Origin of the sequence: Streptomyces blattellae, assembly GCF_009709555.1 — a bacterium.
In the GTDB taxonomy this organism is placed as follows: Bacteria; Actinomycetota; Actinomycetes; order Streptomycetales; family Streptomycetaceae; genus Streptomyces; species Streptomyces blattellae.
This window is the reverse complement of sequence record NZ_WJBG01000117.1, coordinates 1-55667: the sequence shown is the minus strand read 5'-3', so window position 1 is coordinate 55667 and position 55667 is coordinate 1. Positions and strand designations below refer to the sequence as shown.

The following is a 55667-nucleotide window of genomic DNA, read 5'->3' as shown; positions in this document are numbered from 1 at the left end:
ATTCAGTTCACGCCCGACCTGCTGCCCTCGGACATCACCGGTGTGTCCATCTGGGACCAGCAGCGCCGTGACTTCGAGTTCAAGCCCGGCGCGATCTTCGCCCAGATCGTGATCGGCGACGAGATCAACCGCGCCTCGCCGAAGACCCAGTCCGCGCTGCTGGAGTCCATGGAGGAGCGCCAGGTCACCATCGACGGGCAGACCTATGAGCTGCCCAGTCCCTTCATGGTGGTGGCCACGCAGAACCCGGTCGAGATGGAGGGCACCTACCCGCTGCCGGAGGCCCAGCGCGACCGCTTCATGGCCCGCGTCTCCATCGGCTACCCGAGCGCGGACGCCGAGCTGCAGATGCTGGACGTGCACGGCGGGGTGAACCCCCTGGACGACCTCCAGCCGGTGGCCCATGCGCACGAGATCGTGAAGCTGGTCGAGGCCGTGCGCGAGGTGCATGTAGCCGAGGCGGTCCGGCGGTACGCCGTCGAGCTGGTCGCCGCCACGCGCAGCCACCCCGACCTCAGACTCGGCGCCTCCCCGCGCGCGACGCTGCATCTGCTGCGCGCGGCGAAGGCGTCGGCCGCCCTCAGCGGCCGGGAGTACGCACTGCCGGACGATGTGCAGAGCCTGGCCGTGAGCGTGCTGGCCCACCGGCTGCTGCCCACCGCCCAGGCCCAGCTGAACCGCCGTACGTCGGAGCAGGTCGTGCAGGAGATCCTGCAGCGCACCCCCGTTCCCGCGGCGCCCCAGCAGCAACCGGGCCTCGGCCTGGCCAACGGCGCGACGGCGTACGGGCAGCAGCCGCCGCGGAGGCTGTGATGACCACCGGCGGCACTCCGCAGGCGACGGAGGACGGCCAGGGCGAGAAGGGCGGTGTGCGCACGGCGCTGGCGGGGCTGACCACGCGGGGACGCTCCTTCCTGGCCGCCGGAGTGGCGGCGGCGATCTGCGCGTACGTCCTCGGGCAGAGCGATCTGCTGCGGGTCGGCCTGCTGCTGGCCGCGCTGCCCCTGGTGTGCGCGACCGTGCTCTACCGCACCCGCTACCGGGTCGCCGGCAGCCGCCGGCTCGCCCCCGCGCGCGTACCCGCCGGCGACGAGGCCCGGGTCCATCTGCGGATGGACAACGTCTCGCGGCTGCCCACCGGCATGCTGATGCTCCAGGACCGGGTGCCGTACGTCCTCGGCCCGCGCCCCCGCTTCATCCTGGACCGGGTGGAGGCGGGCGGCCGGCGTGAGGTGTCCTACCGCGTCCGCTCCGACCTGCGCGGCCGCTACCCGCTCGGGCCCCTGCAGCTGCGGCTGACCGACCCGTTCGGCATGTGCGAACTGACCCGGTCGTTCTCGACGTACGACACCCTGACCGTCATCCCGCGCGTGGAAGCGCTGGCGCCGGTGCGGCTCAGCGGCGAGGCGAAGGGATACGGCGACGGGCGGCAGCGCTCGCTGGCACTGGCCGGCGAGGACGACGTGATCCCGCGCGGGTATCGCCACGGCGACGATCTGCGCCGGGTGCACTGGCGCCTGACCGCACGCTACGGCGAGTTGATGGTGCGTCGCGAGGAGCAGCCGCAGCGCTCCCGCTGCACGGTGCTGCTCGACACCCGGGGCCTCGCCTATCAAGGCGCGGGCCCCGACTCGGCCTTCGAGTGGGCGGTGTCCGGCGCGGCTTCCGTGCTGGTGCACATGCTCGAACAAGGCTTCTCGGTGCGGCTGGTGACGGACACCGGCACCTCGGTGCCCGGCGAGGGCGCCGACGGGTTCGCGGGCGCGAGCCAGGAGTCGGCGGACGCGGCCGGACTGATGATGGACACACTCGCGGTGGTCGACCACTCGGACGGCGCGGGTCTGTCGCGCGCCTACGACATGCTGCGCGGCGGCAACGAGGGGCTGCTGGTGGCCTTTCTCGGCGACCTCGACGACGAACAGGCCGCGGTGGTCGCGAAGATGCGCCAGCGCAGCGGAGGTGCGGTCGCCTTCGTGCTGGACAGTGACCCGTGGGTGCGGGAACCGACCGATGTCCCCGGGCCGTTGGACAGTGGCGAGGAGCGGATGCGGATGCTGCGCGAGGCCGGCTGGACGGCCGTGAGCGTGCCGCGGGGCGCTTCGCTGAACGAACTGTGGCGTCAGGCGGACCGCGAGCGCACCGGTATGGCCGCGGCCGGTGGGGAGGGGCGGTCATGAGCGGGCGGGCACGACTGGCGCTGTGCGCCTGGGCGGCCACGTTGATGTCGGCGTGCGCCCTGTTGCCGCTGGTCGACCCGGAGAGCTGGCTGCTGCAGGCGGCCATGCTGCTGGCGGTCCAGACGGGCGTGGGCGCGGCGGCCCGGCAGGTGCCACTGGCCCGGCCGCTGACCGTGGCCGCGCAGATGCTGGTCACGCTGTTGCTGCTGACCCTCGTCTTCGTCCGTGAGCAGGCCCTCGTCGGCCTGATCCCCGGACCGGAGGCCTTCCAGCAGTTCGGCGTGCTGCTCCAAGAGGGCGCGGACGACATCAACCGCTACTCGATCCCAGCGCCGCTGAACCCCGGCATCCGGTTGATGCTGGTCGGCGGTGTCCTGATCATCGGGCTGACGGTGGACATCATCGCGGTGACGTTCCGCAGCGCGGCCCCGGCCGGGCTGCCGCTGCTCGCGCTGTACTCGGTGGCGGCGGGGCTGTCCGACGGCGACGCCGACTGGCTGTGGTTCGTGGTCGCCGCCGCGGGTTACCTGACGCTGCTCCTCGCCGAGGGACGTGACCGGCTCTCCCAGTGGGGCCGGGTCTTCGCCGGGGCCCCGCGCGCCCCGGGCGTGGCGGCCGGCGGCGCGGTGGCGCCGATCCGCACCGGCAGACGAATCGGCGTGTTCGCGCTCGGTCTCGCCCTGGTGGTGCCGCTCGCCCTGCCCTCGATGAACGGCGGCCTGCTGGACGGCACCGGGACGGGCGTCGGCTCCGGCAACGGGGACGGCGGCACGATCTCCGCGGTCAACCCGCTGGTCTCCCTGCGCGACAGTCTGAACGTGGAAGAGGACCGCGAGGTCATGTCCCTGCGCACGGTCCCGGAAGACGCCCCGGCCCAGTATCTGCGGATCGTGTCCCTGGACGAATTCGACGGCACCACCTGGAGGCCGTCCCGGCGCGACATCGTCGCGGTGCCGGAGGAGCTCCCGACGCCGCCCGGCCTCGGGGCCGACGTCCGGCGCTCGGAGGTGCAGACCCGTATCACCGCGGCCGACTCGTACGCCCAGGACTGGCTGCCGATGCCGTACCCGCCGAGCAGCGTCGACATCGAGGGCAACTGGCGATACGAACCCGTGGGCATGACCCTGGTCGGCGACGACGGCCAGAACACCCGCGGTGAGACATACGAGGTGACGAGCCTCGACGTGCAGCCGACGGCGGACCAGCTGGCCTCGGCCCCGGAGCCCGACGCGGCCCTGAAGCGCGAGTACACCGACCTGCCGGAGTCGCTGCCGGCGGTGGTGTCCGAGACCGCCCGCGAGGTCACCGAAGGCTCGCAGAACCACTACGAGGAGGCGGTCAAGCTCCAGGACTACTTCTCGCTGACCGGCGGCTTCCAGTACGACACCCAGGTCGAGGTCGGCAGCGGCTCCACGGCGATCGCCCGCTTCCTGCGGGACAAGCAGGGCTTCTGCGTCCACTTCTCCTTCGCGATGGCGGCGATGGCCCGCAGCCTGGACATACCCGCCCGGGTGGCGGTGGGCTTCGCACCCGGTTCGCCGCAGGCGGACGGTTCGGTGTCGGTGTCGCTGAGGGACGCGCACGCCTGGCCCGAGCTGTACTTCGAGGGGGTGGGCTGGACCCGCTTCGAGCCGACGCCCACGCGGGGTACGACGCCCGAGTACACGCAGCCGGAGGCCCCCGGCAGCACGCTTCCGGACGTGACGCAGCCGAGCCAGTCCGCGAGCGCCGCGCCGTCCGCGTCGCCGTCGACCAGCGAGTCCTGCACGGCGGAGCAGAAGAGGCTGGAGGCCTGCCCGAGCGAATCCCAGGCGGCCGCACTGAGCAGTGGCGGCGACGGCCCGAAGTGGTACGTCGTGCTGGCCTGGATCCTCGGCGGGCTCGCGGCGTTGGCGATCCCTCTGGCGCCGATGCTGCTGCGGCTGCGCATCCGGGCCGTACGGCTGGGGGCGCACGGCCGCAGCGAGGCCGGCGCGGCGCTGCACACCCTCTCGGTCTGGCAGGAACTGACGGACACGGCCTGGGACTTCGGCATCGCGCCGGACGAGTCGCAGACTCCACGCAAGGCGGCAGCCCGTATCGTCCGGCTCGGTCATCTCGATCCAACGGCCGAGGCTGCGGTGCACCGGGTGGCGGACGCGGTGGAACAGGTGCTCTATGCCCCGCACCCGCGCCCGATGGCGGGCCTCGCGGACGACGTCCGCGGGGTGATCGGCGCCCTGCGGAGCACCGTCGACCGCGGCACGAGGCTGCGCGCGCTGTTCGCTCCGCGGTCGACCGTACGGGTGGTGTGGGCGGCGTCGGCCTGGTGGACGCGCTTCACGGCACGCGCGGCGGCGGCACGACCGACCCTGCGCAAGCCGTCGCGGCAGCAGAGCTGAGAACCGGGCCGCGCCCGGTCGCGGAACCTGGCTGAATCTGCTCCCCAGGGCCCCGCCTTCCGAAGCCTCAGCGCCTCGGAAGGCGGGGCCCTACCGCTTGCTGTACCGGGGTAGGAGGGCATACGTGAGGGGGTGACCACCCGATGGTGGTCACCCCCTCACGCCATGCTCTGAAGAGTCCTGGGCGTGAAGCTAATGGCCGCCGCCCTGTTCGTCGCGGCGGCGCTGCCAACGCTGTTCGATACGGTCCATCATGGAGCGCCGCTGCCGTCCCTGACGGCCGGCCTGCTGGGCATCCGCGGCGGGCTGTTCGCCCGGCTTGGGAGCCTTGCGCCAGCCGGTCACGGCGAGTACCGCACAGCCCAGCATGACGAGGAAGCCCACCACACTGAGCCAGACCTGCTTGGCGACGACTCCTGCCATGAGGAGCGCGATACCTACGAGGAAGCCCGCGACCGCCTGGTAGACCCGTCGCCGGGTGTACGTGCGCAGCCCGCTTCCCTCAAGCGCTGTCGCGAACTTGGGATCTTCGGCGTACAGCGCTCGCTCCATCTGCTCGAGCATGCGCTGCTCGTGCTCCGAGAGCGGCACGGAGTCCTCCTCATCGTGCAGTCGCCGGGGCGACCCGGGGGGTCCCTTCAGGATAGGCAGGGAATCGCCCCCGTGAAACCCGCCCCTCTACGCCAATTGGCCAACCGGAATCTGTCATGGCCGTCCCGGCCCACTGAGGCTTCCATTCCCCAGCAGCCGACCCGTCATGCCAGGCGGTCTCCCTCGATCATACGGCGCAGAGCGCCCGATCGGGGGGCCTGTGGCGTACTCCATCTGCAGCCAAGTCCCTGATCAGCGACTCACCACGGGAGAAGCTCAGGCATCGACCGCACCCTGGGTCTCACCGAGCACATGAAGCTGCGTGGCCACGGAGTGGAACGCCGCGAGCTCGGCGGCCGCGGCCTCCAGCCTGAGCAGGGCGTCCAGGGCGCCGGGCTCGGTGTCCACGAGCACGCCGGGGACGAGGTCGGCGAAGACGCGTACGCCGTGCACGGCGCCCACGCTCAGGCCCGCGGCCTCGACCAGATCGGTGAGCTGGTGTGCGGTGAAGCGGCGCGGCATGGGGTCGCCGGCGCCCCAGCGGCCGTCCGGGTCGTCGAGGGCCTGCTGGGCTTCCTTGAAGTGCCCGGCGAGCGCCCGCGCGAGCACGGCACCGCCGAGGCCGGCGGCGAGCAGGCTCAGGACGCCATCGGAGCGCAGGGCGGCCACGGCGTTGCGGACGCCCTCGGCCGGGTCGTCCACGTACTCCAGGACGCCGTGGCACAGCACGACGTCGTAGCCGCCCCGCTCGACCACGTCGAAGAGGCCGTGGACGTCGCCCTGCACGCCCTGCACACGATCGGCGACGCCGGCCTCGGCGGCGCGGCGCTCCAGGGCGAACAGGGCGTTCGGGCTGGGGTCGACGACGGTGACGCGATGGCCGAGGCGGGCCACGGGCACCGCGAAGTTGCCGCTGCCGCCGCCGGTGTCGAGGACGTCCAGCGCCTGCCGGCCCGTGGCCTTCGCCCGGCGGTCGAGCGCGTCCTGGAGGACCTCCCAGACCACGGCGGTACGGAGCGAGCCACGGGGGCGAGAGGGGTCGGAGCGCAGCGGCGTCGATTCGGGGCGGTGGGAGACGGGCGGGCGCATCGGGTCCGACACGGCAGTTGACTCCTCGGCGCGGCACCGCCTCACGCGGCGGAGCGAACGGGCTGCCTCCCCGGCCCCGGCGACGGGAGAAGGGAGGCGTCAGGCGCTTCCACCCTATTGCCTCCGGCGCCACACCTGGTCACTGCGGTGCCGGGCACTGTGCTGCGCTGTGCGCCGGGCTCCTGGGCACGTCGTGCCGTGCGGCGCCGGGCAGGAACCCGCGGTGCTCTGCGCCGCCGACAGGAACCCGCGGTGCTCTGCGGCGCCGGGCAGGAACCCACGGTGCTGTGCCGCGCCCGCCCCGGCAGAAACGCGAGGTCCTGCCATGCCACGCACCAGCCCCTGTCAGCCCGCGTCCGGCATGTCCCGTGGCGCGGCCCGGTCCTCCTCCGGCCGGTCCCCGTCCTGACGTGGGTGTGGGAGGACCGGCTGGAGGACCAGCATCCGCTCGACCAGGCGGAGAAACATCGCCACGTCGCGTATCAGGTCGTCGGCGTCGCGGCGGGTGGCCGCGCCCTGGATACCGGCCTCGGCCCGGGCACGGCGCCGGGCCCCGGAGGCGAACAGGGCGCTCCATTCGGTGAGCTCGGGCGCGATTTCGGGGAGCACTTCCCAGGCGCTCCTGATGCGCGCCCGGCGTCGCGACGCGGGCTCCGGGCGCCCCCGCGCGGCGAGCACGGCGGCGGCGGTGCGCAGGGCGGCGAGGTGGGCCGTCGCATAGCGCTCGTTCGGCGTTTCCAGGACGGCGGCCTCGTCCAGTCCGGCACGGGCCTGGGCGAGCAGGTCGAGGGCGGCGGGCGGGGCCGTGGCCCGGCGCAGTACGGGGTGCACGTCGCTCGCCGGGCCGGTCAGTGAGGGGGCAGGGCCGGTGGCGCGGCGCCGGCGGGCGGCTGCTGCGTGATAGCTGGCCATGACGAACCTCCTGTCGTCTGTGGTCGGCACGCTATGAGGTGCCGTATGTGCCCATCGTGAGGTATGGCACTGACAATCCGTTCTGACCTGGACTTTTGCTTCGATCGACAGTTCGGGCTGCCGAATCGGATGGCGACGGTACGCCGGGTCGGCGCGCACGTCGCCGGTGTCACCGACCTCGACCCGGCCTCGACCGGGAGAGCTGACCCTGTGAGCCCTGCGGTGACTCCTCCGGGACGGCTCCTGTGAGAATCGGGGCCATGGAACGCAGCAGCGCCACGTCGGGCGGCAGTACCCGTCGCGAGGCCACCCGGCAGAAGCTCTACGAGGCGGCCGTCACGCTCATCGCCGAGCAGGGCTTCTCCGCCACCACCGTGGACGAGATCGCCGAACGCGCCGGGGTCGCGAAGGGCACGGTCTACTACAACTTCGCCAGTAAGTCCGTCCTCTTCGAGGAGTTGCTGCGGCACGGCGTGGGCCTCCTCACCGCCTCCCTTCGGGAGGCGGCCGAAAACACGGCCCGGGAGGGCGGCACCAGGGTCGACGCGCTCGACGCGATGATCCGGGCCGGCCTCGTCTTCATCGACCGCTATCCGGCGTTCACCCAGCTGTACGTGGCCGAGCTGTGGCGCACCAACCGGTCCTGGCAGTCCACCCTGATGGTGGTACGGCAGCAGGCGGTGGCGGTCGTTGAGGACGTGCTGCGTGCGGGCATCGAGAGCGGCGAGGTCAGCGACGAGACCGACATCCCGCTGACCGCGTCCGCGTTGGTCGGCATGGTGCTGGTGGCCGCGCTGGACTGGCAGGCCTTCCAGCCGGAACGGTCGCTGGACGACGTGCACGCGGCACTCTCGCGGCTGCTCCAGGGACGCGTGCGCGGCAGGGCGTAGACCGTCACGGCAGGCAAGTGGGCGGCGCGGCGGAAGGCAGTGGGGCGGCGCAATGGAAAGCGCCGGTCCGATATGGCCGCGTCCCCCGCGGGCCACCATCGAACCGGCGCTTCCTCCTGCTCCCCCGTTGTCCCCCGTGTCCCCCGTTGGACCCCGTTTCGGTCGTTCCCCCGGGTCCCCCGTCTCGCTCCCGCCGACCGCGGCCGACGGAAGGAGCGGATCGTGGGCCGCTCCGTTCCGGCGCCCCGTGCCGCCGGTACCGGAGCCGTGCCCCTCTCCGTGCCTCCACTCTCTCGTTCACGCAGGCCGGGCCCCATCCGCGCGCATACTCATCTCACTCACTAGGTACGGATACTCAGTCCTGCGCACTGCCGCCCAGGACGCCCCGTCCCCGCCTGGTCACGATCACCTCCGTGTCCGTACTCCCCCTGGCGCCGCGCCAAGGCCGACCGCGCTGGAACGCTCCTGGTCACAGCCCCGCGGGCGGATTGTCAGTGGCAGCCGATACAGTCCCTCGCATGGCACGGATTGCGGTGATCGGCGCCGGGATGGGCGCACTGGCGGCAGCCGCCCGGCTGGCCGTCGCGGGCCACCGGGTGGCGGTGTACGAGCGCACGGAGACGTACGGCGGTGCGGTGCGCCGCATCGAACGCGACGGGTTCGCCTTCGACACCGGCCCCGGGACGCTGCCGCTGCCCGCGGTCTACCGCGATCTGTTCCTCAAGACCGGCAAGGAGCCGCTGGAGGCGTGCGTCGAGCTGACCCAGGTCGACCCGTCGGCGCGGCACGTCTTCGCGGACGGCACCGAGGCGTCCCTGCCGAACGCCTCACGCGCGGGCGTCGTCGCGGCGCTGGACGATGCGCTGGGCGCCGGCGCGGGCTCCCGCTGGGGCGACTTCCTGGTCCGGGCCCGCGAGGCCTGGGACCGCACGCGCCGGCCGCTCCTGGAGGAGCCCCTGTGGCCGAACTGGCCGGTGCTGGCCGAGCGCGAGCCCTACCCGGCGGTCCCGCACAAGCGGCTGCTGCGCACCCGCCGGGCCGGCACCCTCGCCGAGGTCGCCGCCTGGGAGCTGCGCGACCCCCGGCTCACCGCGCTGCTGGAGAGCCACGCGCTCGCCTACGGCCTGGATCCGCGGGTCGCCCCGGCGAGCGCGGCCGTGCTGCCCTACATGGAGCATGCCTTCGGGACCTGGTATGTCCGCGGGGGCATGCGGGAGTTGGCCCGCGCGGTGTACGAGCGCTGTCTGGCCCGCAGGGTCGAGTTCCACTTCGGTGCCGAGGTCACCGGGCTGGTCGAGAAGGACGGCCGGGCGGCGGGCGTGGCACTCGCCGACGGGAGCATGGCGGCGGCGGACACGGTCGTCGGCAACGGACCGTGGCGTCTGGGCGATCTGACGGGCGGCCGTGAGCTGTACCCCCCGGAGGCGGTCGAACCCCACCCCGAGGGCATGTCAGCCGGCCGGGTCGTGGTCTGCCTGGCACTGCGCGGAGGACGGGAGACGTCGGCCGCGCACCGCACGGTGGTGCACACCCCGGACCGGGAGGGCGAGTTGGCCCTCTTCGGGCTCGGTGAGCCGTCCGCGCGGCCGACGGTCCGGATCGACCGGCCGGACGATGCGGCGCTGCGTCCCGACGACGCCCACGAAGCCGTGGTGCTCACGGCGACGGTGCCGTCCCTGACACACCACGACTGGACCGCGCCCGGCGCCGCCGACGCCTTCGCGGACCGGATGGTCACCGAGGCCGAGCGCGCGATGCCCGGGCTGCGCGAGCGGACGCTGTGGCGCGAGGTCCGCACCCCGGAGCACACCCGTCAGGAGACCGGCGCCGAGGGCGGTGGCGTCCCCGCACCCGCGCTGGCCGCGGCGGAGGGCACCCTGCTGTGCCCGGCCAACAACACTGCGATACCGGGCCTGTTCACCGTCGGCGGCTGGTCGCACCCGGGCGGAGGGCTCCCCCACGCGGGCATGTCGGGCGCGCTCGTCGCCGGGCTGATCGTGGAGGGGCCGGAGTTCCGGGGCTCTCAGTGAGCCTGCGGGTGACCGGCTGAGGGCGGCTCAGAAGCGGTACTGCTCGTCGTACCCGTTCCCCTGCGCCTGACCGTTGCCCTCGTACGGATACGGCTGCTCCGGCGGCAGTTCGCCACCGTAGGGCTCGTCGGTGCGCTGCTGCGGGACCCAGACACCGCCGGGCGGGGTCTGCGAGCCGTAGTCACCGGTGGCGTACGGGTCCTGGCCGTAGCCCTGCTGGCCGTACTGCTGCTGGCCGCCGTAGGCGGCGTCGTATCCGGAACCGTCGTAGGTCTGGGTGCCGATGTACGGGTCGGAGTAGGCGGCGTACTGCTGCTGGCCGGTGGCGTCGTAGCCGTACTGCTGTTGGTCGTAGCCCGAGTAGTCGTACGCATAGGCCTGTTCGGCGCCCTGGGCGGCCGAGGCGTACTGGTCCTGCGTCTGGCCGACTGCCGCGTACGACGGGTCCTCGCCGCCCGGGTAGGAAGAGGCGTCGCTGTATATGCCGTAGGAGCCGGTGTCGTCCGGCAGGGCCTGCGGCTCGTAGATCGCGGTGGTCTCGGCGGCCGTGGGATCGGCGGCACGCGCCGGGGTGAAGACGTCGTCGCGGTCGTACTCGTCGTCGGGGCCGTAACCGGCGTCGCCCTGGGGGTACGTGAGGTTGTCGGGACCGTAACCGCCGTCGGCCGCCGCGAGGTCGCTGACCTCCAGGGTCGGCTCCTGGTGATCCGGTTCGCCGCGGCGGCGCTTGCTCGCGCCGAACGACGGGCGGCCGGAGACCGCCCAGCCGTCCGCGAAGCCGCTGCGGAAGGACAGCGTCACGTACGTCTGGCCGACCGCGAACGCTGCCGCGCCCAGGCCGATGACGATCACGGAGGGGATCAGCACACCGAGGACGACCCCGAGGAAGCCGACGAAGGCGAGCAGCCGCCATCGCAGCCGCGCCTTGTACTGCAGCAGCACCTCGCCGAGCAGCCAGAGCGCGACCACGCCGAACGCGATGTAGAGGACCGTCCAGCCCATGTACGCCCCTCTCCCAGTGGCCGCTACGCAGTGTGTCGTATACCTGTGTGGCCGGTCTAGGCCTGCGATGGGTGGTGCAGGCCCAGGTTCTCGTAGATTTCCAGTGTCGCGGTGGAGTTGTTGAGTGTGATGAAGTGCAGCCCGGGCACTCCCTCGGCCAGCAGCCGCGCACAGAACTCCGTGGCGAACTCGATTCCGATCGAGCGTACAGCGGCCGGATCGTCTTTTGCTGTGAGGATCCGCTCTTTCAGAGCGGCCGGGATGGCGGCGTTGCTGAGCTGCGGCAACCGCTGCAGCATCTTGACGCTGGTGACCGGCATCACCTCGGGGATGACCGGGGTCGCGCAGCCGGCGACCGCGACGCGGTCGCGCAGGCGCAGGTAGGACTCCGGCTGGAAGAACATCTGCGTGATCGCGTAGTCGGCACCGGCCCGGCACTTGTCGACGAAGTGCGTGACGTCCTTTTCCCAGTCGGCGGAGCGCGGGTGCATCTCCGGGAAGGCCGCGACGCCGACGCAGAAGTCGCCCGACTCCTTGATGAGCTGGACCAGTTCGGCGGCGTAGGTGAGGCCCCTGGGGTGCGGCACCCAGTCGCCCATGGGGTCGCCGGGCGGGTCGCCGCGCAGGGCGAGCATGTTGCGGATGCCGGCGTCGGCGAACTGGCCGATGACGTTGCGCAGCTCGGTGACGGAGTGGTCGACCGCGGTGAGGTGGGCGACCGGCGTGAGGGTGGTGTCGGCGACGATCTGCTGCGTCTCCTTGACCGTGCTCGCGCGGGTGGAGCCGCCGGCACCGTAGGTCACCGAGACGAAGTCGGGGGCGACCGCCTCGACCCTGCGCAGCGCGTTCCACAGGCTTCGCTCGCCCTTGGGGGTCTTCGGCGCGTAGAACTCGAACGAATACGTCGTCTTGCCGGCGGCGAGCATGTCGCGCACGGTGCGTGCGCGGTCAGTCCTGGTGGATGCGGTTCCGAGGGCCATACGGGCAGGTTAGTGGGGGTGGGTCGGTCCCCCAACCGGGGGCCGGAAATTTGCCCGATTTGTCGTCTTGCTGTCCACCCATCGGACAATTTTGCGTCAGCCGCTACGCAGCCCGCAGCCGCTTCGCGAACTGCGCCGCCGCGGCCCCCGGATCCGTCGCCTCCGTGATGGCCCGTACCACGACGACCCGGCGGGCGCCCGCTTCCAGCACCTCGTCGAGGTTGGCCAGGTCGATGCCGCCGATGGCGAACCAGGGGCGGTCGGTTCCGCGGGCGGCGGTGTGGCGGACCAGGTCGAGGCCGGGGGCGTGGCGGCCGGGCTTGGTGGGGGTGGGCCAGCAGGGGCCGGTGCAGAAGTAGTCCGCGCCGTCCTGGACCGCGGCCGCGGCGGCCTCGGAGTCTGCGTGCGTCGAGCGGCCGATGAGAACGTCGTCGCCGAGGATCGCCCGGGCCGCCGGGACGGGCAGGTCGCCCTGGCCGAGATGGAGTACGTCGGCGCGGGCGGCGTGCGCGACGTCCGCCCGGTCGTTGACCGCGAGGAGCTTGCCGTGCCGGGCGCAGGCGTCGGCGAAGACCTGGAGGTGCTCCAGTTCCTCCGCCGCCTCCATGCCCTTGTCCCGCAGCTGCACGATGTCGACCCCGCCCGCCAGGACCGCGTCGAGGAACTCGGGCAGGTCGCCCTGGCCCGTGCGGGCGTCCGTGCACAGGTAGACGCGGGCATCGGCGAGCCGGGCGCGCAGGGTGGCGGCGATGTCGGGCATGGGTGTCCCCCGTTGTCCGGTGGTGTATGGGCACGGCGATTATCGACGGCATACGGGCCACGGTGCCTGTCCGCGGCGCACGAACCACGCGACTATCGGTGTCGTACGGGCCATGGCCACCGTCCGCAGCACACGAACCACGGCCACCGTCCGCAGCACACAGACCACGGCGACCATCAGCGGCGCACGAACCACGGCCACCGTCCGCAGCACGCGGACCCGGCGGCCATCAGCCGCGTACAGACCACGGCAACCATCAGCCGCGCACGAACCACGGCCACCCTCCACAACACGCGGACCACGGCCACCATCAGCCGCGTACAGACCACGGCAACCATCAGCCGCGCACGAACCACGGCCACCCTCCACAACACGCGGACCCGGCGACCATCAGCCGCGTACAGACCACGGCAACCATCAGCCGCGCACGAACCACGGCCACCCTCCGCAGCACACAGACCACGGCGACCATCGGCAGTGCACGAACCACGGCCAGCGTCCGCGGCGCGCAGGCCACGGCGACTGTCGGTGGCGTACGGGCCGCGGTGGATGTCGTCGCGGGTGCCGGTCGGCCGTGGTGGCCGCAGTGGACCATGGTGCCGCAGTAGGCCGCACGTAACCCTGGCCGTGGCCCTTCGCGGGCCGCGGCCCGTACGCCGGACGGGTTCAGGTCAGCGTGCGGCGATCAGACGGCGAGCGCCTGGGCGCGGCGCTTCACCTCCGTGCCGCGATTCTCACTCAGGGCCTGCGCGGGGGTGCCGGGCAGGCTCTCGTCCGGGGTGAAGAGCCACTCAAGCATCTCTTCGTCGGTGAAGCCGTCGTCCCGCAGGAGCGTCAGGGTCCCCGAAAGGCCCTTGACGACCTTGTCCCCGTCGATGAAGGCGGCGGGAACGTGCAGCGCACGGTTCTCACCACGGCGTACGGCGATGAGCTGGCCCTCCTTGACCAACTGCCGGACGCGGGTCACCTCGACATCGAGCATCTCTGCGATGTCGGGAAGGGTGAGCCAGGCGGGGACGAGAGCATCGATTTTTGCGTCAATCTCGGTCACGGGATCAAGCGTGCCATCCCGGACTGACAGTCGGAAGCCAGACCCGTCCGACCTGCGCGGACGCGTTACGCCGTCGCCGCCTTCAGCGGTCTCGCCGGATCCGAGATCAGCACCGGATTCATCTCCGTGCCCGCCTCGATCAGCCGCCGCCCCTGAGCCAGGTCCCTGGGGCGGCCCACCGCCAGCAGGGCGACCAGTCGCCTCTCGCGGAGCCAGCACACCGTCCAGGACGGGCCGAGGGGGTCACCGCGCCACAGGGTCGTGTCGGCGGACGCGTGATGGCCCGTGTACTGGACGAACCGGCCGAACTGCTCCGACCAGAAGTACGGGACCGGGTCGTAGACCGCGGGCGCCTCGCCGATGATGTTCGCCGCGACCGTGCGTGGCCCCTGGAGGGCGTTGTCCCAGTGGTGGACCAGCAGACGCTCGCCATACCTTCCCGAAGGGAAGGAGGCGCAGTCGCCGACCGCGAAGACGTCCGGCACGGAGGTCTGCAGCCGGTCGTCGGCCACGACCTCACCGTGCCTGCCCAGCTTGATGCCCGAACCGGCGAGCCAGGAGGTGGCGGGCCGGGCGCCGATGCCCACCACGACGGCGTCCGCGGGCAGCCGTGAGCCGTCGTCGAGGACGACCGTGCCGGGCTCGACGCGCTCCACGCGCGCGTGCGTCCGCAGCACCGCTCCGCTGTCGGCGTACCAGGCGGCCATCGGCGCGGCCACCTCGGCGGGCAGCGCCCCCGCGAGCGGCCGGTCGGCAGCCTCCACGACCGTCACCGCGCAGCCCGCCTCGCGCGCGGCCGTCGCGAACTCCGCCCCGATCCAGCCCGCGCCGACGACCACGATGTCGTGCTGCCGGGCGAGTACCGGCCGCAGTCGCTCGGCGTCGTCCAGGGTGCGCAGCAGATGGACGCCGGGGACGCCTTCCGCGCCCGGCAGCCGGATCGGCTCGGCACCGGTGGCGAGGACCAGGACGTCGTACGGGACGGGCCCGGCTTCGGTATCCAGTTCGTGGTCGGCGGGGCGCACGCCCAGCACCTCGCGCCCCAGCTCCAGTTCGATGCCGAGCGCCTCGAAGTCCACGTCGAAGGCGGAGCCCTCGGCCTTGCCGAGCAGCACGGCCTTGGACAGCGGCGGCCGGTCGTACGGCTGGTGGGGCTCGGCGCCGATCAGCGTCACGCTGCCGGGGAAGCCCTGTTCCCGCAGGGCGACCGCGGTCTGCACGCCGGCCATGCCCGCACCGGCCACGACCACGCGCCGCGGCTGTGACGTGCCTCGTTGCTGCGTCTGCTCGCTCACCTGATCACCATAGACAACTGACGAACCGTCAGTCAGCGGTCGTGTTCAGTGACCTGCTCCACAACACTCGTGCCGCTGCCCGGCTGCGACTCCCACTCCCAGGTCTCCTCAAGCCACACCCGCCCGTCCGGCAGTTCGACGACGGTCGACACGCAGTGCCCGGAGGACGTCGTACCGTCGCCCTTGAGCTGCACGTACCGGAAGTCGAGCCGGTCACCCTCACGGGTACCCACCAAGTGCCCGCGTACGACGTCCCCGCCCGCGTACTCGGCCCAGATCGTCCCGTCCTTCTCGTGGTACGTAAACCGGGTGCGCGTACCGACCTGACCTGGGGCTTGGTCGGCGACAGGGGCCAGGACGAGACCGTCGAGCGAGCGGTGCATGACAACAGGCTCCCTTACAGAGGCACGGAACCAGAGGCTAGGGTGGCCAACGTAGAGCACTCGCGGGAGCCCGGACGCACCGGGCTGAGAGGGAGGCTGGCGGCCTCCGACCGTACGAACCTGATCCGGGTCATGCCGGCGAAGGGAGGGGCTGGACGCCCATGGCGCATACGCCCGACAAGACGCATACGCCCGACAAAGCTACGTCCGACACCGCAGACGTCCTGGTCATCGGGGGCGGAATCATCGGACTCGTGACGGCGTGGCGGGCCGCGCAGCGCGGGTTCGCCACGGCCGTCGTGGATCCCGAACCGGGCGGCGGGGCCGCACAGGTGGCGGCCGGGATGCTGGCCGCCGTCACCGAACTGCACTACGGCGAGCAGACCCTGCTGGGCCTGAACCTCGCCTCGGCCCGCCGCTACCCGGACTTCACGGCCGAACTCACCGAGCTGACCGGCCATGACCTCGGCTACCGCCAGTGCGGCACGCTCGCCGTCGCACTGGACGCCGACGACCGCGCCCATCTGCGTGAACTGCACGCGCTGCAACGGGCGTCGGGGCTGGACTCCGAGTGGCTGTCCGGGCGGGATTGCCGGCGCCTGGAGCCGATGCTCGCGCCGGGTGTGCGCGGCGGGCTGCGGGTCGACGGCGACCATCAGGTCGACCCGCGGCGCCTCGCCGGTGCGCTGGTGGCCGCGTGTGAGCGGGCCGGGGTGGCCTTCCACCGGACCTGGGCCGAGCGGCTGTCGGTGGTACGGGAGCGCGCGGCCGGTGTCGTCACGCGCGACGGCATGGCCGTGGACGCGGGGCAGGTCGTCCTCGCCACAGGCAGCCTGAGCGGGCAGCTCGCGGGCGTCCCGGACGACGTACTGCCGCCCGTACGGCCCGTGAAGGGACAGGTGGTGCGGCTGACCGTGCCGCAACGGCACGCGCCGTTCCTGAGCCGGACCGTGCGCGCCGTGGTGCGCGGCAGCCATGTCTACCTGGTGCCGCGCGAGAACGGCGAACTGGTCGTCGGCGCGACCAGCGAGGAACTGGGCTGGGACACGACCGTGACCGCGGGGGGCGTCTACGAGCTGCTGCGCGACGCCCACGAGTTGGTCCCCGGCCTCACCGAGCTGCCGCTGACGGAGACCCGGGCCGGACTGCGCCCCTGCTCCCCGGACAACGCGCCCCTGCTCGGCCCGACGGACCTCCCCGGACTCCTGCTGGCCACCGGGCACTACCGCAACGGCGTGCTGCTCACGCCGGTCACCGGCGACGCCATGGCGCACGCGCTGGCCACCGGTGAACTCCCGGAGGAGGCCCGTCCCTTCACCCCGAAGCGCTTCGGCGCGCTCACGGAGCTGCCCGCATGATCGTCTGGATCAACGGTGAACGTCGGGAGGTCGCCGACGGCACCGCCCTCGACACCCTTGTGAAGTCCCTCACCGCGGCGCCGTCCGGAGTGGCCGCCGCCCTGAACGAAACCGTCGTCCCGCGCGCGGAGTGGTCCGCCACGTCCCTCTGCGAGGGAGACCGCGTCGAAGTCCTCACGGCCGTCCAAGGAGGCTGACCCATGGCTGACGACCCCTTTGTCATCGGCGGTACGGCCTTCGTGTCCCGTCTCATCATGGGGACGGGCGGTGCGCCCAGCCTGGAGGTGCTGGAGCGGGCGCTCGTCGCCTCCGGCACGGAGCTCACCACGGTCGCGATGCGACGGGTGAACCCCGAAGTGCACGGTTCGGTGCTGTCGGTGCTGGAGCGGCTCGGCATCCGGGTGCTGCCGAACACGGCGGGCTGTTTCACCGCCGGGGAAGCCGTCCTCACCGCCCGGCTGGCCCGGGAGGCGCTCGGCACCGACCTGATCAAGCTGGAGGTCATCGCCGACGAGCGCACCCTGCTGCCCGATCCGATCGAGCTGCTGGAGGCGGCGGAGACGCTGGTGGACGACGGGTTCACGGTGCTGCCGTACACGAACGACGACCCGGTGCTGGCACGGAAGCTCCAGGACGCCGGCTGCGCGGCGATCATGCCGCTCGGCTCGCCCATCGGCTCCGGACTCGGCATCCGCAACCCGCACAACTTCCAGCTGATCGTGGAGCACGCGCGCGTGCCGGTGATTCTGGACGCGGGGGCGGGCACCGCGTCGGATGCGGCGCTGGCGATGGAGTTGGGGTGTGCCGGTGTGATGCTCGCCTCGGCGGTGACGCGGGCGCGGGAGCCGGCGCTGATGGCTGCCGCCATGAGGTACGGGGTGGAGGCGGGGCGGCTGGCCTATCGGGCCGGGCGGATTCCGCGGCGGCACTTCGCGGAGGCGTCGTCACCGGCCGAAGGGCGGGCAGTACTCGATCCGGAGCGGCCTGCTTTTCCGTGATCGTGCGCGGCGTCGCGGAGGCCGGCCGCGGTTCGGCAGCGCCCCGAACGGGCGCGGGGCTGTACCGATATGCGGCTCCGTATGCGGCTCCGCCGCGGTGGCGGTCCCCCCGCTCAAGCGGATTCGAGAGTGGGGGAGCGACCAGCCACCACGGGCCCGCGGACGACAGACAGCCCATCGCGGCACTTCCCGCGGAGCGCCAGGTGCGAGACACGTCACAGGTCGGCTGCAGTAGACCCCCTGTCACGGCCGAGACGATGGTTGTGTCAGCGGCAACTCGTAGACTCGCCTGCGTGGATACGACCCTTCAGGACCCGCTGGTCGGGCAGGTGCTCGACGGCCGTTACCGCGTGGACGCGCGGATCGCCGTCGGCGGGATGGCCACGGTCTACCGGGCCGTGGACACCCGGCTCGACCGCGTCCTCGCACTCAAGGTGATGCACCCCACGCTCGCGACCGACGGCTCCTTCGTGGAGCGGTTCATCCGCGAGGCGAAGTCCGTCGCACGCCTGGCTCATCCGAACGTGGTGCAGGTCTTCGACCAGGGGACCGACGGGTCGTACGTCTATCTGGCCATGGAGTACGTCGCAGGCTGCACGCTCCGGGACGTACTGCGCGAGCGCGGGGCGCTCCAGCCGCGCGCCGCACTCGACATCCTGGAGCCGGTGCTCGCCGCGCTCGGCGCCGCGCACCGCGCCGGGTTCGTGCACCGGGACATGAAGCCGGAGAACGTGCTGATAGGAGACGACGGCCGGGTCAAGGTCGCCGACTTCGGGCTGGTGCGGTCCGTGGACACGGTCACCAACACCACTGGGGCGGTGCTCGGCACGGTGTCGTATCTCGCCCCCGAGCAGATCGAGCACGGCACCGCCGACCCGCGCGTCGACGTGTACGCGTGCGGCGTGATGCTCTACGAGATGCTGACCGGCGACCGCCCGCATCAGGGCGACTCCCCGGCCATCGTGCTCTACAAGCACCTGCACGAGGACGTGCCGCCCCCGTCGGCCGCCGTCCCGGGGCTGGCGTACGAGCTGGACGAGCTGGTGGCGTCGGCCACCGCCCGCAACGCCGACATCCGGCCGTACGACGCCGTGGCGCTGCTCGCCCACGCGCGCGAGACCCGCGGCGCGCTCGGCGAGGACCAGCTGGACGCGGTGCCGCCGCAGGCGATCACCTCCGAGCACCTCCACGCCGACGACCTCACGAGCGTGATCCCGCGTGCCCTGACACTCCCGGTGAACGAGGACGAGCCCGAGGTCCACCGCACGAGCCGCCTCGCGAGCCCGCCGCCGCTGCCTCCCCGGCAGCGCTCCGCCCAGTCCCGGCGACGCCTGTTCACGGTCGTCGCGGCCGTCCTGCTGGTCTTCGGCGCGGGCGCCGGCATCTGGTACATCAACTCCGGCCAGTTCACCCGGGTCCCGCCGCTGGTGACGAAGACCGAAGCAGAGGCCCGGGACCGGCTGGGGGAAGCCAGACTTGAGGTCGGCCAGGTCGAGCACGCGTACAGCGACACCGTGAAGCGCGGCTCGGTCATCAGCACCGACCCGGAGGTGGGCGAACGCATACGGCAGAACGACTCCGTCACGCTCACCATCTCCGACGGCCCGCAGACCGTGCGGGTGCCGGACGTGGAAGGCTACCGGCTCGACCGGGCCAGGTCCGTCCTGAAGCAGGAAGGGCTGGCACCGGGCATGGTCACCCGGGAGTTCAGCGAGGACGTCGCTGCGGGCTTCGTGATCAGCACCGACCCGGGCTCGGGCACCACCCGGCGCTCCGGCTCCGCGGTCGCGCTCACCGTCAGCAAGGGCAGCCCGGTGGAGGTCGCCGACGTCACCGGCGCGAGCCTGAAGGACGCGAGGGCGGAGTTGGAGGAGGCCGGCCTGAAGGTGCGGGTCGCTCCCGAGCAGGTCAATTCGGAGTTCGACAAGGGCCAGGTCGCGCGCCAGTCGCCGGCCGCCGGCAGCGGGGCCGCGGAGGGCGACACGGTGACGCTGACGCTGTCCAAGGGCCCGGAGATGGTCGAGGTTCCGGACGTGGTCGGCGACAGCGTCGACGACGCCAGGGCGGAGCTGGAGGCCGCCGGCTTCGAGGTCGACGAGGACCGCGGTCTGCTCGGGCTGTTCGGCGACACCGTCGACAAGCAGTCCGTGAAGGGCGGCAAGACGGCTCCCAAGGGGTCGACGATCACCATCGAGATCCGCTGACGGGAACGCGAAGAGAATGACCGGCAAGCATCCGCGCAACCCCGTCGGCGGGCATGTCCCCGTCGCCGGCGGCCTGAACTCCGTAGGCCTGACGTATGCCCGTGATCTCGGGGCGGAGACCGTGCAGGTCTTCGTCGCCAATCCGCGCGGCTGGGCCACGCCCGTCGGAAACCCGCGGCAGGACGAGGAGTTCCGGGCGGCCTGCGCGGCCGAGTCGATCCCGGCGTATGTGCATGCCCCGTATCTGATCAACTTCGGCTCGCACACCGAGGCGACCGTGGCGAGGTCGGTGGAGTCGCTGCGGCACTCACTGCGGCGGGGGCGGGAGATCGGGGCGCTGGGCGTGGTGGTGCACACGGGCAGCGCGACCGGCGGACGGGACCGTGGTGTGGCGCTGAAGCAGGTCCGCCGGTATCTGCTGCCGCTGCTGGACGAGCTGACCCACGACGACGACCCGTGTCTGCTGCTGGAGTCGACGGCGGGCCAGGGTTCCTCGCTCTGCTCCCGCACCTGGGACTTCGGGCCGTACTTCGAGGCGCTGGACGCCCATCCGATGCTGGGCGTCTGCCTGGACACCTGCCACGTCTTCGCCGCCGGACACGACCTCACCGGGCCGAGCGGAATGCACCAGACGCTCGACCTGCTGGTGGACACGGTCGGCGAGGGCCGGTTGAAGCTGATCCACGCCAATGACTCCAAGGACGTCGTCGGCGCCCACAAGGACCGCCACGAGAACATCGGCGCCGGTCACATCGGCGAGGACCCCTTCCGCGCGCTGATGACCCATCCCGCCACCGAGGGCGTCCCGCTGATCATCGAGACGCCCGGCGGGAAGGAAGGGCACGCGGCGGACGTGGAGCGGCTCAAGAAACTCCGGGACGGTTGAGGCGCCGGGTCAGTCCCTGTTTTCGACCAGCACGTGCGAGGTGTCGACAATGTGGACCACGAGCACGATGAGCAGGCCGTCACTGATGACGTACTCGATCGCCATGGTGCGGGACAGCGCGACCGAGCGGGTGTTCTCGTCACCGGAAATGGCTGCGGAGATCTTGGTGCGGGGATCCTTGGCCAGTATGGCGAGCCCCTCGTGGAACACGTCGAGGCGGTCATCCGGAAGGCTGTCGCGCACGCGCGCCGCGGCCTCCGAGAAGATCACGTTGAAGACGGCCATCTTGGCTCTCCTGCCGGGTTTTTCTGCTGACCGGTGCTCAGCCTACCGGCAGGTTCAGAGCTCCGGTCCGTCCCCGGGCCCCTCCTGGTACGAGTACCGCTGCTCTTTCCATGGATCGCCGACGTTGTGATAGCCGCGCTCCTCCCAGAAGCCGCGGCGGTCGGCGGTCATGTACTCCACCCCGCGCACCCATTTGGGGCCCTTCCAGGCGTACAGATGGGGGACGACGAGGCGGAGCGGAAAGCCGTGCTCCGCGGTGAGGAGTTCGCCGTCCTTGTGGGTGGCGAAGATCGTGCGCTCGGCGGCGAAATCCGCGAGGCGCAGGTTGGAGCTGAATCCGTACTCCGCCCAGACCATCACATGGGTGACCTCGGGTGCGGGCGGGGCGATATCGAGGATCGTACGGGCCGGAATACCGCCCCATTCCGCGCCGAGCATGCTGAACTTCGTCACGCAGTGCAGATCGGCCATGACGGTGGTGTACGGCAGGGCCGTGAACTCCTCATGGGTCCAGGAGTTCTTCTCGCCGTCCGCGGTCGCGCCGAAGACCCTGAACTCCCAGCGCTCGGGCCGGAACTTGGGGACGGGACCGTAGTGCGTGACCGGCCAGCCGCGCTGCAGTCGCTGCCCCGGCGGAAGCTCCGGCTGTGCCGTTCCTCCAGATTCGCTCTCCACCGGCTGACCCATGACTCCATCCTGACAGACCCGGGGCAGTGCGCCCGACCGACCCCTCCCCCAACCAGGCAAATCGGACTAAGCATGCCCTTACTTACTAAGTGAAGACTTACTGGACGATCTTCTTCACCGGTGCGAGGATGCGGCGCAACCTGCCAGTTCCCCGCTTGGAAGGAGCCTCTGCAATGCAGGGCGACCCCGAGGTTCTCGAGTTCCTGAACGAACAGCTCACCGGTGAGCTGACGGCGATCAACCAGTACTGGCTGCACTACCGGATCCAGGACAACAACGGCTGGACGAAGCTCGCCAAGTACACGCGTGAAGAGTCCATCGATGAGATGAAGCACGCGGACAAGATCACCGAGCGCATTCTCATGCTGGACGGCCTGCCCAACTACCAGCGGCTGTTCCATGTGCGGGTCGGCCAGACGGTCACCGAGATGTTCCAGGCCGACCGGCAGGTGGAGGTCGAGGCGATCGACCGTCTCAAGCGGGGTATCGAGGTGATGCGCACGAAGGGCGACATCACGTCCGCGAACCTCTTCGAGTCGATCCTCGAAGACGAAGAGCACCACATCGACTATCTGGACACGCAGTTGGACCTCATCGAGAAGATCGGCGAGGCGCTGTACATCGCCCAGCAGATCGAGCAGCCGAGCTAGGCCAGAGCCAGCCGACCCGAGCGGCCCGGCTAGGCGGCTTCTTCCAGCTCTTCCAGCTCGGCGAGGACCGGCTCACCCCGGTCGACCAGCTCACGGCGCGGGCAGGCACCCCTGCCGAGCAGCGCCTGGATCCGTCGGACACACGACCCGCAGTCCGTGCCGGCCTTGCAGGCCGAGGCTATCTGGCGGGGTGTGCAGGCGCCGCCCTCCGCGTGTTTCTTCACCTGCGCCTCGGTCACACCGAAGCAGTTGCAGACGTACACGCGGTTCACCTCCCGGGCGGGATTCATAAGGTCGTGCCGTCCCGATGATCGGTGAGGCTAACCTAACCTTACCCGTCGCACAGGCGACCTAAAAGTGGTGTAGGGCGTGGATCGTATGTGATCCACGCCCTACTTCACGCCCCTGTAACAGGCGCGGCCGTCACTGGTCCCTATACATCTCGGCGACGAGGAAGGCCAGGTCGAGGGACTGGCTGCGGTTGAGGCGGGGGTCGCAGGCCGTCTCGTAGCGCTGGTGCAGATCGTCGACGAAGATCTCGTCGCCGCCGCCCACGCACTCGGTGACGTCGTCACCGGTGAGCTCCACGTGGATGCCGCCGGGGTGGGTGCCCAGGCCCTTGTGGACCTCGAAGAAGCCCTTGACCTCGTCGAGCACGTCGTCGAAGCGGCGGGTCTTGTGGCCGGAGGCCGCCTCGAAGGTGTTGCCGTGCATCGGGTCGGTCACCCAGGCCACCGTCGCACCCGACGCCGTGACCTTCTCCACCAGCTCCGGAAGCCGGTCGCGGACCTTGTCCGCGCCCATCCGGACGATGAAGGTCAGCCGGCCCGGCTCCCGGTCCGGGTCCAGGCGCTCGATGTACCGCAGCGCCTCCTCGGCCGTCGTCGTCGGGCCGAGCTTGATGCCGATCGGGTTGCTGATCCGCGAGGCGAACTCGATGTGCGCGTGGTCCAGCTGCCGGGTGCGCTCACCGATCCACACCATGTGCGCGGAGACGTCGTACAGCTGCCCGGTGCGCGAGTCCACCCGGGTCAGCGCCGACTCGTAGTCGAGCAGCAGCGCCTCGTGCGAGGAGTAGAACTCGACCGTCTTGAACTCCTCCGGGTCGGCCCCGCAGGCGTGCATGAAGTTCAGCGCGTTGTCGATCTCGCGGGCCAGCTGCTCGTAGCGCTGGCCGGACGGGGACGACTTCACGAAGTCCTGGTTCCAGGCGTGCACCTGGCGCAGATCCGCGTAACCGCCGGTGGTGAAGGCGCGCACCAGGTTGAGCGTGGAGGCGGAGGCGTGGTACATCCGCTTCAGCCGCTCGGGGTCCGGGACGCGGGCCGCCTCGGTGAAGTCGAAGCCGTTGACGGAGTCGCCGCGGTAGGTCGGCAGCGTCACGCCGTCGCGGGTCTCGGTCGGCTTGGAGCGCGGCTTGGAGTACTGGCCGGCGATCCGGCCGACCTTCACGACCGGCACGGAGGCGGCGTACGTCAGCACGGCGCCCATCTGGAGCAGGGTCTTGAGCTTGGCCCTGATCTGTTCGGCGCCGACCGCGTCGAAGGCCTCCGCGCAGTCGCCGCCCTGAAGGAGAAACGCCTCTCCCTTGGCAACGGCCGCCATACGGGCACGCAGCTGGTCACACTCGCCGGCGAACACCAGCGGCGGATACGACTCGAGCTCGGCGATCACACTGCGCAGAGCCTCGGAATCGGGGTATTCAGGCTGCTGCGCCGCGGGCAGGTCACGCCAGGTCGCTTGAGCAGCGACGGCTTGGGAATCAGCGTTCACGGTCACCCAGTAAACATTACGGGGTCGTGTCGAGTCGTTTTCCCGTCCGCCCGTCTGGTGAGACAGCCGGGGCAGGACCGCAGGGGCCGCAACCCCGCGACGAGCAACATGCCCCGGTGGACCCGCCCGGCGTGGGGTAAGGTGCCTCGCATGTTCGCGCACTCGATCCAGACCTGGTGGTGGACCGCTTCTCCGGCGGCCCGCTGACTGCGCGTACACATCACTTCGCGAAGGCCGCCCGAGGGGCGGCCTTCGGTGTTTTCGGGCCCGGGCCGTGCCTCTCCACCTGAGAAGGAGCACGGACCCATGAACCTGCTCGGCTTGCTGGACGACCCCCGTCCGTTCGCCCTGCTGCGCCGCCGCACCCCCGGCCACGATCACAACACCGTGGAGGTCATGATCGGCCCGGTCACCGCATACGACCACCTCGCCGACCTCCCCGACGAGGGCCTGGCCCTGGTCCCCTTCCGCCAGATCCGGGAGCGCGGGTTCGACGTGCGGGACGACGGGACGCCTTTGGCGGTGCTGACGCCCGAGGTGGTATGTGACATTCCACTGGACGAGGCGCTCGCGAGTCTGCCCGCCCACGCCGTGCACGTCGAGGGCGGCGGTTTCGACGTCGACGACGACGAGTACGCCGAGATCGTCGGGCGCGTGCTGCGCCAGGAGATCGGGCGCGGTGAGGGCGCCAACTTCGTGATCCGGCGGACGTACGAGGGTGGGATCCCGGGGTTCGCACGGGCCGACGCGCTGGCGCTCTTCCGGCGGCTCCTGGAGGGCGAGCGGGGCGCGTACTGGACGTTCGTCGTCCACACCGGGGACCGCACCCTGGTCGGTGCGAGCCCTGAAGTGCATGTACGCATGTCCGGAGGAACGGTCGTCATGAACCCGATCAGTGGGACGTACCGCTACCCGGCCGACGGCCCGGCCCCCGAGCACCTGCTGCGTTTCCTCGCCGACGGCAAGGAGATCGAGGAGTTGTCGATGGTCGTCGACGAGGAGCTCAAGATGATGTGCACGGTGGGCGACATGGGCGGGGTGGTCGTCGGCCCGCGGCTGAAGGAGATGGCCCACCTCGCCCACACCGAGTACGAGCTGCGGGGCCGGTCCTCGCTGGATGTGCGGGAGGTCCTCAAGGAGACCATGTTCGCGGCGACCGTGACCGGCTCACCGGTGCAGAACGCCTGCCGGGTCATCGAGCGGCACGAGGTCGGCGGGCGGGGCTACTACGCGGGGGCGCTGGCCCTCCTGGGCAAGGACTCCGGCGGCGCCCAGACCCTGGACTCCCCGATCCTCATCCGCACCGCCGACATCGACGCCGACGGACGGCTGCGGGTGCCGGTCGGCGCCACGCTCGTCCGCGGCTCGGACCCCGCGAGCGAGGTCGCGGAGACACACGCGAAGGCCGCGGGTGTGCTGACGGCACTGGGCGTACGTCCGTCACGGCCGCGTGAGAAGCACGCGCGCGTGCGTCTCGCCGACGACCCGCGCGTGCGGGCCGCGCTCGACGGGCGCCGGGCCTCGCTGGCGCCGTTCTGGCTGCGGATGCAGGAGCGTGCCCAGGAACTCACGGGACACGCCCTGGTCGTCGACGGGGAGGACACCTTCACGGCGATGCTCGCGCACGTCCTGCGCTCGTCGGGTCTCACCGTCACCGTCCGGCGCTACGACGAACCGGGGCTGCGGAAGACGGTCCTCGCGCACGAGGGGCCGGTCGTCCTCGGTCCCGGCCCGGGCGACCCGAGCGACCTGACGGACCCCAAGATGAGCTTCCTGCGCGGCCTCACCGCCGAAGTGCTCCGCGCGTGCAACAGCCACGGCGTCCTCGGCGTCTGCCTCGGGCACGAGCTGATCGCGGCCGAGCTCGGGCTGGAGATCGTACGGAAGGAGGTTCCGTACCAGGGTGCGCAGACGGAGATCGATCTGTTCGGGCGGACGGAGACCGTCGGTTTCTACAACAGCTTCGTGGCCCGCTGCGACGACGAGTCGGCGCAGGAGCTGGCCGCGCACGGCATCGAGGTGAGCCGGAGCGCCTCCCATGAGGTCCATGCCGTACGAGGGGCTGGATTCGCGGGCGTGCAGTTCCACCCCGAGTCGGTGCTGACGCTGAACGGCACCGCCGTCGTACGGGAACTGGTCGGTCGGCTGCGCGACACCGGCACGTTCTCCGAGCGGCGGCCGGCCCGGTAGTCGAGGACGTTCCTGACCGGGAGTCGTCCTCGGGCGCCGGCCGGGCGGAGATGCCCGGCCGGCGCCCAGGACAAGCCGTCAGCCGAAGAAGACCCCGACCTCCTCGTACAGCGTCGGGTCGACCGTCTTCAGCTTGGCCGTGGCCTCGGCGATCGGTACGCGGACGATGTCCGTGCCGCGCAGGGCGACCATCTTGCCGAAGTCGCCGTCGCGGACGGCCTCGATGGCGTGCAGGCCGAAGCGGGTAGCGAGCCACCGGTCGAAGGCGCTGGGCGTGCCGCCGCGCTGGATGTGCCCCAGGACGGTGGTGCGGGCCTCCTTGCCGGTGCGCTTCTCGATCTCCTTGGCCAGCCACTCGCCGACGCCGGACAGCCGCACATGCCCGAAGGAGTCCAGGGACTGGTCCTTGAGCACCATGTCACCGTCCTTGGGCATGGCGCCCTCGGCGACCACCACGATCGGGGCGTACGACGCCTTGAAGCGGGACGTCACCCAGGCGCACACCTGGTCGACGTCGAAGCGCTGCTCGGGGATGAGGATGACGTTGGCGCCGCCCGCGAGCCCGGAGTGGATCGCGATCCAGCCGGCGTGCCGGCCCATGACCTCGCAGACCAGGACCCGCATGTGCGACTCGGCGGTGGTGTGCAGGCGGTCGATCGCCTCCGTGGCGATGCTGACCGCGGTGTCGAAGCCGAAGGTGTAGTCCGTGGCGGACAGGTCGTTGTCGATGGTCTTCGGGACGCCGACGCACGGCACGCCGTACTCGTCGGACAGTCGCGCGGCGACGCCGAGGGTGTCCTCGCCGCCGATGGCGATGAGCGCCTCGATCTCCTGCTTGGCGAGGTTCTCCTTGATGCGGCGGATGCCGTCCTCCTGCTTCAGCGGATTCGTCCGCGAGGAGCCGAGGACGGTGCCGCCGCGGGGCAGGATGCCGCGCACGGCGGGGATGTCCAGCCGTACGGAGTCGTTCTCCAGGGGGCCTCGCCAGCCGTCCCGGAAGCCGACGAAGTCGTAGCCGTACTCCTGCACGCCCTTGCGGACGATGGCCCGGATGACGGCGTTGAGCCCGGGGCAGTCGCCGCCTCCGGTCAGTACTCCGACCCGCATGGAAATGTCCCTTCGCCGCGGTTGCCTGGTGAGGCAACGCTAATAGTGATCCAGGTCACTAAGGGATGGGTCGGAACGGCAATTCCGGTGAATCAGCGGGCGGTTGGTTTACTCGTCGTCAAGTCCGCGCTCTATGGCGTACCGCACGAGTTCCACGCGATTGTGCAACTGGAGTTTGCCGAGGGTGTTCTGCACGTGGTTCTGCACCGTGCGGTGGGAGATGACGAGGCGTTCGGCGATCTGCTTGTAGCTCAGGCCCTTGGCGACCAGCCGCAGCACCTCGGTCTCCCGCTCGGTGAGCTGCGGGGCCCCCGGCTGCTCGGCGTCCGCCGCGGCGGGCACCGGCTCGGACGCCAGCCGCCGGTACTCGCCGAGGACGAGTCCGGCCAGTCCGGGTGTGAACACCGGGTCGCCGACGGCCGTACGGCGCACCGCGTCGAGCAGTTCCTCGGTCGAGGCCGACTTCAGCAGATAGCCGGTCGCGCCCGACTTGACCGCCTCCAGTACGTCGGCGTGCTCACCGCTCGCGGACAGCACCAGGACGCGCAACGCCGGGTTGTGGCCGACGAGTTCCTTGCAGACCTGGACGCCCGGCTTGGCCGGCAGGTTGAGGTCGAGAACCAGGACGTCCGGGGCGGCGGCCTTGGCCCGGCGTACGGCCTGGTCGCCGTCGCCCGCGGTGGCCACCACGTCGAAGCCGGACTCGCCCAGGTCGCGGGCGACGGCGTCGCGCCACATGGGGTGGTCGTCGACCACCATCACCCTGATCGGACCCTGCCGCTCGCTCATCGCGTCCCCCCTGAGAACTTCGAGACCTTCTTCGGCACCTTCAGTTCGACTTCGGTGCCCTGACCCGGCACCGAGATCAGCTCGGCGCTGCCGCCGATCTCCCGCAGCCGCCCCCGGATCGACAGGGCGACCCCGAGCCGCCCCTCCCCCTCGGCCTGCGCGAGCCGCCCCTCGGGGATGCCGGGTCCGTCGTCCCGTACGGTCACGACGACCTCGTCGGGCTCGTCCTCGACCAGGATCCAGGCCCGGGCATCCTCCCCGGCATGCTTGCGTACGTTGTCCAGGGCGGCCCCGACGGCCGCGGCCAGTTCCTTGGCGGTGGCCGGCGGCAGCGGCACCGGGGCACCGGGCTCGGCGAGGCTGACCCGGGCCCCCGCGCACGGGGCGAGCAGTGCGCGCAGGTCCACCGGCCCGTCCTCGTCCGGCTCTTCGACGGTTCGTACGACCGCCCCCTCGGCGGCGTCCTCCGACACCCGGGAGACGGGCACCATGCCGCCGGAGACCAGCGTGCGCAGCGCCACCTCCTGCTCTCCCGCCATCCGGCCCAGCTCGGCCGCCTCACCGCCCAGGACGGCGCCGCGCCGCTGCACCATGGCCAGCACCTGAAGGACGCTGTCGTGGATGTCCCGGGCGAGCCGCTCCCGTTCGCGGGTGGCGGCCTCGATCTCCAGGGCGCGGGCGAGGGTGCGCTCGGAGGCGCGGGCGACCTCGACGACGTAGCCGATGGCGATGGAGGCGACCCAGACGAGGATCACGTTGTGGACGGTGTCGCGGGCGGGGGCGCCACGGTAGATCAGGTTGGCGACGGCGACCGGCGTGGAGGCGAAGACGGCCCAGCGCCAGCCGCCCTTGATGGCGAACGCGAGCACGGACCCGGCGGTCCATATCGACGGCAGCGTGGGCCCGCCGGCGTCGATCCGCTCGGTGCCGGCGGCGAGTCCGGTGACCAGGATGCCGGTGAGCGCGATGGTGAGGTCGACGGCGAGGAACCGCTTGGTGCAGCTCGCCGCGTTCGCCACCCGGGGCAGGGTCGCGAACGTCCAGACGGCCAGTACGGCGTAGTACGCGATCGCCACCCAGGGGCGGCTGAACTCGTCGTAGTCCGTGGCGAACAGCCCGATCGCGTACAGCAGCGTCAGGATCCGGTAGCCCGTGAGGGCACGCCACAGCGGCTGCTCGACCGACATCCGCATGACGCGCTCGCGCCTGGTCATGTGTCCCCCCCTTTTTGGTCCTTCGTCTCCAGGGCGCTCCAGCCGTGTCTAGGACTCGGACTTGGCCTTCGCTCTGGCCGCTTTCTCCGCGTCCTTCTCGGCCTTGGCCGCCTCCGCGATCTGCCGCTTGGCGGCGGTCGCGTAGATGTCGACGTACTCCTGGCCGGAGAGCTTCATGATCTCGTACATGACCTCGTCGGTCACCGCGCGCAGCACGAAGCGGTCGTGCTCCATGCCGCTGTACCGGCTGAAGTCCAGCGGCTCGCCGATGCGGATGCCCGGGCGCATCAGCTTCGGCATCACCTTCCCCGGCGGCTGGATCTTCTCCGTGTCGATCATCGCGACCGGGATGACGGGGGCGCCGGACGCGAGCGCCACGCGCGCGAGGCCCCCGGGCTTGCCCCGGTAGAGGCGGCCGTCGGGCGAGCGCGTGCCCTCCGGGTAGATGCCGAACAGCTCACCGCGCTCCAGCACCTCGATGCCGCTCTTGATGGCGGCCTCGCCGGCGCCGCGCCCACCGGAGCGGTCCACCGGGAGCTGGCCGACGCCCCTGAAGAAGGCGGCGGTCATCCGGCCCTTGATGCCGGGGGTGGTGAAGTACTCGGCCTTCGCGATGAAGGTGACCTTGCGGTCGAGGACGGCGGGCAGGAAGAACGAGTCCGAGAACGACAGGTGGTTGCTCGCCAGGATCGCGGGGCCCTCGGCCGGTACGTTCTCCAGGCCTTCCACCCAGGGCCTGAAGGCGACCTTCAGCGGTCCCCCAACAGCGACCTTCATCGCGCCGTACAACAACCGAGTGCCTCCTGTGTGTGTCGATCAGACCATAACCCGGCGCACCGTCAATGGAGCCGACGGCCCTGGTCGGTGTCAGTGCGGTCGCGTACGGTGAAGCACACCGCCTTTCTCATGAACGCTCATCGACAGGAGACCCAAGGTGCCGCTCCTCCCTGGAGCCGAGCCGTTCCGCCACGAGGGCGGGGAGGTCGGCGTCCTCCTCTGCCACGGCTTCACCGGCTCGCCGCAGTCGCTGCGCCCCTGGGCGGGGTATCTCGCCGAGCGCGGCCTGACCGTCTCGCTGCCGCTGCTGCCCGGGCACGGCACTCGCTGGGAGGACATGCAGCTCACCGGCTGGCAGGACTGGTACGCGGAGGTGGACCGCGAGCTGCGCGCCCTGCGCGAGCGCTGCACGCGGGTGTTCGTCGCGGGCCTGTCCATGGGCGGCGCGCTGGCCCTGCGGCTGGCCGCCAAGCACGGGGACGCGATCAGCGGCGTCGTGGTCGTCAACCCGGCCAACAAGGTGCACGGCCTCACGGCGTACGCCCTTCCGGTGGCCCGCCATCTCGTCCGTACCACGAAGGGGATCGCCAGCGACATCGCCCTGCCCGGCAGCGCGGAGGTCGGGTACGACAAGGTGCCGTTGCACGCGGCGCACTCCCTGCGCCGGTTCTTCCAACTGCTCGACGGCGAGCTGCCGCAGGTCACCCAGCCGATGCTGCTGCTGCGCAGCCCCCAGGACCATGTCGTACCGCCCGCCGACTCGGCGCGGATCCTGAGCCGGATCTCGTCGACGGACGTCCGGGAGATCCTGCTGGAACAGAGCTACCACGTGGCGACGTTGGACCACGATGCGGACCGGATCTTCGCGGAGAGCCTCGCGTTCATCGGCCGGATCGCACCCGGTCTCGGCAAGGAAGGGACGGCCGCAGGTGGCTGAGCACGACTCCGACCGCGAGGACCGCGAGCCGGACGAGCAGGGCGTCCCCTTCGACGAGGCCGCCGCCTGGGAGGCGATCGTCGCGGGGTACGGCGAGGAGCCGCCGGACCCGCCGGGTGCCAAGCCGTTCAAGTCCATCGAGGATCTGGCGCTGCTGGAGCCGGAGACCAACGACGAGGGCATCGGGGAGACGAAGGAAGCCAAGGACGAGGGCGGCGAGGAGGAGGCGGCGGCGAAGCCTGCCAAGCCGCTCGGCAGCTCCATCTCCTTCGCGCCCGGCATCGGCGGCCCGCGGGACTACACCGCGCCCGAGCCGTCCGAGGACGACTTCGAGGAGGACGACGAGGGCCACTTCGTGCCGCCCGAGCCGCCACCGCTGCCGGAGGCCGACACCACCGCCAAGTTCGCCTGGCTCGGCGTGATCGGCGGACCGCTCCTGCTGCTGCTCGCGGTCCTCCTCGGCTGGGAGATGACCTGGTGGCTCACCACTCTCGGCATCGGCGGCTTCGTGGGCGGCTTCAGCACATTGGTGATGCGGATGCGGACGGACGACGAGGACGACGACGATCCGGGGCGGGGAGCGGTCGTCTAGCTCGCCGGGATTCTTCTAGCTCACCGGGATTCTTCTAGTTCGCCGGGATTTTCTAGTTCGCCGGAATTCTGAGGGCGGCCAGCACCGGAAGGTGATCCGTGGCCGCCCTCAAGTCCGCCTCGGCCACTCCGGGGTGGTCCACCGGTACACCGCAGCCCAGTACCTCGATGCCCTTGGTGGCGAAGATCGCGTCGATACGGCGGTGGGGTTCGTCGCGGATCCAGGTGTGCTCGGCGCCCCAGGGGGCGGTGGCCCAGCAGTCGGTCAGGTCGGTGGCAAGGCTCTGAAAGGTGCGGCCGACAGGCCCTTCGTTGAGGTCGCCGCCCGCGATGGCGTGCTCCACGCCCAGGCCGGCGAGCCGGTCGAGGAGCATGCCGCCCTGCTCGTACCGCTCGTCCTTGTGGAGGCTGAGGTGGCAGCTGAGGACGCCGACGCGGGCACCGGCGAAGCGGACGACTGCGGTGGCGAAGCCGCGGCGGTGCCTGCCGGGGGTGAGCGGGAGGAGGACGTCCTCGGTTCGCTCGACGGTGGCACGGAGGTTGCAGAGGATCGCGGGTCCGGCTGCGGTGGCCCCGCCGGTGAGGATGACGAGGTTCGCCGCACGGGCCAGGCGGGCGAGCTTCTTGCGCCAGCGGAAGAAGCGGGGGGCTTCCTGGATCAGGACGAGGTCGGGATCGCAGGCGCTGATGACGCGCGCGAGGGCGGCCGTGTCGTCACGCATCGAGCGGATGTTGTAGCTGAGAACGCGGATGACGGCTGAACCGTCGGGGTCGGTGGTGGAGTTGGGTAGCAGCGCCATGTAGATCAATTTACGCCCGATGGCTCGGGACGCGAGGCTCGTGAGCGACTGCCGGTCGGGTGTGGCTGGTCGCTCCCCCATCACGGCGGAGCCGCATGTTTGACAAGCCCCGCGCCCCCTGGGGCGACGACAACCGCCGCGTCACATGATCGGGTCAGGCTCCCTCGCCAGGTCCGCCGCGCCCACCAGCCCGGCCTCGTTGCCCAGCTGAGCCGCGATGACGTCGGCCACCGGGCGCCAGTTGCCGCCCACGAGCCAGCGCTTGTAGGACTTGCGGATGGGGTCGAGGACGAGTTCGCCCTCGTCGGAGAGGCCGCCGCCGACGATGAAGGCGGAGGGGTCGAAGAGGGAGGCGAGGTCGGCGAGGCCGGCGCCGGCCCAGCGGGCGAGTTCACGGTAGGAGTCGACGGCGACCGGGTCGCCCTGGCGGGCGGCCATGGAGATGTGCTTGCCCTCGATGCCGTCGGGGGTGCCGTCGCCCATTCCCAGCAGCAGCTCGGCGTTCTCCGGGGTGGCGTTGGCGCGCTGCCTGGCGTATCTCACCAGCGCGCGGCCGGAGGCGTACTGCTCCCAGCAGCCCTGTGAGCCGCAGCCGCACAGCAGGCCGTCCGGCACCATCCGGATGTGGCCGAACTCGGCGGCGACGCCGAAGTGGCCGCGGCGCAGCTCGTTGCCGATGATGATGCCGCCGCCGAGGCCGGTGCCGAGCGTGATGCAGATGACGTTGCGGTGGCCCTTGCCGGCGCCGAACTTGTACTCGCCCCAGGCGGCGGCGTTGGCGTCGTTCTCCACGACCACGGGGAGACCGACGCGGGCCTCGACCTTCTCCTTCAGCGGCTCCTGGCGCCAGTCGATGTTGGGCGCGAAGTACACCGTCGAGCGCTGGCGGTTGACGTAACCGGCGGCACCGATGCCCACGCCGACGATCTCGTGTCCGGCACGTGCGCCCTCCACGGCGGAGGCGATGGCGTCCACGATGCCCTCGGGCGTGCCCGGGGTCGGCACCTTGTGGGTCGAGAGGATGTTGCCTTCCTCGTCGACCACGCCGGCCGCGATCTTCGTGCCGCCGATGTCGACGCCGATGGTGAGTCCCATGAATCCCTCAGTTTCGGTCGAGCCCCGCTATGGCCAACCGTACCCGAGGGGGGCGTCAGTCCAAGTCGATACGCTGGCCGGGGCCGGTGCCCTCGCCGGGGTCCTTGCGGTCGTCGGGGGACTCTTCCAGCTCGTCCATGCGGCCGGTCCAGCGGCGCTCCTGGGCCTGGACGGCGGAGCGGTAGGCGGCGAGGAGTTCGCTGCCGGCTGCCGCGAGGTGGTCGAAGACGTCCGGGTTGCGCTCGATCACCGGCTCCACGGCGGCCCTGGCCTGCTGGACGACCTGGCGCACCATCTGCTCGGCGACGGGTCCGGCGACCGCGCCGAGCAGCGGGGACTGCAGCCCGGACAGCTTGTCCGTGACGGTGTCGACGAGCTTGCGCAGTTCCTCGGCGGCCGAGCCCGGAGGCGGGCCGTAGGTGGCGCGGCAGCGGTCCTTCTCCGCCGCGAGATCCTCGGCACACGCGGTCGCCCAGGCATCGGCGTCAGTCGCGCGTACCTCGTCGGCGGCTTCCCGCTCGGCGGGCTCGAACTTTTCGAGCTTCTCCGGATTGGCGTCGGACGCGTCGCGCTCTTCGCTCATGGCGGACTCTCCTGACTACGGTTCGTCCCTACGACGTTACCCGAACGGGCGTACCGGTTTCACCGTGTCCGGGGCCACTGTCCGGGGTCCGGAACACAGCGGATGCACAGCTCGCCGTCGCGCAGGGCGGCGCCCTCAACCGTGCAGCGGCGCAGGGCGGACGGCAGCGGGACGACACGCCGGAACTGCCCCGCGGTGACGACGAGTTCGTCCCCGCGCCGGACGAGGTCCAGCTCGTCCCGCCGGGCGCCGGGCAGCGGGATGTGCCATACGAGGACCCGGCTGACGCCGTCGTCGGCGAGCCGGTCGGTGACGGGCCACTCGACGGTGGAGGGGTGTGTGTTGACACCGGGGACAGTGAGGTCGGTGAGGTCCTCGGTACCGCGCGGGTCCCGTCCCAGGTGGGCGACGACCTGGACCTCGTACGACCCCTCCCACTCCTCCAGTACCTTGCGCTGCTGGGCGACGGGGCCGGCAAGCCAGCTGTCGGCGGCGGTGTCGGGCAGGACGCGGTTGGCGATGAGGACGTCGGGGCGCAGGCCGCGCAGGGCGAGGGCGAGGGCGGCGGTGCGTACGGCGTCGGCGCCGCTCGGACCGGGCTCCGCGACCAGCCGTACGACGGTGTTCCGGTCGGCGACGACGGCCTCGACCGCGGCCAGCTCCGTGTCCCAGCGGGCGGCGGTCTCGTACAGCCACTCCGCGGGCAGAGGGACCCCGGCGAGCCGCCCCAGCACGGGGCGCAGGGCGCGGGCCGCCTGCCGTTCGGGCGGGAGCAGACGGCGCAGGTAGCGCCGGAGCTCCGCGGGCAGGGAGAGGAGGGCCAGGGCGTCGGGAACGGCCGGAAGGTCCACGACGAGCAGGTCGTGCGCCTCCGCGAGGGCGGCGTCGCGCAGGGCGCGCAGCAGCGTGAGCTCTTCCGCGCCGGGGAGCGGGGTGACCTCCTCCGGGTCGAGCCGGGTGGCGCCGAGCAGGTCGAAGGCCGCCGTCGCACGTTCCTGGAAGGCGGCGAGGTCGTCGCGGAACGCGTCGGCCGCGTCCGGTCGCCAGGCGGTCAGGTGCGGGGCGACGCGGTGGGGGGCCGGACCGACGCTCGCCCCCAGGGCGGCGCCGAGCGTGTCCGTCCGATCGCCGCTCAGCACCAGGGTCTCGATGCCGTCGCGGGCGGCGGCGAGTGCGGTGGCGGCGGCGACGGTCGTACGGCCGCTGCCGCCTGGGCCGGTGAGCAGGATGGTGCGCATAGGGGTGAACCGTAACGGACGTCTCCGTGCAGCCCGGTGGCGCGGGGCCCGGCACCGATGCGGGCCGGGGATGGGTCGCGCGGCCCGGCGCTGACGGGTTGCCGCCCGCGCCCACCCCTGCCGCCCCCAGGCGGCACGACTGCCCGCGGCTTTGCCGATCTCCCTACTGGGCCGGGCCCGACTCCACGCGTTTCTTCAGGCCCGCCAGCGCGCGGTCGATGATGACCTTCTCGGCCTTGCGCTTGATCATGCCGAGCATGGGGATCTTGACGTCGACGGTGAGCTGGTAGGTGACCTCGGTGGCGCCGGAGCCGGCGGGCTTGAGGATGTAGGAGCCGTCGAGGGACCGCAGCATCTGGGACTTGACCAGCGTCCAGGAGACCTCGTGCTCCCCGGTCCAGGTGTACCCGAGCACCTGGTCGTCCTTGATCGCCCCGGCGTCCATCACCAGGCGGACCTCTTCCGCACGCCCCTGACCGTCGGTCTTGAGGACCTCCGCCTCCTTCACCTCACCGGTCCAGTCCGGGTAGCGGGCGAAGTCGGCGATCACCCCCATGACGTCGGCCGGTGCCGCCTCGATCGTGATGCTCGAACTGGTGTGTTCCGCCATCGCCGTGGCTCCTCCAGATGCGGGCCGGTAGAACGTCAGAGATCGTCCTCGTGCGCACGTGTGTGCAGCGTGAAGGCTACCGCGCGCCCGACCTGCCGACTTCACCCCCGTCACCCGGCTTGCCGGACGGCGCTCACCACTGAAGCGCCCACGGCTTGCCCGTCCCCGCGAAGTGCCCGACGTTCACGCACTCCGTGGCCCCGATCCGCATCCTGCGCACGAGCGGCTGATGGACATGGCCGAACAGGGCGTAGCGGGGCCTGGTCCGGTGGATCGCCGCCAGCAGCGCCCGGCTGCCCCGCTCGAAACGCCGCGCCACGGTGTCGTAGACCAGCTCGGGGACCTCCGGGGGGATGTGCGTGCACAGCACGTCCACCTCCCCCACCGCCTCGATCTTCGCCGCGTATTCCTCGTCGCTGATCTCGTACGGTGTGCGCATGGGGGTCCTGAGCCCGCCTCCCACGAACCCGAAGACCCGGCCCGCGATCTCCACCCGCTCCCCGTCGAGGACGGTCATGCCCGGCCCGGCGTAGTCGGCCCACAAGGCCGGCATGTCGACATTGCCGTACGTCGCATACGTCGGCGTCGGGAACGCCGCGAAGATCTCGGCGTACTGCTTGCGTACCGCCTTCTCGACCGCGGCGTCGCGGTCACCGCCGATGCCCGCCCACAGGCTCGCCCCGAACCGCCCTGCCTCCTCGAAGCGCCGGGCGGTGCGCAGCTCGACGATGCGGTCGGCGTTCTCGACGCCGAACAGGTCGGGGAAGATGCCGCGCGAGTGGTCGGCGTAGTCGAGGAACAGCACCAGGTCGCCGAGGCAGATCAGGGCGTCCGCGCCGTCGCCGGCTCTGGCCAGGTCGCGGGCGTTGCCGTGCACGTCACTGACCACATGAATGCGTGTCCCCCGGTTACCGGGCGGTGTGGGTGCCATGACGATCAAGGGTAGGGCCGTGCGATGTACGTGAACAGTGCGGGCTGGACCTGCGGTTACTGGCACGGCATCAAAACCGTGGACTACTGTGCGCGAAGAAGCACCAATCCGTGTGACGCAGCGAACATCTCGCCGGGACCCCCTGTCATAGAAGCCATACCGGCGGGTAACGTCCGGGCAGTCCAGTCGTACTCAGGATTTCAACAACGATCGCCTTCCACGGTGATCACGCGGGAATCGCTGAGTACCTGCCCGAGCCTTGGACCGCACCGTCGCAGCACACACCGTCGTGGCGCCGGCGCCCTATGAGGAGCAGCAGTCTTGCGCGAGTTCAGCCTTCCGGCCTTGTACGAAGTCCCCGCGGACGGCAATCTCACCGACATCGTCCGCAGAAACGCCGCGCAGCATCCCGACGTCGCCGTGATCGCCCGCAAGGTGGGCGGTACGTGGCAGGACGTGACGGCAGCCGCCTTCCTGACGCGGGTGCATGCGGCGGCCAAGGGTCTGATCGCCGCCGGCGTGCTGCCGGGCGACCGGGTCGGCCTGATGTCCCGTACCCGCTACGAATGGACGCTGCTCGACTTCGCGATCTGGTGCGCCGGCGCGGTCACCGTGCCGGTGTACGAGACCAGTTCGCCGGAGCAGGTGCAGTGGATCCTCGGTGACTCGGGCGCGACGGCCTGCATCGTGGAGACGGACGGCCACGCGGCCTCCGTCGAGTCGGTGCGCGACCGGCTGCCCGCCCTGAAGCACGTCTGGCAGATCGAGGCCGGCGGGGTCGAGGAGCTGGGCCGGCTCGGGCAGGACGTGTCCGACGAGACGGTCGAGGAGCGCAGCTCGCTGGCGAAGGCCGACGATCCGGCCACCATCGTCTACACCTCCGGGACCACCGGGCGCCCGAAGGGCTGTGTGCTCACCCACCGCAGCTTCTTCGCGGAGTGCGGGAACATCGTGGAGCGTCTGCGTCCGCTGTTCCGCACCGGCGAGTGCTCCGTGCTGCTCTTCCTGCCGCTCGCGCATGTCTTCGGACGGCTCGTGCAGATCGCGCCGATGATGGCGCCGATCAAGCTGGGCAACGTCCCGGACGTCACGAACCTCACGGACGAGCTGGCCGCGTTCCGGCCGACGCTCATCCTGGGCGTACCGCGCGTCTTCGAGAAGGTCTACAACAGCGCACGCGCCAAGGCGCAGGCGGACGGCAAGGGCAAGATCTTCGACCGGGCCGCGGACACCGCGATCGCGTACAGCAAGGCGCTGGACAGCCCCTCGGGCCCGTCGATCGGCCTGAAGATCAGACACATGGCGTTCGACAAGCTGGTCTACAGCAAGCTGCGGGCGGTGCTCGGCGGCAAGGGCGAGTACGCCATCTCCGGCGGCGCCCCGCTGGGCGAGCGGCTCGGGCACTTCTTCCGCGGCATCGGCTTCACGGTCCTGGAGGGCTACGGCCTGACCGAGTCCTGTGCCGCCACCGCCTTCAACCCCTGGGACCGGCAGAAGATCGGCACGGTCGGGCAGCCGCTGCCGGGTTCCGTGGTGCGGATCGCGGACGACGGTGAGGTGCTGCTGCACGGCGAGCACCTGTTCAAGGAGTACTGGAACAACCCGGCGGCGACCGAGGAGGCACTGGCCGACGGCTGGTTCCACACCGGGGACATCGGCACCCTCGACGAGGACGGCTACCTCCGGATCACCGGCCGCAAGAAGGAGATCATCGTCACCGCGGGCGGCAAGAACGTCGCCCCGGCCGTGATCGAGGACCGGATCCGCGCGCACGCGCTGGTCGCGGAGTGCATGGTGGTCGGTGACGCGCGGCCGTTCGTCGGCGCGCTGATCACCATCGACGAGGAGTTCCTGGGCCGCTGGGCGGCCGAGCACGGCAAGCCGGCGGGCTCCACCGCGGCGTCGCTGCGTCAGGACCCGGATCTGCTCGCGGAGATCCAGAGCGCTGTCGACGACGGCAACGCCGCGGTGTCGAAGGCGGAATCGGTGCGGAAGTTCCGCATTCTGTCCTCCCAGTTCACCGAGGATTCGGGCCACCTGACGCCGTCACTGAAGCTCAAGCGCAATGTGGTGGCGAAGGACTACACGGACGAGATCGAGGCCATCTACCAGAAGTAGACCGGCACGTGGGATCTTCGGGATCTCATGGCGCGGTGTCCTCGGCGAGGACCCGCGCCATCGTCCGTTCGGCGAGCGCGGTGATCGTCACGAAGGGGTTCACCCCGATCGACCCGGGCACCAGCGAGCCGTCGGTGACGTACATCTTCGAGTAGCCCTTCACCCGGCCGTAGTCGTCGGTCGCCTTCCCCAGCACGCAGCCGCCCAGCGGGTGGTACGTGAAGTCGTCGGCGAAGACCTTGCCGGCGGCGCCGAACAGGTCGTACCGGTAGATCGTCGCGTTCGCCGAGTTGATGCGGTCGAAGAGCTTCTTGGCCATGCCGACGGAGACCGCGCTCTGGCCGGCGGTCCAGCCGAGCTTCACCGAGCCGTTCGTGTACGAGAACGAGGCGCGCTCCGGGTTCTTGGTGATCGCCAGATAGAGGCTGACCCAGTGCTCCAGGCCCGTCGGCAGCGGGGCGATCTCGGCGAAGACGGGGTTGGCGGTGTTGGCCCAGTCGTCGATGCCCATGACGGGCATGGTCGACTGGTTGGCGCCGACCGTGTCCCACAGGTGGTTGGCGCGGCCCAGCATCACATTGCCGTTGGTTCCCCAGCCGGTGCCGACGTTCCTGTCCAGTGCGGGCAGGGTGCCCGTCTCCCGGGCGCGGACGAGGAGTTCGGTGGTGCCGAGGCTGCCGCCGCCGAGGAAGAGGTACGCGCAGCCGTACTCCTTGCGCTCGACGACCGCGCCGGTGTCGTCGATCCGGTCGGCGGTGAGCACATACGAGCCGTCGGTCTCCCGCCGTATCCCGGTGACCTTCTCCAGCGTGTGGATGGTGACGTTCCCGGTGCCGAGGGCCGAGGCGAGGTACGTCTTGTCGAGGCTGCGCTTGCCGTGGTTGTTGCCGTAGATGACCTCGCCGGCCAGGGCGGACCTGGTCGCCGTGCCGGCCGCCTCGCGCTGCATGTGGCCGAAGTCGTAGACGTTCGGCACGAAGGTGGTCTTCAGGCCGGTGTTCTGGGCGTGCTTGCGGGAGATCCGGGTGAACCGGTACCACTCGGTCGACTCGAACCAGGCCGGGTCGATGGTGTTGACGCCGAGCATGGAGCGGGCGCGCGGGAAGTACGTGCCGTACATCTCGGCGGTGTCGACGGCCGGGAACTGCTCGGCGAAGTACGACTGGAGCGGGGTGACGGCCATGCCGCCGTTGACCAGGGAGCCGCCGCCGACGCCTCGGCCGACGTACACGGACATGGCGTCGTAGCGGACGCGGTCCAGGACCCCGGGGTAGGGGCTGATGTCCCTGTTGACGACGTCCAGCCACAGGAACGTCGACACCGGGGCCTCGGTGCGGGTGCGGAACCACATGGACCGCCGGTCGGGGGCGCTGGTGGAGCAGAAGACCTTGCCGTCGGCGCCGCGGGTGTTCCACAGCCTGCCCATCTCCAGGACGAGGGTGCGGATGCCGGCCTGGCCGAGGCGGAGGGCGGCGACGGCGCCGCCGTAGCCCGAGCCGACGACGATGGCGGGCGCGGATTCGACTGCGTCGGGCTCGGCGGACCGGGCGGACTGGAGGCCGATGCGGGTGAACCCGAGGGTGGCGGCGGTCTGCAGTGCGGCCATACCGAGGATTTGACGTCTCGTCAGTTGACGTTGCATCAGTTTTGCTGTCATGTGCGCAGCATGTGCGGATTATTTGATTCCGCCTAGTGGGGTGCGGCGCTTTCGTCGTAGGCGGGTGCGGGTTGTGTGTGGTTGCTCGCGCCCACGCGGCGAGCCGCATGTCGGCACAGCCCCGCGCCCCTTAGAGCGTTGTACTACAGCAGCGTCTGCAAGTGTTCCGCCAGCAGGTCCCAGCGCCACTTCTCCTCGACCCACTCCCTGCCCCGCTCCCCCATCCTGCGGCGCAGCTCGGTGTCTCCCAGGAGGGTGGTGATGCGGTCGGCGGCTTCCTCCGGGGAGCCGCCGCGGACGACCCAGCCCGTCTCCCCGTCGAGCACCGCGTCCGGCGCCCCGCCCGAGTCGCCGGCGACCACCGGCAACCCGGTCGCGGAGGCCTCCAGGTAGACGATGCCGAGGCCCTCGACATCGAGTCCGCGCCGCCGCGTCCGGCACGGCATGGCGAAGACGTCGCCGGCGCCGTAGTGGGCGGGCAGCTCCGACCAGGGGACGGCACCGGTGAAGCGTACGGAGTCGGTCACGCGGGTCTGGGCCGCCAGCTTGCGCAGCTCCTGCTCGTAGGGGCCGCCGCCGACGATGAGCAGTACCGCCTCCGGCTCCTCGGCCAGGATCCGGGGCATGGCGAGGATCAGCGTGTCCTGGCCCTTGCGCGGCACCAGCCGGGACACGCACACGATCACCGGCCGGTCGGTGAGCCCGAGACGGGCCCGGACCGCGTCGCCTCCCGACTCGGGGTGGAAGGTCTTCTCGTCGACGCCGGGCGGCAGCCGAACCATCCGCGAGGCCGCGTCCGCCGTCAGCGCGCCCGCGATGCGTGAGCGGGTGTACTCGCCGAGGTAGGTCATCGTGTCCGTGGACTGACCGATCCGGCGCAGCAGCTGACGCGCGGCGGGCAGCTGGGCCCACCCCGCCTCGTGCCCGTGCGTGGTCGCCACCAGCCGCTCGGCACCGGCCGCCCGCAGCGCCGGCGCCAGCAGCCCGAGCGGCGCCGCCGCCCCGAACCACACCGACGTGCACCCGTGCCCCCGCAGCAGCCCGACCGCACGCCGGGTGACCTGCGGCGTCGGCAGCAGCATCGTCGTACGGTCGCGTACCACGGTGAAGGGCTGCTCGGCGTCGAAGGCGGCGGTGGCCTCGGTGCCCTCCCGGCCGCGCTTCCAGGTGGACGCGTAGACGACGAGTCGCTCCGGGTCGAGCCGTAGCGCCATGTTGTGCAGGAACGCCTGGATACCGCCGGGCCGGGGCGGGAAGTCGTTCGTCACGATCAGGGTCTTGTCCATCGCGGCCGACCCTACCGGGCGCCTCCGTGTGGCCGTGCTCTCATGGCCCACCCACAGGCGGGTGGGAAATCATGACTGCCGGACCGGACAGGAACGTGCGAGGGGTTCAGGTGGACATTGCGGGCGCAAGGCGGTCGCCGGTGTGGCTGCTGGGGACCTGGGGTCTGACCCGGCTGGTGCTGCTGCTGTTCGTGTTCAAGGTGTACGTCTTCCCGGGGCCGGACGTCACCAGCGATGTGTCGGTCATCTACCAGGGCTGGTACGAGGTGCTGCGCACCGGCACGTTCCCGCTCGACGACGTCACCTGGCAGTACCCGCCCGCCGCGGCCCTCGCGATCCTCTCCCCCGCGCTGCTGTCCTTCCTGGACTACGCGAACGCCTTCTTCGTCCTCGCCTTCCTCGCCGACCTGGCCGTCCTCACCCTGCTCCGGTACGCGGGCCGGCGCCCCGGCCGGTCGCTGCGCGGCGCCTGGGTGTGGGTGGCGGGCGTCCCGCTGCTGGGACCGACCGTGTACGCGCGGTACGACGTGATGGTCACGGCCGTCGCGGTGGCCGCGCTGCTCGCCGGAGCCCGGCACCCGCGCGTGCTGGGCGCGCTGGCCGGATTCGGCGCGATGGTCAAGGTGTGGCCGGTGCTGCTGCTGGTCGGCGCGGTGCGGCGGCGGGCCTGGGCGGCGGCCGCGGTGACCGTCCTGGCGCTGGCCGCACTCTTCACCGCCGCGATGCCCGGCGCCTTCGCCTTCCTGACCTTCCAGCGCGACCGCGGCACCGAGGTGGAGTCGCTGGGCGCCCTCGTCTTCCAGGTGGCCCGGCAGTTCGGCTGGAGCGGGGAGGTGCTGCTCAACTACGGCTCGGTCGAATTCCTCGGCCCGTACGTGAGCGTCGTGAGCACCGCCGCGCTGGCCCTGACCGGGCTCGCCTTCGGCTGGCTGCTGCTGTGGCGGCTGCGGGCCGGACGGTTCCCGGCGCACACCCTCGCCGACGCGGCCTTCGTGGCGGTACTGATGTTCACGACGACGAGCCGGGTGATCAGCCCCCAGTACATGGTGTGGCTGGTCGGCCTGGCCGCCGTCTGCCTCTGCTTCCGCGCCAGTCCGATGCGGGTGCCGGCGGCGCTGGTCCTGGCCGCGTCCTTCGTGACGGTGCTGGAGTTCCCGGTCTTCTTCGCACACGTCGTGGCCGGCGACTCCCTCGGCGTCACCCTCCTGTTCGTCCGCAACGGCCTCCTGGTGCTCGCCACCGTCGTGGCGGCCCGGGAGCTGTGGCGGTCGACCGTGCCGGGCTCCGCCGCACGGCCCCGGACCGCCTCGGCCGCCCGCGCCGAGGAGACCTCGGTCCCTTCCTGACCGTGCACCGTGCACAATCCGGGGGACCGTACGAGACCGGCGTGTTCGCCGGCACGTCAGGACGACGGCGATCGCATCAGGACAGGGGAGACGCCAGCACATGAATACGCCATCATCGCCGCCCGGAGCGGGGCGGGCTGACGGGGATTCCGTCCGGTTCGGCGCGCTCGTCCCGCTGACTCGGCCCGGCTGGGTGGAGGCGGGCCGGCACTTGCTCGCCGGGCTCGAACTGGCCGTATCCGAAGTCAATGCCGGAGGAGGGACCGGCGGAAGACCGCTGGAGCTGGTGGTCCGGGACACCGCGGCCGATCCTTTCGGATCCTTCACACCGGCTGAACCGGTACGAGACGAGCGGGTGCGTCAGCCGAACTGGGCCCGCACATACTCCCGCCACTGCTCGGTGAACTCCGCCGGCGTCGTCCCGAGCACCTCCTTCATCGCGTCCTCGACGGCGCCCGCCCGCTCCGGGTGGGCGCCGACGGCACGGTAGAACTCGCCGAGCCGCGCCTCGCCCCAGTGGTCCGCGATCAGCCGGCAGGCCATCCAGCCGCTCTCGTAGGCGCGCGCGAGCCGGGCCGCGTCGCCGGAGAAGCCGAAGTCCGCGTCCTCGGGCAGCGCGGCCGGCGCCTCCCCCGCGGACACCGCTCGCTCCAGTTCGGGCGCGGCCTCGGCCGGTGTGCGCCCGGAACCCCGGTAGCCGACCCAGTCGGCGTATCCCTCGGAGAGCCAGAGGGGAGTCGCGGGGCCGGTGTGGGCGCGGGTGGCGACATGGGTGGTCTCGTGGGTGAGCACGACCTGCTTGCCGGTGTCACCGAGGACGCCGTACGCGTCGGGGTTGACGATCACCCGGTCCGCGGGCGCCGTCGCGGAGGCGCCGGTCTCGCCGGTGGTGACCGCGGCGATCCCCCGGTACGAGGAGGCGGGCGAGCCCAGCAGCCGCGCCATGTCCTCCAGGGACTTCGGTACGAGGACGACGACGTGCCGGGACCAGTCCGTGCCCCACGCCGCCGACACCGCGGGCACCGCCCGGTCCGCCAGCCCCGCGAACTCGCCCAGCCGCTCCCTGGACTGCCCGACCCCCATCACCAGGCTCTGCTCACCCCGTACGACGCTCACCGCGCCCTGGTCCCACAGCTGCTCGGCGGACTTCCGCTCGGGCCGCTCCGCCTCGACGTACCACTCCCCCTCGTCGTCCTGGCTGAGAGTGAGCGTGCGACCGACGGTGACGGGCGCCTTGTCGTAGCCCTCGACGCGGTAGCGCAGCTCGGCCTCGGCGGTCGCCGTGCCGCCCGTGTCCCGCACGCTCGTGACCCGGTACGACCAGTCGGCGAGGGGCACCTCCCGCAGATTGCCGAACCAGCCCGGCGCCCCCGTGCGCAGGAAGGCCGCCCGGTCCCGGCCGAGTATCGCCGCCGCCCGGATGTCGAGGACCCGCTGCACCTCGTCCTCGGTCCTGTCGGCCGCCGGCCGGCCGCCGCACGACACCAGGGCGACGAGCAGCAGACAGAGCGCCACCACCAAGCGCTCCGCTGAATGTGCGGTGCGCCGGCCGCGGGCCGGCGGGGGCTGGTCGCGCGGTTCGCCGCGCCCCTTACGGGGCGCTGTACCGCACCGGACGTCACCCGTCCCGTTCAGGGATCCCGACGCCCGCCCTCGACCAGCCACGACCCCGATCGTACGGGGCAGCCGAGTGCGGGTCAGACCCTGGTGACCGAGTTGACCGGCATCATCCCGACCGGGTCGTAGCGCACGGGTGCGCCGGGGTACGGCGCGTGGATCACCTGGCCGTTGCCCATGTACATGCCGATGTGGGAGGCGTCGTGGTAGGTGACCAGGTCGCCGGGCCGGGCTTCGGAGAGCGGGACCTGTGTGCCCGCTCCGGCCTGGGCCTGCGACGTGCGCGGCAGGGCGACCCCGGCCTGCGCGTACGACCACTGCATCAGGCCCGAGCAGTCGAAGCCGCTGGGACCGTTGGCGCCCCAGACGTACGGCCTGCCCACCGCGGACATGGCGGCGGCGACCGCGGCGGCGGCGCGGCCCGAGGGCGGGACGGCGCCGCCGAGGTCGGGCAGGTCGTAGCGGCCGGAGCGGGAGGCACGGCCGTAGGCGGCGCGCTCGGCGTCCGGCAGCGAATTGAGCAGTTGCCGTGCCTGCGCGAGCTTGCGTTCGACGGTCTTCTTGTGCGCGGCGACGGCCTCGCGGCTCTTCTCCAGCTCGGCGAGTTTCCGGGTCGCCTCCACGCGCTCCCGGCCGAGGACGCGCATCGCGTCCTGGAGATCCTTCAGCTCGCCCGCCTGGCGGGCGGTGATCCGGTCGAGGACGGACGCCTTGTCGAGGTAGTCCTCCGGGTCGTCGGAGAACAGCAGGGCGAGGGAGGGATCGATGCCGCCGGAGCGGTACTGGGCGCCGGCCAGCGAACCGAGCGTCTCCCGCATCGTGTTGATGCGCTCCTGCTGCCGGGCGATCCGGTCCTGGGCGGCGGTGACCTGCCCCCGCAGCTTGTCGGTGTGTTCGTCGGCCTTGTTGTAGGCCTCGGTGGCCTTCTCGGCCTCCCCGTAGAGGCGGTCCACCTCGGCACGGGTGTCGTCGTACGGCGCGGCTTCCGCCGGAATCACGCCCAGGGCCGCGGCCGCGGCGGACAGTACGCAGACCGCGGCACTGGCGCCACGGTCGAATCCGGTCGGTGCAAGGCGACGATGGGACCCCACAGGAAGCCGCACTCCTTCCGCTGGCGGACAAGGACCTTCCCCGGCAAGGAGAAGCGCGGCAGACAGTAGCCCCGTGGTGGGGTGACGGCCAAAGACCCTCGCGGACACGCAACGTGACGCCCCGCCTCAGACGCAGGTCATCGGCGGGGCGCGGGGTCAGGTTCGGCGGTTGTGATTCGCCCGAACGGGCGGCACGCTGTGTTGATCTTGGGCTGGGAGCGGGCTCAGATCCGGACGCCGAACTGGAACGGCATGTTATTGATCGACTCGTAGCGCACGACCGTGCCGGTGCGGGGGGCGTGCAGCACCTGGCCGTTGCCCGCGTAGAAGCCGACGTGGTGCAGATCGCCGTAGAAGAGGACCAGGTCGCCGACCTTGAGGTCGCTCTGCGAGTAGATGCGCGTGCCGGCGCTGGCCTGGGCCTGTGAGGTCCGGGGTATGGAGACGCCGGCCTGGGCGAAGGCCCAGGAGGTCAGGCCGGAGCAGTCGAAGGAGGACGGGCCGGAGGCGCCGTAGACGTAGGGCGAGCCGAGCACGCTCTGGGCGGCCTGGAAGGCGGCCATGGCCCGGCCGGAGGCGGCGCCGGTGTTGCCGAGGTCCACGCGCTCGGAGGCGGAGCGGCTGGCGCGGGCGTCCTCGGCGGCGAGGGCGGCCTTCTCGGCGGCCGTCAGGGAGTTGAGCAGCTTCTGCGCCTCGGCGAGCTTGCCCTGGACTTCCTTCTTCTTGCTGCCCAGCTCGGTGCGGGTGGCGGCGAGGTCCTTGAGCTTGTCGGACGCCTCGGCACGGTCCTGGGCGAGTTCGCGCTGCTTGTCCTGGATCCTGTTCAGCTGCTCGACCTGCTGGGCGCTGAGCTGGTCGGCGGTGGTCGCCCGGTCCAGGTAGTCGTCCGGGTCCGACGACAGGAAGAGCTGGACGGACTCGTCCACGGAGCCGGTGCGGTACTGGGCGGCTGCCGCCAGGCCCATGTCGTCGCGCAGCTCGTTGAGCTCTTCCTGGCCGCGGGCGACGTTGTCCTGGATGGTGGAGATCTCCTTCTGGAGCTTCTCCTGCTTCTCCCTGGCCCCGTTGTACTTCTCGGTGGCCTGCTCCGCCTCTTCGTAGAGCTTGTCGACCTTGGCCTTGACCTCGTCCTTGCTCGGCTGCTCGCTGGGCGCGGCATTGGCGGCATTGGCACTGAAGGCCACGGCAGCGGCAGCGGCGGTGGTCAGCACGGTCACGCGCGTGCGACTGGGCTGCTTGGGTCGACGATGGAACGCCACGGAGGCGAACTCCTTCTTGTGAGTGATCACCCGCTCGGAGGTTCGAAGCCAGACCTTAGTGACCCGGTTGTGATCAGTTCAAATCCCGGGGCGAAAAATCCTGGTTACGGACCGCATTCTTTACTCGCAACTCACATGCAGTGATGCACGATTGACACTACGTTGCGTGACAGATCCGCCAATTCGGGCATTAAACCTGTACGTCGACCTTCAGGACAGTCGCTTGAGAAGCACCGCAGACGCCACCGGACGGGCGCCCGCCTTCGCGACCCCGTCGGCCACCTCGCGGTCGGTCGAGGCGACGATGACCGGACGCCCCGGCGGCTCGGCGCGCACCAGCTGGCGGATCAACTCGTCGGCGGTGACGCCCGGTTTGGAGAAGAGAACCCGCACACCTCTCGGCGGTGCGAGCAACACCGGCGCCGCCAGCTCGGCGCCGTCGAAGACACAGGTCACCTCCGCGCCGGTCTGCGCGGCGAGTTGCGAGAGCTGCCCCAGCAGCCGCAAACGCTGCTTCTCCAGCGGCATTTGGGGATAGCCGGTCTTGGTGACGTTGTAGCCGTCGACGACCAGATGTGCCTGCGGCAGCGCCAGAAGCTGATCGAGGATCGCGGGGTCGTTTTCGGACAACGCCCGCGCCGCGATGTCCTTGGGGGTCATTCGTCCCGGTTCGACCGCATCCACGGTCTCGGCCGGACGTACCGACACCGGCGGCAACGCCAGTTCCCGCCGCAGCCCCTGGGCCGCGTCGAGCACGGTGTCCAGCAGCAGCCGTACGCGCATGTCCTCGACGCTGCGGCCCTCCCTGGCCGCCCGGCGGGCGGCCTCCAGGGCGGCCTCCGCCTCCCCCAGCCGCGACTTCAGCCGCCGGCTCTCGCTCTCCGCGGCGGACACCTGCGCCTGTGTCTCGGCGCGTACGGCCTCGATCTCGCCGTGCACCTTGCGCAGCGCCGCCTCCCCCCGCCTGACGTCACTGAGGGCAGCGCGCAGCTTGCGGTGCAGCGCATCGGCTTCCTTCTTCGCCGAGTCCAGCTCGGTGCGCAGCCGCTCGGTCTCGGCCCGGCTCTGGTCACGGACCCGGTCGAGTTCGGTGCGCAGCCGCTCCAGTTCGGCGCGGCTCTCGTCGTCGGCCCGCTCGGCGTCGGCGCGCTGGGCCTCCTCACCGGCCGCGGTCACGAGCTTCACCCAGCCGGTGGGGCGCAGCACATAGGCCGCGGCCGCCACGTCGAGCGGGTCCGCGGCCGGGGGCGGCGAGCCGGAGTCGAGGGCGCCGGACAGCTCCGGCTGCGCCTCTCTGAACTTCTCGCCGATGCGCTGCCGGAACAGCGGTTCGGTCTCCAGGGCCGCCGCCATCGCGTTGCCGGCGAACCTGACCCGACGATTGGGGGCGAACCGGGCATACTGCCGCAGCTGTGCGGGCAGTTCGGGGACGGTCAGCCCGCCGAAACCGTCCGAGACGATCTGCACGACCCGCCGTCGCACCCCGTCGGGCAGCGGACGGTCGAGCACCTCAGCGGCGCCGTCGCCCGGCCCCCCGCCTGCGCTCTCCACCATCCGTCACACCCCATTACCTGTGCGGGGGCCACTCCCGTCAGGAGCCGGCGCCCGGCCTGTCCACGAGTTCCACCTGGTCCACTGCGTTGCACCAGCGACAGCGCACCGATTCGATCGTCTCACTGACCACTTCGCGCTCCTCCACCTTCGGCTCCCCGGCAAGATCGAGGTGGACGTACTCGACGACCTTCGACGAGCGGGTCACGTCGAAGCGCGTGAGATTGCCGCAGAGGGTGCAGCGCCACCGCGTCGAGGCGGTCGGCAGGGGAACCGTCATCGTGACTGTTCGCTTTCCTTCTAGTGTCCGTGTCACGCCAGCTTCCCTGACGCGTGTGGCTCGTAACCCTACGGCCTGGCGCGTACTCGACGCCCGTCCGTCCACCGGCCGGTCCGGCGGCGAGGCGGTCTGTGACGCTGCGTCCCGTTACGTCATGCTCTGTGGTCATGATCAGCAACTGGAGCGCATCGGCGGTCAAGGCCATCCGGATCCCGTCCGCCCCGATGACGTACACCCTGATCGCCACCTGCTGTCTGCTCTTTCTGGCCGGCCCGGCGGCGGGGCTCAATCCGGCGTACGGCTCCGGCGACGCGCTGCTCGCCGCCCAGCGGCACTACTTCCACCGCTGGGGGGTGGTCCCCGCAGAGCTGTTCGAGGGCTCCCCGCGGGCGACGCTCACTCCGGCCACGGCCCTGTTCGTCCACGGCAGCTGGGTGCATCTGCTGGGCAACATGCTCTTTCTCTACGTCTTCGGGGCGATGACCGAGGAACGGATGGGCCGCATGCAGTTCACCCTCTTCTACGTCGGCTGCGGCTATCTGGCTTTGCTGGCCTACGCGGCTGCCAACGCCGACTCCGAGCAGGCCCTGGTCGGTGCCTCCGGGGCGATCTCGGCGGTCCTCGGTGCGTTCCTGTACCTGTTCCCCCGAGCCCGGGTGACCAGTCTCCTGCCGTTTCTCTTCTTCCTTCCCCTGCGCTTTCCGGCCTGGGTCGTCCTGCCCTTCTGGGCGGTGCTGCAGTGGCTGGCGGCGACCCGCGACTCCCACGGTCCGAGCGTGGCCTACCTGGCCCATCTGACCGGCTTCGGCCTGGGCCTCTGTTACGCGTGGGCCAGATTCGGCCGTACGACTAGAGTGAGGCGGACCCCAGCTTCGCCGGCCCCCGAGAGAGAGAAACAGCCGTGATCACCGCGATCGTGCTCATCAAGACCAGCGTGGACCGGATCCCCGAGATCGCGGAGTCGATCGCGGCTCTGGACTCCGTCAGCGAGGTCTTCTCCGTCACCGGCACCTACGACCTGATCGCCATGGTCCGGGTGAAGCAGCACGAGGATCTGGCCGACGTCATCCCCGGCCGCATCAGCAAGATCCCCGGCGTGGAGGCGACGGACACGCATGTGGCGTTCCGTACCTACTCCCAGCACGACCTGGAGGCGGCGTTCGCGATCGGGCTCGACAGCTGAGGGTGCCGCCAGGAGTTGTCGGCCGGTTTGCGGCACTGGGCCGAGGCCTCACCCGCGACCTGACCCGCACCGGCACCGATCTGCACGGCGGTCCCGGCATCGGCGCCTCCGGTGGCCTGGGCGCCGGACTCCTGCCCCGCTTCGACGTCCTGCTCGACCACCTCGCCCCGGACGCCGGGCCGGCCCGCGCCGACCTGGTGGTCACCGCCGAGGGCGCACTGGACCACCGGACGCCCCGCGGGAAGGTCCCCGCCGAGGTGGCACGACGGGCCAAGCTGCACGGACGCCCGGTGCCGGCCCTGGCCCGAGGCGCTGGTGCGGGCCTCGGAACTGCTCACCGACGCCACAGAGCGCGCGCTGGGGATGATCCTTCCGGGTGCCCGGCTACCCGTTCACGCGGAGGTGTCGGGCACGCAACGCCCGTCCTCCGTGCGGTAGTTCCACCGGGCGCCGTCCCGGACCAGCTCGGTCACCGCGTTCACGAACCGCTCGACGTGCTCGTCCGGCGTGCCCGCGCCGAAGCTCACGCGGATGGCGTTGAGGGACTTCTCGCCGGGCGCGGCCTCGGGAGCCCCGCACTCGCCCTGGGTCTGCGGGTCGCTGCCGAGCAGGGTGCGGACCAGCGGGTGGGCGCAGAACAGGCCGTCGCGGACGCCGATGCCGTACTCGGCGGAGAGGGCCGCGGCGAAGTGCGAGCTGTTCCAGCCGTCGACGACGAAGGAGATGACGCCGACGCGCGGGGCGTCGTCGCCGAACAGGGAGAGGATCCGGACCTCGGGGACCTCCGCTAGCCCCGCGCGGACCTTGGCGATCAGGTGCCGCTCACGGGCGACCAGGGTGTCGAAGCCCGCTTCCGTCAGGGCCTTGCAGGCGGAGGCGATGGAGTAGGCGCCGATGACGTTCGGGGAGCCCGCCTCATGCCGGGCGGCCGTGTCGTGCCACTCCACGTCCACTCCCCCGTCCGTGCGCCGGGACACCTTCCGGCTGGCGCCGCCGCCCGCGAGATACGGCTCGGCCGCACGCAGCCAGTCCGCGCGGCCGGCCAGCACGCCCGAGCCGAACGGGGCGTACAGCTTGTGGCCCGAGAAGGCCACCCAGTCCACGTCCAGGTCGCGGACGCTCACCGGGTGGTGCGGGGCCAGCTGGGCGGCGTCCAGGACGATCCGGGCGCCGTGCGCGTGCGCGGTCGCGGCCAGCTCTCGTACCGGCCACAGCTCGCCGGTGACGTTCGAGGCGCCGGTGACGCAGACCAGGGCCGGGCCGTCGGGGTCGCGGTCGGCGAGGGCGCGCTCCAGGGTCTCTACGGCCTGGCACGGGGTGCGGGGCGCGTCGAGGCAGGTGACGAGGGCGTCGCGCCAGGGCAGCAGGGAGGCGTGGTGCTCGGTCTCGAAGACGAAGACCTGGCAGCCGGCGGGGAGCGCGGCGGCCAGCAGGTTGAGCGAGTCGGTGGTGGAGCGGGTGAAGACCAGCTGGTCGTCGCTGCGGCAGTCGAGGAACTCGGCGACCGTCCCGCGCGCGTTCTCGAAGAGGTCGGTGGAGAGCTGGGAGAGGTAGCCGGCGCCGCGGTGCACGCTGCCGTAGTACGGCGCGTACGCCGCCACGTCGTCCCAGACCCGCTGGAGGGCGGGGGCGCTGGCCGCGTAGTCGAGCGCGGCGTAGGTGACCTCGCCGCCGGTGACGAGCGGGACAGTGACATCCCGGCCCAGAACGGGCAGCTGGGCACAGAGCGACTGGGCGGAGGCAGCGGTGAAGACAGACATGGGGGAACTCCCGTGGGCGTTTCAAGAAGAGCGAAATGGGTGTGTGGAGGCGGGGCTCGGCGCCCTATCGCATTCGCTTGCTCACGGAAGACTCCCTCGAACGACCAGGACCCCTGGTGTCGAGAGGGGCCCGCGCTTGCCGTAGACCTCGCTGCCTACGGCCTGGTCTTCACCCGGGGCACCCCGCCACGGACGGAGGGTTGCCGGACAGTCGGCCGGGGCCTCATGACTGTCACTCATGACCTGGACAGGAAAGTACGTCAGATGATCGACGTCCCGCAACCCGTGTCCGGATCGCGGGACATCCGTTCGGTGCCGCGCTACTTGTTGCTCGCGGCCACCCAGCGCTCCAGCGTCAGCTTCGCCGCCCCGGAGTCGATCGACTCCGCCGCCTTCGCCATCCCGTCGCGGAGCTGCTCGGCGAGCGGCGCCCCGGTCGGCTCCAGCGCCACCAGGGCAGCCGCCGAGTTCAGCAGTACGGCCTCCCGCACGGGACCCGTCTCGCCGTCCAGCAGACGCCGCGCGACCTCGGCGTTGAAGGACGCGTCGGCGCCGCGGAGCGCCTGCACCGGTACCTGTTCCAGGCCGACGTCCCGCGGGTCGAAGGACTCCTCGGTGACCTTGCCGTCGCGGACGGTCCACACCCGGGAGGTGGCCGTGGTGGTCAGCTCGTCCAGGCCGTCGTCGCCGCGGAACACCAGGGACGAGTTGCCGCGCTCGGCGAGGACGCCGGCCACGATCGGCGCCATACGGAGGTCGGCGACGCCCACCGCCTGGGCCCTCACCTGCGCCGGGTTGGTCAGCGGGCCGAGGAAGTTGAACGTCGTCCGGATCCCCAACTGACCGCGCGCCGCCGCCACATGACGCAGCGCGGGATGGAACTTCACCGCGAAGCAGAAGGTGATCCCGGCCTCCTCGGCGACCTCGGCGACCCGCTGCGGCGTCAGCTCCAGGTTGACGCCCAGCTTCTCCAGGACGTCCGAGGCCCCCGACGCCGAGGACGCGGCCCGGTTGCCGTGCTTGACGACCTTCGCGCCGGTGCCGGCGACGACGATCGCGGACATGGTGGAGATGTTCACGGTCTTCGCGCCGTCACCGCCCGTGCCGACGATGTCGACGGTCCGCCCCGGCACCTCGATCGCGTTCGCGTGGTCGTACATCGTCCGGACGAGCCCGGCGATCTCCGCCACGGTCTCGCCCTTGGCCCGCAGCGCCACCGCGAACCCCGCGATCTGCGCGTCGGTCGCCTCACCGCGCATGATCAGGTCCATCGCCCACGCGGTGTCGTCGGCGGACAGGTCACGGCCCTCCAGCAGGCCGTTGAGCAGCAGGGGCCAGGAACGGCCCGCCGCGGTGTCGCCTCCAGCGGGGGTCACAGCGCTCATAAGGCCGCTCCTGGGTGTCGTACGAGGGGAAAAGCCCTCGTGGAGAGAGTGTGGCCCCACCCTATCCAGCCGACAGCACGGCGAAGGACCCCGTCCGGTGATCGGACGCTGTTGGTTAATTCGGGCCCGTGCGTGACGTCGGCTCCCAAGACCCGGTTGTGGTCTTGGGAGCCGACGTTGTCGTATGGGGTGGGTGTCGATGTCTATGCAGCCGAGCGGGCCGGGCGAGATTCCGGTGGAGACGGTGCGGGTGGCGCGGGCCGCGTTCCCGAAGGGGAGCCTGGCGATCCGCGTCCGGGACGAGCTGGGACCGTTGTTCACCGACGAGGAGTTCGCGGATCTCTTCCCTGCGCGGGGGAAGCCTGCCTGGTCACCGGGGCGGCTGGCGTTGGTGCTGGTGTTGCAGTTCGTCGAGGGTCTCACCGACCGGCAGGCCGCCGAGGCGGTGCGGGCGAGGATCGACTTCAAGTACGCCCTCGCGCTGGAACTGACTGATCCGGGCTTCGACTTCTCGGTGTTGTCGGAGTTCCGCGACCGCCTCATCGAGGCGGAGGCGGGCAGGCGGGTGCTGGACGGCATCCTGGCCGCGGCCCGGGAGAAAGGACTGCTGAAGACGGCAGGCCGGGCCAGGACCGACTCCACGCATGTTCAGTCCGCGGCACGGGAGCTGTGCTGGCTGGAGATGGTGGCGGAGACGCTCCGTTCGGCGTTGAACACGCTCGCGCAGGCTGCCCCCGACTGGCTGGTGGAGGTTGCCGAACCAGAGTGGTTCAGGCATTACGCCACCCGGGCCGAGGACTCCCGGTTCCCCAAGGGCCAGGTCGGACGGGAGGAGGTCGGCAGGCGGATCGGGGCTGACGGGATGCGACTGCTTGAGGCCGTCTTCTCGCCCCGGGCGCCGGCCGGGCTGCGGGAGCTGGAGCCGGTCCAGATTCTGCGGCAGATGTGGGTTCAGCACTTCCACCTGACCGGGGGCGAGGTGCGGCGGCGGGACCCAAAAGACCGCCCGCCGGGCGCGACGCGCCTGGTCACGCCCTATGACCCCGAGGCGAGGGGCAGCAAGAAACGCGACATCCTGTGGGACGGATACAAGGCCCATCTCACCGAGACCTGCGAGCCGGACACCCCGAACCTGATCACAAACGTGGCCACCACCGACGCCACCGTCCCGGACAGCGTGATGGCCGGCCCGATCCACGCCTCCCTCGCCGAACGGGACTGCCTGCCCGGCGAACACTGGGTCGATGCCGGCTACCCCAACGCCGCCCAGGTCGTGGCCGCCCGCAGCGAACACGGCATCGCTCTGCACGGCCCGATGGCGGCCAACACCACGGCCCAGAAGGACGGCCCCTACGGACAGGACGCCTTCACCATCGACTGGGACAAACAGCAGGTGACCTGCCCGGACGGTATTACCAGCACGCAGTGGCACCACCGGCACTCGCAGCACGGCCAACCCGTCATCCGGGTTCGTTTCAACCCGGCCGACTGCCGCACCTGCACCCACCTGCGTGACTGCGTCAGCTCACCGAAGGCCGAACGCCGGGAGATCACCCTGCGCCACCGCGCCGAACATGAAGCCGTCCAGGCCGCCCGGACCGAGCAGCAGACCGACGTGTGGAAGGAACGCTACAAGATCCGTGCCGGGGTCGAGGGCACCATTTCTCAAGGCCTCCAGCGCTGCGGCCTGCGCAGATCCCGCTACCGGGGCCTGGCAAAGACCAGTCTCCAGCACCAGCTCACAGGCGCCGCCATCAACCTCACCCGCATCGACGCCCACCTCACCGGCACACCACGAGCCCGCACCCGCACCAGCCACTTCGCAGCACTTCGCCCCGCCGACCAAGTCGACGGGGCGAAGCAACAGGGCCCGAATTAACCAACAGCGTC

General features: G+C 71.2%; 52 protein-coding genes, 2 pseudogenes and 2 riboswitches (1 of these 56 running past the window's edge). Of the genes and pseudogenes, 22 read left to right on the top strand and 32 right to left on the bottom strand.

The features are described from left to right. The 3 genes in view from GFH49_RS08560 to GFH49_RS08550 are tightly spaced (each overlapping or abutting the next) and all read left to right on the top strand, a layout consistent with a single transcriptional unit that may run on beyond the window. Positions 1–813, top strand: the 3' portion of a protein-coding gene (locus GFH49_RS08560; protein ID WP_155055194.1) for an AAA family ATPase. The gene continues 225 nt to the left of window position 1, outside the view; the window shows 813 of its 1038 coding nt (coding positions 226–1038); its start codon lies off the left edge, out of view; it ends in the stop codon at positions 811–813. Next, positions 813–2177 (top strand): DUF58 domain-containing protein, encoded by a 1365-nt coding sequence (locus GFH49_RS08555; RefSeq protein WP_155055192.1) that lies wholly within the window; start codon positions 813–815, stop codon positions 2175–2177. Before GFH49_RS08560 ends, GFH49_RS08555 begins: the two co-directional genes overlap by 1 nt. Then, positions 2174–4558 carry a transglutaminase TgpA family protein gene (locus GFH49_RS08550; RefSeq protein ID WP_155055190.1) on the top strand — a complete coding sequence of 795 codons (2385 nt, stop codon included), beginning with the start codon at positions 2174–2176 and terminating at the stop codon, positions 4556–4558. The genes GFH49_RS08555 and GFH49_RS08550 overlap by 4 nt, the downstream gene beginning before the upstream one ends. 192 nt (positions 4559–4750) lie before the next feature. Here the strand turns inward: GFH49_RS08550 and GFH49_RS08545 are convergent, their stop codons facing one another. The 3 genes from GFH49_RS08545 to GFH49_RS08535 form a co-directional block, all read right to left on the bottom strand. Continuing rightward, positions 4751–5149, bottom strand: a complete 399-nt coding sequence (locus GFH49_RS08545) for an SCO2097 family morphological protein (protein WP_155055189.1) — start codon at positions 5147–5149, stop codon at positions 4751–4753. A gap of 276 nt (positions 5150–5425) precedes the next feature. Further along, positions 5426–6250: a methyltransferase gene (locus tag GFH49_RS08540; RefSeq protein WP_196217896.1), complete on the bottom strand. Its 825-nt coding sequence runs from the start codon at positions 6248–6250 to the stop codon at positions 5426–5428. A gap of 333 nt (positions 6251–6583) precedes the next feature. Then, on the bottom strand, positions 6584–7150 hold the full coding sequence (locus GFH49_RS08535) for an SAV_6107 family HEPN domain-containing protein (protein ID WP_155055187.1): 567 nt from the start codon (positions 7148–7150) through the stop codon (positions 6584–6586). A 260-nt stretch (positions 7151–7410) separates the two neighbouring features. Between GFH49_RS08535 and GFH49_RS08530 the strand changes: the two genes are divergently transcribed. Together GFH49_RS08530 and GFH49_RS08525 are read left to right on the top strand one after the other, a co-directional pair. Continuing rightward, a complete protein-coding gene (locus tag GFH49_RS08530; protein ID WP_155055186.1) occupies positions 7411–8040 on the top strand; it encodes a TetR/AcrR family transcriptional regulator in 630 nt (209 codons plus the stop codon). A gap of 518 nt (positions 8041–8558) precedes the next feature. Continuing rightward, complete coding sequence (locus GFH49_RS08525) at positions 8559–10070, top strand: phytoene desaturase family protein (RefSeq protein WP_155055185.1); 1512 nt, start codon at positions 8559–8561, stop codon at positions 10068–10070. A gap of 27 nt (positions 10071–10097) precedes the next feature. On the opposite strand, the gene GFH49_RS08520 is transcribed toward GFH49_RS08525, so the two are convergent. The 6 genes from GFH49_RS08520 to GFH49_RS08495 form a co-directional block, all read right to left on the bottom strand. Next, a complete protein-coding gene (locus GFH49_RS08520) occupies positions 10098–11072 on the bottom strand; it encodes an SCO2102 family sporulation regulator (RefSeq protein WP_155055184.1) in 975 nt (324 codons plus the stop codon). Between the two features lie 56 nt (positions 11073–11128). Next, positions 11129–12052 (bottom strand): methylenetetrahydrofolate reductase [NAD(P)H], encoded by a 924-nt coding sequence (metF, locus tag GFH49_RS08515; RefSeq protein ID WP_155055183.1) that lies wholly within the window; start codon positions 12050–12052, stop codon positions 11129–11131. Positions 12053–12155: 103 nt separating this feature from the next. Then, entirely contained in the window at positions 12156–12812 is a 657-nt protein-coding gene (gene thiE, locus GFH49_RS08510) for a thiamine phosphate synthase (RefSeq protein WP_155055182.1), read from the bottom strand. Between the two features lie 685 nt (positions 12813–13497). Then, a complete protein-coding gene (locus GFH49_RS08505; protein WP_031483328.1) occupies positions 13498–13863 on the bottom strand; it encodes an Rv2175c family DNA-binding protein in 366 nt (121 codons plus the stop codon). Positions 13864–13928: 65 nt separating this feature from the next. Further along, complete coding sequence (locus tag GFH49_RS08500) at positions 13929–15158, bottom strand: NAD(P)/FAD-dependent oxidoreductase (protein WP_155055181.1); 1230 nt, start codon at positions 15156–15158, stop codon at positions 13929–13931. A gap of 32 nt (positions 15159–15190) precedes the next feature. After that, complete coding sequence (locus tag GFH49_RS08495; RefSeq protein WP_155055180.1) at positions 15191–15541, bottom strand: avidin-fold protein; 351 nt, start codon at positions 15539–15541, stop codon at positions 15191–15193. A 52-nt stretch (positions 15542–15593) separates the two neighbouring features. Then, positions 15594–15705, top strand: a riboswitch (TPP riboswitch). Here GFH49_RS08495 and thiO point away from each other — a divergent pair. The 5 genes from thiO to GFH49_RS08470 all read left to right on the top strand — a co-directional run bounded on the left by thiO (position 15703) and on the right by GFH49_RS08470 (position 20987). Then, the gene (gene thiO, locus GFH49_RS08490) at positions 15703–16899 is read left to right on the top strand and encodes a glycine oxidase ThiO (RefSeq protein WP_155055178.1); all 1197 of its coding nucleotides are present in this window, start codon (positions 15703–15705) and stop codon (positions 16897–16899) included. Its footprint overlaps the riboswitch before it by 3 nt. Further along, on the top strand, positions 16896–17096 hold the full coding sequence (thiS, locus tag GFH49_RS08485; RefSeq protein WP_155055177.1) for a sulfur carrier protein ThiS: 201 nt from the start codon (positions 16896–16898) through the stop codon (positions 17094–17096). The genes thiO and thiS overlap by 4 nt, the downstream gene beginning before the upstream one ends. Positions 17097–17099: 3 nt before the next feature. Beyond that, positions 17100–17897, top strand: coding sequence for a thiazole synthase (locus GFH49_RS08480; protein ID WP_155055176.1), 798 nt, complete (start codon positions 17100–17102; stop codon positions 17895–17897). Positions 17898–18190: 293 nt separating this feature from the next. Next, positions 18191–20101, top strand: a complete 1911-nt coding sequence (gene pknB, locus GFH49_RS08475; protein WP_196217895.1) for a Stk1 family PASTA domain-containing Ser/Thr kinase — start codon at positions 18191–18193, stop codon at positions 20099–20101. A gap of 16 nt (positions 20102–20117) precedes the next feature. Next, positions 20118–20987 (top strand): deoxyribonuclease IV, encoded by an 870-nt coding sequence (locus GFH49_RS08470; protein WP_155055175.1) that lies wholly within the window; start codon positions 20118–20120, stop codon positions 20985–20987. 9 nt (positions 20988–20996) lie between these two features. Here the strand turns inward: GFH49_RS08470 and GFH49_RS08465 are convergent, their stop codons facing one another. Together GFH49_RS08465 and GFH49_RS08460 are read right to left on the bottom strand one after the other, a co-directional pair. After that, positions 20997–21272 (bottom strand): hypothetical protein, encoded by a 276-nt coding sequence (locus GFH49_RS08465; protein WP_155055174.1) that lies wholly within the window; start codon positions 21270–21272, stop codon positions 20997–20999. A 54-nt stretch (positions 21273–21326) separates the two neighbouring features. Then, positions 21327–21959, bottom strand: coding sequence for a sulfite oxidase-like oxidoreductase (locus GFH49_RS08460; RefSeq protein WP_155055173.1), 633 nt, complete (start codon positions 21957–21959; stop codon positions 21327–21329). A 173-nt stretch (positions 21960–22132) separates the two neighbouring features. On the opposite strand from GFH49_RS08460, the gene bfr reads away from it, so the two are divergent. Then, positions 22133–22609 (top strand): bacterioferritin, encoded by a 477-nt coding sequence (gene bfr / locus GFH49_RS08455; protein WP_155055171.1) that lies wholly within the window; start codon positions 22133–22135, stop codon positions 22607–22609. 29 nt (positions 22610–22638) lie between these two features. Here bfr and GFH49_RS08450 read toward each other — a convergent pair whose 3' ends face one another. Both GFH49_RS08450 and GFH49_RS08445 read right to left on the bottom strand, forming a co-directional pair. Then, positions 22639–22899, bottom strand: coding sequence for a (2Fe-2S)-binding protein (locus tag GFH49_RS08450; RefSeq protein ID WP_155055170.1), 261 nt, complete (start codon positions 22897–22899; stop codon positions 22639–22641). A gap of 133 nt (positions 22900–23032) precedes the next feature. Next, on the bottom strand, positions 23033–24388 hold the full coding sequence (locus GFH49_RS08445; RefSeq protein ID WP_408055890.1) for a class II 3-deoxy-7-phosphoheptulonate synthase: 1356 nt from the start codon (positions 24386–24388) through the stop codon (positions 23033–23035). A 102-nt stretch (positions 24389–24490) separates the two neighbouring features. On the opposite strand from GFH49_RS08445, the gene GFH49_RS41420 reads away from it, so the two are divergent. Both GFH49_RS41420 and GFH49_RS08435 read left to right on the top strand, forming a co-directional pair. Further along, a complete protein-coding gene (locus GFH49_RS41420) occupies positions 24491–24589 on the top strand; it encodes a trp operon leader peptide (protein ID WP_408055891.1) in 99 nt (32 codons plus the stop codon). 99 nt (positions 24590–24688) lie between these two features. Beyond that, entirely contained in the window at positions 24689–26572 is a 1884-nt protein-coding gene (locus GFH49_RS08435; protein ID WP_155055166.1) for an anthranilate synthase family protein, read from the top strand. Positions 26573–26650: 78 nt separating this feature from the next. On the opposite strand, the gene GFH49_RS08430 is transcribed toward GFH49_RS08435, so the two are convergent. The 4 genes from GFH49_RS08430 to GFH49_RS08415 all read right to left on the bottom strand — a co-directional run bounded on the left by GFH49_RS08430 (position 26651) and on the right by GFH49_RS08415 (position 30471). Next, entirely contained in the window at positions 26651–27679 is a 1029-nt protein-coding gene (locus GFH49_RS08430) for a 6-phosphofructokinase (RefSeq protein WP_155055165.1), read from the bottom strand. Between the two features lie 108 nt (positions 27680–27787). After that, the gene (locus tag GFH49_RS08425) at positions 27788–28468 is read right to left on the bottom strand and encodes a response regulator (RefSeq protein WP_155055164.1); all 681 of its coding nucleotides are present in this window, start codon (positions 28466–28468) and stop codon (positions 27788–27790) included. Next, entirely contained in the window at positions 28465–29682 is a 1218-nt protein-coding gene (gene macS / locus GFH49_RS08420; protein WP_155055163.1) for a MacS family sensor histidine kinase, read from the bottom strand. Before macS ends, GFH49_RS08425 begins: the two co-directional genes overlap by 4 nt. 48 nt (positions 29683–29730) lie before the next feature. Beyond that, positions 29731–30471: a lysophospholipid acyltransferase family protein gene (locus GFH49_RS08415; RefSeq protein ID WP_155055326.1), complete on the bottom strand. Its 741-nt coding sequence runs from the start codon at positions 30469–30471 to the stop codon at positions 29731–29733. Positions 30472–30616: 145 nt separating this feature from the next. On the opposite strand from GFH49_RS08415, the gene GFH49_RS08410 reads away from it, so the two are divergent. Then, entirely contained in the window at positions 30617–31396 is a 780-nt protein-coding gene (locus GFH49_RS08410) for an alpha/beta hydrolase (RefSeq protein ID WP_155055162.1), read from the top strand. Continuing rightward, positions 31389–31988, top strand: coding sequence for a hypothetical protein (locus GFH49_RS08405; protein WP_155055161.1), 600 nt, complete (start codon positions 31389–31391; stop codon positions 31986–31988). The genes GFH49_RS08410 and GFH49_RS08405 overlap by 8 nt, the downstream gene beginning before the upstream one ends. A 52-nt stretch (positions 31989–32040) precedes the next feature. Here the strand turns inward: GFH49_RS08405 and GFH49_RS08400 are convergent, their stop codons facing one another. The 6 genes from GFH49_RS08400 to GFH49_RS08375 all read right to left on the bottom strand — a co-directional run bounded on the left by GFH49_RS08400 (position 32041) and on the right by GFH49_RS08375 (position 37202). After that, positions 32041–32787, bottom strand: coding sequence for an endonuclease/exonuclease/phosphatase family protein (locus tag GFH49_RS08400; protein WP_155055160.1), 747 nt, complete (start codon positions 32785–32787; stop codon positions 32041–32043). A gap of 141 nt (positions 32788–32928) precedes the next feature. Continuing rightward, positions 32929–33882: an ROK family glucokinase gene (locus tag GFH49_RS08395; RefSeq protein ID WP_155055159.1), complete on the bottom strand. Its 954-nt coding sequence runs from the start codon at positions 33880–33882 to the stop codon at positions 32929–32931. Between the two features lie 55 nt (positions 33883–33937). After that, a complete protein-coding gene (locus GFH49_RS08390) occupies positions 33938–34465 on the bottom strand; it encodes a DUF5304 domain-containing protein (RefSeq protein ID WP_155055158.1) in 528 nt (175 codons plus the stop codon). A gap of 59 nt (positions 34466–34524) precedes the next feature. Continuing rightward, entirely contained in the window at positions 34525–35703 is a 1179-nt protein-coding gene (locus GFH49_RS08385) for an ArsA family ATPase (RefSeq protein ID WP_155055157.1), read from the bottom strand. A gap of 163 nt (positions 35704–35866) precedes the next feature. After that, positions 35867–36313, bottom strand: a complete 447-nt coding sequence (locus GFH49_RS08380; RefSeq protein ID WP_155055156.1) for an SRPBCC family protein — start codon at positions 36311–36313, stop codon at positions 35867–35869. Between the two features lie 133 nt (positions 36314–36446). Next, a complete protein-coding gene (locus tag GFH49_RS08375; RefSeq protein ID WP_196217904.1) occupies positions 36447–37202 on the bottom strand; it encodes a metallophosphoesterase family protein in 756 nt (251 codons plus the stop codon). A gap of 363 nt (positions 37203–37565) precedes the next feature. Here GFH49_RS08375 and GFH49_RS08370 point away from each other — a divergent pair, with 363 nt between their 5' ends. After that, complete coding sequence (locus tag GFH49_RS08370) at positions 37566–39362, top strand: AMP-dependent synthetase/ligase (RefSeq protein ID WP_155055154.1); 1797 nt, start codon at positions 37566–37568, stop codon at positions 39360–39362. Positions 39363–39387: 25 nt separating this feature from the next. Here GFH49_RS08370 and GFH49_RS08365 read toward each other — a convergent pair whose 3' ends face one another. Together GFH49_RS08365 and GFH49_RS08360 are read right to left on the bottom strand one after the other, a co-directional pair. Continuing rightward, a complete protein-coding gene (locus GFH49_RS08365) occupies positions 39388–41004 on the bottom strand; it encodes a GMC oxidoreductase (protein WP_456243053.1) in 1617 nt (538 codons plus the stop codon). Positions 41005–41162: 158 nt separating this feature from the next. Next, on the bottom strand, positions 41163–42305 hold the full coding sequence (locus tag GFH49_RS08360) for a glycosyltransferase family 4 protein (RefSeq protein ID WP_155055152.1): 1143 nt from the start codon (positions 42303–42305) through the stop codon (positions 41163–41165). A 110-nt stretch (positions 42306–42415) separates the two neighbouring features. Here GFH49_RS08360 and GFH49_RS08355 point away from each other — a divergent pair, with 110 nt between their 5' ends. Further along, a complete protein-coding gene (locus GFH49_RS08355) occupies positions 42416–43651 on the top strand; it encodes a glycosyltransferase 87 family protein (RefSeq protein WP_196217894.1) in 1236 nt (411 codons plus the stop codon). Between the two features lie 100 nt (positions 43652–43751). Further along, positions 43752–43964: pseudogene (locus GFH49_RS08350) on the top strand (ABC transporter substrate-binding protein); the annotation flags it as partial. 47 nt (positions 43965–44011) lie between these two features. Here GFH49_RS08350 and GFH49_RS08345 read toward each other — a convergent pair. The 5 genes from GFH49_RS08345 to GFH49_RS08325 form a co-directional block, all read right to left on the bottom strand. Then, positions 44012–45169: a hypothetical protein gene (locus GFH49_RS08345; protein WP_155055150.1), complete on the bottom strand. Its 1158-nt coding sequence runs from the start codon at positions 45167–45169 to the stop codon at positions 44012–44014. Positions 45170–45348: 179 nt separating this feature from the next. After that, positions 45349–46359, bottom strand: a complete 1011-nt coding sequence (locus GFH49_RS08340) for a C40 family peptidase (protein ID WP_155055149.1) — start codon at positions 46357–46359, stop codon at positions 45349–45351. Positions 46360–46583: 224 nt separating this feature from the next. After that, positions 46584–47618, bottom strand: coding sequence for a C40 family peptidase (locus GFH49_RS08335; RefSeq protein ID WP_155055325.1), 1035 nt, complete (start codon positions 47616–47618; stop codon positions 46584–46586). A gap of 210 nt (positions 47619–47828) precedes the next feature. Further along, a complete protein-coding gene (locus GFH49_RS08330; RefSeq protein WP_155055148.1) occupies positions 47829–49172 on the bottom strand; it encodes an NYN domain-containing protein in 1344 nt (447 codons plus the stop codon). A 37-nt stretch (positions 49173–49209) separates the two neighbouring features. Continuing rightward, positions 49210–49449 carry a hypothetical protein gene (locus tag GFH49_RS08325; protein ID WP_037719539.1) on the bottom strand — a complete coding sequence of 80 codons (240 nt, stop codon included), beginning with the start codon at positions 49447–49449 and terminating at the stop codon, positions 49210–49212. Positions 49450–49616: 167 nt separating this feature from the next. Between GFH49_RS08325 and GFH49_RS08320 the strand changes: the two genes are divergently transcribed. From GFH49_RS08320 to GFH49_RS08310, 3 genes and pseudogenes are all read left to right on the top strand, one after another. Then, positions 49617–50354: a rhomboid family intramembrane serine protease gene (locus GFH49_RS08320; protein WP_155055147.1), complete on the top strand. Its 738-nt coding sequence runs from the start codon at positions 49617–49619 to the stop codon at positions 50352–50354. Further along, positions 50351–50632 (top strand): Lrp/AsnC family transcriptional regulator, encoded by a 282-nt coding sequence (locus GFH49_RS08315; protein ID WP_155055146.1) that lies wholly within the window; start codon positions 50351–50353, stop codon positions 50630–50632. Before GFH49_RS08320 ends, GFH49_RS08315 begins: the two co-directional genes overlap by 4 nt. A 9-nt stretch (positions 50633–50641) precedes the next feature. Beyond that, positions 50642–51070, top strand: a pseudogene (locus GFH49_RS08310) (glycerate kinase); the annotation flags it as partial. Here the strand turns inward: GFH49_RS08310 and GFH49_RS08305 are convergent. Beyond that, the gene (locus GFH49_RS08305) at positions 51025–52392 is read right to left on the bottom strand and encodes an aminotransferase class V-fold PLP-dependent enzyme (RefSeq protein WP_155055145.1); all 1368 of its coding nucleotides are present in this window, start codon (positions 52390–52392) and stop codon (positions 51025–51027) included. The pseudogene GFH49_RS08310 and the gene GFH49_RS08305 sit on opposite strands and share 46 nt — an antisense overlap. Positions 52393–52519: 127 nt before the next feature. Next, positions 52520–52636, bottom strand: a riboswitch (SAM riboswitch). 76 nt (positions 52637–52712) lie between these two features. Then, positions 52713–53777 carry an anthranilate phosphoribosyltransferase gene (trpD, locus tag GFH49_RS08300; protein WP_155055144.1) on the bottom strand — a complete coding sequence of 355 codons (1065 nt, stop codon included), beginning with the start codon at positions 53775–53777 and terminating at the stop codon, positions 52713–52715. A 199-nt stretch (positions 53778–53976) separates the two neighbouring features. Between trpD and GFH49_RS08295 the strand changes: the two genes are divergently transcribed. Then, entirely contained in the window at positions 53977–55656 is a 1680-nt protein-coding gene (locus GFH49_RS08295; RefSeq protein ID WP_155054089.1) for an IS1182 family transposase, read from the top strand. Positions 55657–55667: the final 11 nt, after the last annotated feature.

What these genes read in the sequence shown, in the direction of transcription:
- GFH49_RS08555 (WP_155055192.1), top strand. Translation starts at nt 813, where the DNA reads ATGACCACCGGCGGCACTCCGCAGGCGACGGAGGACGGCCAGGGCGAG.
- GFH49_RS08550 (WP_155055190.1), top strand. Translation starts at nt 2,174, where the DNA reads ATGAGCGGGCGGGCACGACTGGCGCTGTGCGCCTGGGCGGCCACGTTG.
- GFH49_RS08535 (WP_155055187.1), bottom strand. Translation starts at nt 7,150, where the DNA reads ATGGCCAGCTATCACGCAGCAGCCGCCCGCCGGCGCCGCGCCACCGGC.
- GFH49_RS08530 (WP_155055186.1), top strand. Translation starts at nt 7,411, where the DNA reads ATGGAACGCAGCAGCGCCACGTCGGGCGGCAGTACCCGTCGCGAGGCC.
- GFH49_RS08525 (WP_155055185.1), top strand. Translation starts at nt 8,559, where the DNA reads ATGGCACGGATTGCGGTGATCGGCGCCGGGATGGGCGCACTGGCGGCA.
- GFH49_RS08520 (WP_155055184.1), bottom strand. Translation starts at nt 11,072, where the DNA reads ATGGGCTGGACGGTCCTCTACATCGCGTTCGGCGTGGTCGCGCTCTGG.
- metF (WP_155055183.1), bottom strand. Translation starts at nt 12,052, where the DNA reads ATGGCCCTCGGAACCGCATCCACCAGGACTGACCGCGCACGCACCGTG.
- thiE (WP_155055182.1), bottom strand. Translation starts at nt 12,812, where the DNA reads ATGCCCGACATCGCCGCCACCCTGCGCGCCCGGCTCGCCGATGCCCGC.
- GFH49_RS08495 (WP_155055180.1), bottom strand. Translation starts at nt 15,541, where the DNA reads ATGCACCGCTCGCTCGACGGTCTCGTCCTGGCCCCTGTCGCCGACCAA.
- thiO (WP_155055178.1), top strand. Translation starts at nt 15,703, where the DNA reads ATGGCGCATACGCCCGACAAGACGCATACGCCCGACAAAGCTACGTCC.
- thiS (WP_155055177.1), top strand. Translation starts at nt 16,896, where the DNA reads ATGATCGTCTGGATCAACGGTGAACGTCGGGAGGTCGCCGACGGCACC.
- GFH49_RS08480 (WP_155055176.1), top strand. Translation starts at nt 17,100, where the DNA reads ATGGCTGACGACCCCTTTGTCATCGGCGGTACGGCCTTCGTGTCCCGT.
- GFH49_RS08470 (WP_155055175.1), top strand. Translation starts at nt 20,118, where the DNA reads ATGACCGGCAAGCATCCGCGCAACCCCGTCGGCGGGCATGTCCCCGTC.
- GFH49_RS08465 (WP_155055174.1), bottom strand. Translation starts at nt 21,272, where the DNA reads ATGGCCGTCTTCAACGTGATCTTCTCGGAGGCCGCGGCGCGCGTGCGC.
- GFH49_RS08460 (WP_155055173.1), bottom strand. Translation starts at nt 21,959, where the DNA reads ATGGGTCAGCCGGTGGAGAGCGAATCTGGAGGAACGGCACAGCCGGAG.
- bfr (WP_155055171.1), top strand. Translation starts at nt 22,133, where the DNA reads ATGCAGGGCGACCCCGAGGTTCTCGAGTTCCTGAACGAACAGCTCACC.
- GFH49_RS08450 (WP_155055170.1), bottom strand. Translation starts at nt 22,899, where the DNA reads ATGAATCCCGCCCGGGAGGTGAACCGCGTGTACGTCTGCAACTGCTTC.
- GFH49_RS41420 (WP_408055891.1), top strand. Translation starts at nt 24,491, where the DNA reads ATGCCCCGGTGGACCCGCCCGGCGTGGGGTAAGGTGCCTCGCATGTTC.
- GFH49_RS08435 (WP_155055166.1), top strand. Translation starts at nt 24,689, where the DNA reads ATGAACCTGCTCGGCTTGCTGGACGACCCCCGTCCGTTCGCCCTGCTG.
- GFH49_RS08430 (WP_155055165.1), bottom strand. Translation starts at nt 27,679, where the DNA reads ATGCGGGTCGGAGTACTGACCGGAGGCGGCGACTGCCCCGGGCTCAAC.
- GFH49_RS08425 (WP_155055164.1), bottom strand. Translation starts at nt 28,468, where the DNA reads ATGAGCGAGCGGCAGGGTCCGATCAGGGTGATGGTGGTCGACGACCAC.
- macS (WP_155055163.1), bottom strand. Translation starts at nt 29,682, where the DNA reads ATGACCAGGCGCGAGCGCGTCATGCGGATGTCGGTCGAGCAGCCGCTG.
- GFH49_RS08400 (WP_155055160.1), bottom strand. Translation starts at nt 32,787, where the DNA reads ATGGCGCTGCTACCCAACTCCACCACCGACCCCGACGGTTCAGCCGTC.
- GFH49_RS08395 (WP_155055159.1), bottom strand. Translation starts at nt 33,882, where the DNA reads ATGGGACTCACCATCGGCGTCGACATCGGCGGCACGAAGATCGCGGCC.
- GFH49_RS08390 (WP_155055158.1), bottom strand. Translation starts at nt 34,465, where the DNA reads ATGAGCGAAGAGCGCGACGCGTCCGACGCCAATCCGGAGAAGCTCGAA.
- GFH49_RS08385 (WP_155055157.1), bottom strand. Translation starts at nt 35,703, where the DNA reads ATGCGCACCATCCTGCTCACCGGCCCAGGCGGCAGCGGCCGTACGACC.
- GFH49_RS08380 (WP_155055156.1), bottom strand. Translation starts at nt 36,313, where the DNA reads ATGGCGGAACACACCAGTTCGAGCATCACGATCGAGGCGGCACCGGCC.
- GFH49_RS08365 (WP_456243053.1), bottom strand. Translation starts at nt 41,004, where the DNA reads ATGCAACGTCAACTGACGAGACGTCAAATCCTCGGTATGGCCGCACTG.
- GFH49_RS08360 (WP_155055152.1), bottom strand. Translation starts at nt 42,305, where the DNA reads ATGGACAAGACCCTGATCGTGACGAACGACTTCCCGCCCCGGCCCGGC.
- GFH49_RS08330 (WP_155055148.1), bottom strand. Translation starts at nt 49,172, where the DNA reads ATGGTGGAGAGCGCAGGCGGGGGGCCGGGCGACGGCGCCGCTGAGGTG.
- GFH49_RS08325 (WP_037719539.1), bottom strand. Translation starts at nt 49,449, where the DNA reads ATGACGGTTCCCCTGCCGACCGCCTCGACGCGGTGGCGCTGCACCCTC.
- GFH49_RS08320 (WP_155055147.1), top strand. Translation starts at nt 49,617, where the DNA reads ATGATCAGCAACTGGAGCGCATCGGCGGTCAAGGCCATCCGGATCCCG.
- GFH49_RS08305 (WP_155055145.1), bottom strand. Translation starts at nt 52,392, where the DNA reads ATGTCTGTCTTCACCGCTGCCTCCGCCCAGTCGCTCTGTGCCCAGCTG.
- trpD (WP_155055144.1), bottom strand. Translation starts at nt 53,777, where the DNA reads ATGAGCGCTGTGACCCCCGCTGGAGGCGACACCGCGGCGGGCCGTTCC.
- GFH49_RS08295 (WP_155054089.1), top strand. Translation starts at nt 53,977, where the DNA reads ATGTCTATGCAGCCGAGCGGGCCGGGCGAGATTCCGGTGGAGACGGTG.